Here is a 41,437-nt window from a genome sequence, read left to right as displayed (position 1 = left end):
TCGCCGCATGGGAGCGCACCCGCAATAGGGATCACGTCAAGGCCAACTGGCACTTCACCACCGCAAACGCCCGCATCAAACTGAAGCGGCTATACCCCGCACTATGAGCGACTCGGGGTACTATGTGATTTTTCAAGAATTCTCCGTCGATAAGTGCATTGGTGTGCTCATGTCTCGTTGTGCTGGACTGGGGTTATGCGGGATCTCTCTGAATGAAATTGATTCAGCCCTTGTCGTCGTGATCCGTCGCATCTTGCAATGAGGTTGGCGAACAGGGGTTTGCCATTGGGATTCGGCATTAGGCGCCGACAAGTGGGCATTCGCTTGACATGTCAGCCGATCGGCGCCGGTCGATGATGGGGAGTAACGTCGCGCGATCTCGTTATCGTGCCCTGGTGGCCGAAGATCGTATCGAGGTGCATTATCAGCCGATCATCGCGGTGCGCCGCGGCGAGGTGATCGCGATCGAGGCGCTGGCCCGGCTGCGCGACGGCGACCGGCTGATCCAGCCGGACGCCTTTCTCCCCCAACTAACCGCCGAGGACCGGGAGATTTTGTTCCAGAGCGTGCTGCGCCGGGGCATCGCCTATTTGCGACACCTCGCGGCGGTCGCACCCGCGCTCAGCCTGTCGATCAATGTCGATGCCGAGGTTCTGTCGCGCGGTTCGGTGTCGGCGACGATCGAGGCGGCGCTGGCGGCAGGCTCGATCTTGCCCGGACGGTTAATCGTCGAACTGCTCGAAAGCCATGAATTTCCCGATCTCGGAATGGCGCGCCACGAACTGGAGATCCTGCGCCGCGCCGGCGTGGCGATCGCGATCGACGATCTCGGGGTCGAGTTCTCGACCCTCAAGCGGGTGCAGCGCCTGCCGGTCGATTACCTCAAGATCGACAAGGCGTTTCTTGCCGATGTCGCGCAGAACCCGAATGACCTCGTCTTCCTCGCCGCTTTCGTCACGATGGCGCAGGAGCTTGGCATGAAGCTCTGCGTCGAAGGCGTCGAGACGCTCGACATGCTCGATGCGCTGCGCATCATGGGTGCGCCGATGGTGCAGGGCTTCGGGATCGCCCGGCCGATGCCGGAAGCCGCGCTGTCGTCCTGGCTCGCCGGCGGCGCCGGCCGGCCGATCAAGGGACCGCCGCGAACCATGCTCGGCGCCTTCGCGCTGCATACGCGCTGGCTCAGGGTGTTTCTGTTCGCGCCGAACGAAGCCTCGCTGGTGCATTATCTGCGCCGCGATTCGAAATTGTCACTGGAGGGATTCCTGCGCCGCGCCGGGCTCGACCGGGCGCCGCTGGGCGTCGCCTATGCCGATCTGATGGCGCTGACCGATCAGGACACGCTGAAAACCGCCGCGGTTCATGCCGCGGCGGAGCGGGTGCGCGTTCTGCTGACCGAGGCGGTGATCGCGCATGGCCTATCCAAGGCCGGAACTCCGGCGCGTGCGAAGGCCGCGCGCCAGCCGCGCCAGGGCATCGCCGATCGGTCCGTCCGGCAGGGCGGCGGCATCCACCGGAGCGACGAGAGCGGCGCCGAGCTGATCGCGTCCGATTTCTGACCGGCCCGGCTTCACGCGATCGGCGGCGGGCAGGCTGACGAAGCGCAGCCGCGCGACGATCTGGCCGCCCAAGGCGAGATTGATCCGCGCGATCAGGGCCGGCGCCATGTGCTGAAATTCCAGCGCGTCGGGGCCGGCGCAGCCGATGGTGAGCGTGCCGGCGGCGCATTTCACCGGCAGGCTGCGCGCCGCGATGCCGGGACCGACGACCGCCGGCCAGTCTTCAAGCAATGTCGCGAGCGCGGCGCCCCGGCGGCGCAAAGCGGGGCGCAGCACCGGCGCGATCAGCGCGGCGATGCCGCGCGGCGCATAGTGCCGCGCCGGCTCGACAGGCGGGGCTTTTGCCGTCACTGAGCGTTTCCGTGAGCCTTGATCCGCCATCCTCAGCACTTCTGCTCCGCTGGTATCGCGCCCATCGGCGCGAGCTGCCCTGGCGCGCAGCACCGGGCGTGCGCGCCGATCCCTACCGTGTCTGGCTCAGCGAGATCATGCTGCAGCAGACCACGGTAGGCGCGGTGATACCGTATTTCCGCCGGTTCATCGAGCGGTTTCCGACGGTCGCGGCTTTGGCGCAGGCACCGGAAGACGATGTGCTCGGGCTCTGGGCCGGGCTCGGCTACTATGCCCGCGCCAGGAACCTGATCGCCTGCGCCCGCGTGGTCGCCGGGATGGGCGGATTTCCCGAAACGATCGAGGCATTGCGGGCGTTGCCGGGTATCGGGGGGTACACGGCGGCGGCGATCGGCGCGATCGCTTTCGATCGTCCGGTGGTGCCGGTGGATGGCAATGTCGAGCGGGTGGCGGCGCGGATATTCGCGATCGAGGCATCGTTACCGAAGGCGAAGCCGACAATCGCGGCCGCGGCCGCGCGATTGGGCGAGCAGGCCGCGGCGCGGCGCGCGCCGAGCGATTTCGCCCAGGCGCTGTTCGATCTGGGCGCGACAATCTGCACGCCGCGCAATCCATCGTGCATGATCTGCCCGTGGCGTGACGCTTGTAGCGCGCATCGGCGCGGCATCGCGGAGGAGTTGCCGCGCAAGGAGAAAAAAGCCGTGCGGCCGGTGCGGTTCGGCACGGTCTTCCTGCTCCGCGACTCGGTGGGAATGATCGGGTTGCGCCGCCGGCCACCCAAGGGGCTGCTCGGCGGCATGTTCGAATTGCCCGGAACGGACTGGGAGAGCGCAATGCCCGAGACCGAACCGCCAATTGCCGCGACCGACTGGCGCGATGCCGGCACGATCCGCCACGTATTCACCCATTTCGAGCTTTCGCTTCGGGTGATGGCGGCCTCGGTCGTTGTTCTGCCGCGCGGTTTGACCGCCGCTCCCGTCGATACGCCGATGCCGACATTGATGCGCAAGGCGGTTACCGCCGGTCTGGCGGCGCTGCGTTAGAGCAATTCTGATGGCGCCGGGCGGTTGCGCCGTTCGATTCGGCATTGCACACTGTGCGGATGCGCATCGTTATCGATCATCCGCCGCTGCTCGCCCTGATCATGGCCGTTCTGCTCGGGTTCGCCACCTGGCTCGGCCAGCGTCTGGCCGCCGACGATGCCGGGTCGGAAACACCGCTTGGGCCGGTGCAGGGCGCCGTGCTCGGCCTTGCAGGGCTGATGCTGGGATTCAGCTTCAGCATGGCATTGTCGCGCTACGAGCAGAGGCGCTCGCTGGTGGTCGACGAAGCCAACGCGATCGGCACGACCTATCTGCGCGCCGGCCTGCTCGCGCCCGATCTGCGCGATGCGGCGCGGCCTTTGCTGCGGCGTTATGTGACGGCGCGGCTGGCCTATTTCGGGGCGGCCGAGGATCGTCACGAAATCGCCGCCGCCGAAGCCTCGGCCGCGCGGCTGCAGGTCGCACTCTGGCGCATCGCGGAACAGGCGTCAGCGGTGGCACCGAACGCGATCACCGGCAGTTTCATCCGTTCGCTCAACCAGACGATCGATCTCGAAGCGGAGCGCGACGCGGCCCGGCACAACCGCCTGCCGGGAACGGTGTGGGTCGTGCTGATCACGGTGACGGCGGGGGCCAGCTTCTTCACCGGGCTGCTGCTGCGGGGCCGGTATCGCGCGACCCTTGCCGCGCTGCCGGTGATCCTGGCGATCGTTCTCGGCCTGATCGCGGAGCTGGATACGCCGCGCGCCGGGCTGCTGACCATCAGTCAGCACAGCATGGAACGGCTGGAGGCGAGCTTGCGGCCCAATGCGGTCCGTTAGTCGCGAGGAGGGATCAGAGCCAGCGTCCTGGGCAGGAATAGATCATCGGCGTCCAGGGTTCCTCGATCAGGGCATAGAGCCGGCTGATTTCCTTGGCATAGGCGATCATCGCGGCGCGGCCCTCCTCGGGCGGGAAATTGAACGCCATGCCGTTGAAGGTTTCCTCGGCCAGCAGCGCGTCGGTCAGGTTCTTCCAGGGGAAGATTTTTGCCTCCCGCACCTGCTTCAACTGCGCCTGCAATTGCGGGCGGCGGATCTCCAGCATGTAGTCTTCATAAACGTAGCGCGCGGGCCGGGATTCGTCGTCAAGCGAGGCGAACATATCCGGCTGATCGCGATGGCTGGAACGGCTCATGACGCCACCCTAGCCGATTCGCGCGCCGGCGTGTAGGGCAGACGGCAATGTCGAACCAATGGCGCCGCGATAATCTGCCCGAAATCATGACCCGCCTTGCCGCCCGGCCTGGGCACGAGGCGGTGCGCACCCTGATCGGGGACATATTGCGCAACGGCTTCGGCATCGCCTGGAGCGAGATCGACCATGAAGTGCGGCTGCCGCGCGTGCATGGCCGGATCGACACGATGTTCGCCGGCACGGTGTTCGAATTCAAGCGCGACCTGCGCCAGGAACTGGGCGATGTCGAACGCAAGCTGCCCGACTATCTCGCCGAGCGGGAGCGTCAGACCGAACGGAAATTTCTCGGCATCGCGACCGACGGCGCGACGTTCATCGCCTATGAATGGACCAACGGAGCGCTGGCCGAAATCAGCCGCCACGTCACCAGGGCCGATCAGGGGCCGGCCCTGCTGGCATGGCTGGAACCGGCACTCGGCGCGCGCGACGATCTGCCGGCGGAACCGCTCTCGATGCAGCGCGCCCTGGGCCGCGACAGCATGGTGTTCGGCCATGCCCGGCGGGTGCTGGCGGCGCTCTGGCAGGATTTCGCCGGGCATCCCGAGGTGGCGCTGAAGCGCCAGCTATGGGACGGGCTGCTGCGCGAGGTCTATGGCACGCCGATCGGCGATGACGGGCTGTTCCTTCAGCACACCTATCTGACCATCATCGCCAAAACCATCGCGGCGGCGATTTTCGAGCTTCCCGCCACCGGGCCGGAGGCGATTTTGTCCGGTTCAGCCCTGGCGGAGGCCGGTATCCATGGCGCGGTCGAAAGCGATTTTTTCGACTGGATTCTGCTCGATCAGCGCGGCCGGGATCTGGTCGCGCGCATGGTGGGCGAAATCCGCCGGTTCCGGTTGCAGAGTGCGCAGACCGACGTGCTGAAGGCGCTCTACGAAAGCCTGATCGACCCGGCGCAGCGCCACGATCTCGGCGAATACTACACGCCGGACTGGCTGGCGGCGAAGCTGACCCGCGCCGTCGTCACTGCGCCGCTCACCCAGCGCGTGCTGGACCCGGCCTGCGGTTCGGGCACGTTCCTGTTTCACGCGGTGCGGGCGCTGCTCGGCGCCGCCGAGGCGGCGGGGTGGGGCAGGCGGGATGCGCTGCGCGCCGCCTGCGCGCAGGTGCATGGCATGGATGTCCACCCGGTCGCGGTGATTTTCGCCCGCGTGACCTGGCTGCTCGCGCTCGGCCCGGCCCTCGGCGGGGCGCGCGATCTGATCACCGTGCCGGTCTATCTCGGCGATGCGCTGCAATGGAACGTGGTCGATCTGGGCGATGCGCAGGAGGTTCGCGTCGCGGTGCCGAACGCGAAGCCGCTGACGATTCCGGGCGGCTTCGCCGAGGAACAGGCGCGGTTCGAGCCTGCCTTGCAGGCCCTGACCGATGGCCTGGCCCATGCCGAGGCGCCGGCGACGGTATATCGGCAGCTCCGGCACATCGCGGGCGTGACCGCGCAAGACGCCGAGACTCTGCGCGATACCTATGCCCATCTCAAATCGCTGTACGATGACGGGCGGGACGGCATCTGGCCCTATGTGATCCGCAATCTGCAACGGCCGTTATGGCTGTCAAAGCCGAAGCAGCGCGCCGATGTGGTGCTCGGCAATCCGCCCTGGGTCGCGTTCCGGTTCATGAGCGCGGGCATGATGAAACAGGTTCGCGAGGCCTGTAAAAAACGGAATCTCTGGGTCGGCGGCGTGCTGGCGACCCAGCAGGATCTGTCGGCGCTGTTCATGGCGCGCGCGGTGGAGCTTTATCTGAAGCCGGGCGGGCGGATCGGCTTCGTGCTGCCCTATGCCGCGCTGAACCGGCCGGCCTATGCCGGGCTGCGCGCGGGCGATTTCGGCACCAACGGATCGCTGCGGATCACCGAGGCCTGGAGCTTCGACGAGCGGGTCAAACCGCTGTTTCCGGTGCCGGCTTCGGTGATCATCGGCACCCGCGCGGATGCCGTGGGGTTACCCGCCCAGGTCACCCGCTATGCCGGCGTGCTGAACCGGCGCGACGCGACCGAGGCCGAGGCGGACAAGACGCTTGTCGCGCGGCGGGATGTCTGGCCGCCGATGCCGACGCTTGCCGGCGTTTCGGCTTATCGGGCGCGATTCCGGCAGGGAGCGACCATCGTGCCGCGCCGGTTCTTTTTCGTCGAACGCGCGGAGGCCGGCCGGTTGGGTGTGAACGAGGCCGCGCCGGTGGTCGAGGGACTGGCCGGCGCGCTGGACAAGGCGCCGTGGAACACGCTGACCCCGCCGCGCGGGCCGGTGGAAAACCAGTTTCTGCGCCATGTGCTGCTCGGCGAAAGCCTGGCGCCGTTCCGGCTGCTGCGCACGCCGCTGGCGGTTATTCCGGCCGATGGGCTGAAGGTTCTGGACGCCAAGGACGCCGCCGCCTACGGGCATATCCATCTGGCGCGCTGGCTGCGCCAGACCGAGGCGGCGTGGGACGCGAACGCGCGGAAGGACGGCGCCGGCAAGCCGAAAATGACGCTGCGGCAGCGCTTGGATCATGTGCGAGGATTGTCGCTGCAACTGCCGAACACCGGATTGCGGGTGGTTTATGCTGCGTCCGGCACCTTACCAAGTGCAACTATTGTCGAAAATCCTGAATACTTGGTGGAGCATAAAGCCTACTGGACAGCGCTGCGTTCGCGCGCTGAGGGGCAATATCTCTGCGCGATCATCAATTCGGAAGCGGCGCGCAGGCGAATTACTGATATGCAGTCGAAAGGCCAGGGCGGCGCGCGGGATTTCGACAATCTGGTCTGGGAATTGCGTATCCCGGAATACGATCGCAAAATTGCCCTGCACCGCGCCCTCGCGGCGGCGGCCGTCGAGGCGGAGAGCATCGCGGCCAGGGTCGAACTGGCGGAAAGCGCCTATTTCACCACCCAGCGCCGTGCCATCCGCGATGCGCTGGTCGCCTCCGGCGTCGCCACGAAAATCGACGCCCTGGTGGAACAATTGCTGGAAGGTTGAGGTCGGGAACACGGGAATTATGGTATATCGGCACTCATGAAACCGTCGATCGCCCTTCATCACAAACGCGCCGCCGTGAGCGAGGCTGCGAGCCGCTTTCGCGCCGCAAACCCGCGCGTCTTCGGCTCGGTGCTGCATGGCACCGACCATGAAGACAGCGACCTCGATCTGCTGGTGGATGCGCTGCCGGGAGCAACCTTGTTCGATCTGGGCGGCCTGCAAGCCGAATTGGAAGACCTGCTTGGCGTTCCGGTCGATTTGCTGACGCCGGGCGATCTGCCGCCGCGGATTCGGGAGATCGTGCTTGCGGAGGCATCTCCCGTATGAGCGGGAGCCGTGTCGGCGATTATCTCCGCCACATGCGCCAAGCGGCGTCCGATGTGTGCGGTTTTGTCGCTGGTCTGAGCAAGGACCAGTTTCTTGCCGACAAGCGCACGCAACAGGTCGTCATCATGAGCATCGTCATTCTTGGCGAGGCCGCAACAAAGATGATGGATCGGTACCCCGAGACCGCCGAGCGATACCCTGGAGTGCCGTGGCGCAATATGCGCGGGATGCGCAATCGTATCGCGCACGGCTATTTCGATATCAACCTCGATGTTGTCTGGGAAACCGTGCAGACGGCGCTGCCGGAGTTGCTGGCCTGTCTGACCGCCATCGAACAAGAGGTAACTGAAGGCGACTGATCGCGGGCGAAGAGTGGAGTGGTGGCGACAGTGATCACCAAAAAATACCCCGGAGCAAAACTCCGGGGTCAGTTGACAGGATCGGTATCGGCGGGGTGCCGATACCGCGGGGAAAAAAGTTAACCGATCACCGATCCGGGGCGCTGACCGCCCAGCGATGATGGTGGACCAGCCCGTCGTCGTGGCCGGGGCCGGGAGCGGTGCCATCGTCGTTATCGTGGAACTGTTCGGTTTCGGTGCTGCCGGCCATCGCCGTGGTCGAAGCCTGGCCGGAGGAAACCGCCATCGACACCGCGTCGAAATAGGAGGTGCCGACCTCGCGCTGATGGCGCGTGGCGGTGTAGCCTTGCGGCTCGGCGGCGAATTCCGCCTGCTGAAGCTCCGAATAGGCCGCCATGCCGCGCTCCGAATAGCCCTTCGCGAGCTGGAACATCGAATAGTTCAGCGAATGGAAGCCGGCCAGGGTGACGAACTGGAACTTGTAGCCCATCGCGCCGATTTCCTGCTGGAAGGACGCGATCTTTTCCGGGCTGAGCTTCTTTTTCCAGTTGAAGCTGGGCGAGCAGTTATAGGCGAGCATCTTGCCGGGGAACTGCTTGTGGATCGCCTCGGCGAACTGGCGCGCCTCGTCCAGATTCGGCTCGGAGGTTTCCCACCAGAGCAGATCGGCATAGGGCGCGTAGGCGAGGCTGCGGGCGATCGCGTATTCGACGCCGAGACCCGGCTTGATCCGGTAGAAGCCTTCCGGCGTGCGCTCGCCGGTGATGAACGGGCGGTCGCGCTCATCGACATCGGCGGTGAGCAACTGCGCGGCGTGGCTGTCAGTGCGGCAGAGCAGCACGGTCGGCACGCCTTCGACATCGGCGGCGAGGCGGGCGGCGTTCAGGGTGCGGATGTGCTGGGAAATCGGCACCAGAACCTTGCCGCCGAGATGGCCGCATTTTTTCTCCGACGCGAGTTGGTCCTCGAAATGCACGCCGGCGGCGCCAGCCTCGATCATCGCCTTCATCAGCTCGTAGGCGTTCAGCGCGCCGCCGAATCCGGCCTCGGCATCGGCAATGATCGGCGCCATCCAGTAGGTCTTGGTGTCGCCCTCCATGCGGGAAATCTGATCGGCGCGGCGCAGCGCGGAATTGATCCGCCTGACCACCATCGGCACCGAGTTCACCGGATACAGCGACTGGTCGGGATACATCTCGCCCGAGATGTTGGCGTCGGCGGCGACCTGCCAGCCGGAGAGATAGATCGCCTTCAGTCCGGCCTTGACCTGCTGCATCGCCTGATTGCCGGTGAGTGCGCCGAGCGTGTTCACATAGGGCTCGGTCTTGAGCAGGTTCCACAGCCGGTTGGCGCCCATTTCGGCCAGAGTGTGCCGGACCCGGAAATTGCCCGCGAGCTTTTCGACATCGGCCGGGGTATAATCGCGCTTGATGCCGGCGAACCGATCCGGCGCGACGGACATGCCGCCGGGCAGGCCGTCGGGGGAACGGGTCGGGGTCGGGAACGGTGCCATGGGTCTCTCCTGATGCAGCGCGATAGAGGCAAGCCTGCGTGGTAACGGGTTGGTTTTTGGCGTGACTGAAGTGGGTCAAATATTTACGCTGCAACTGCGAATGTCACGCGGATTCTTGGCATGAAATGGCGAAACCCGTGGCGATATTGACTGTAAAGTTTTTCAATGTGTAAACTTTGAAAAATTCCTCCAAGGCTCCGAGGCAAGTGTTCCATGTCCAAACCCTTGATCGGCCGGATCGTTCGCCGCCTGCGCCAGGAACAGGGCCTGACTCAGCAAAAGCTCGCCGCAAGGCTGGGAATCTCGACCTCGTATCTCAACCTGATCGAGCACGATCAGCGCGGCGTGACCGCGGCGTTGCTGATCAAGCTGACCGAGACGCTGCAGGTCGATCTCGCGTCGCTGTCCGGTTCGGACGAGCGGCAACTGGAACAGGCGCTGCGCGAAACCTTCGCCGATCCGCTGCTCGGCGCCGAACCCGTGCCGGATTCGGAGGCGCAGATCCTGGCCGCCTCGGCGCCGGCCGCGGCGCGCGCCGTGCTGGCGCTCTACCGGGGCTTTCAGGCAGCGCGGGAGGAAACCGGTGGGATCACCCTGCCCTCGGGGCGGAAAATCCTGCTGCCGAACGAGGAGGTGCGGGATTTTTTCCACGAGCACGCCAATCATTTCCCCGAGATCGAGGCCGCCGCCGAGGCGATGGGGGCCGAGCTGCCGGCGGCGGCGCTGGGGATGAACCATGCGCTGGCGGAACGGCTGCGCCACAAGCATGGGCTCGTCGTGTCGGTGACGCCGCTGCCCGGCGCGCTGCGCATTTACGATCCGGCGTCCCGGCATTTGCGGCTGTCGGAAACCTTGCCGCGCGAAAGCCGGGGATTCCAGATGGCGTTTCAGCTCGGCTTGCTGGAGGCCCGCGATCTGGTCGAACCGATCGTCAAGCGGGCGGCGATGACCACGCGGGATGCCGGGGAATTGCTGCGCATCGGCCTGATCAACTATTTCGCAGGGGCCGTGCTGATGCCCTATGCGCCGTTTCTCGACGCGGCGGCATCGCTGCGCCACGATGTCGAGCATCTCGCGATGCGGTTCGGGGTTTCCTACGAGCAGGCGTGCCACCGGCTATCCACTTTGCAGCGCTCCGGCGCGCGGGGCGTGCCGTTCTTCTTTCTGAGGATCGATCCGGCGGGAAATGTCTCGAAGCGGTTTTCGGCGGCGGGGTTTCCGTTCGCCCGGTTCGGCGGCAATTGCCCGCGCTGGGTGGTGCATTCCGCGTTCGCGACACCGGGCACGGTGCGGGTTCAGGTGGCGCAATTGCCGGATGGCGCGACCTATCTGTGTTTCGCGCGCAGCATTACCGCCGCGCCAGCGCATTGGGGCGAGCCGCCGGCGACCCGCGTGGTGGCGATGGGCTGCGACATCACCCGCGCGTCCGAAATCGTGTATGCCGACGGGATCGATATCGAGCGCGCGGCGGTGGGGATCGGGCTGACGTGCCGGCTGTGCGAGCGTCAGGAATGCCGCTCGCGCGCGTTTCCGCCCCTGGCGCATCGGCTGGCGCTCGATGTTTCGACCACCAGTGCGAGTCCGTATCGGTTCGAGCCGGCCAAGAAATCCAGAGCGTGATGCCTTTCAGTCGATCACGCCTACTCTTTGTTTGGGCGAGCAATTTCATGGCCTTGCGGATCGCTTCGCGATTTCCGCTTAAAGCCATTTTGCTCTATCGGCTGAACGGCGGCAATCCGCTACCGCCGGGGAACAGGTACCGGCTGGCGAACATCGTCGCCTGATTGGCGAGTGGCACCGGCGGGAAATGCGCGAGGACGGCAAGGGTGTGCGCCGGCGGGAAAGTGAACCCAGGGCTGGCCAGCGCTTCCAGCGCGCCGGGACGATTGCCGTGCCGGAGCTGATGGGCGGCGCCGACCATCGCGTCGATCACCGTTTGCGAGGGCGTGCCGGGGGCGATGCCGAGGATGCGCCGGACCCGGCCGCGCGCGGCGAGCATTTGCTGTTTCGCGAGCGAATTCATGCCCAACCAGCGCCCGCCGGTGGCGAACTGGCCGGCCATCGCGTCGAGCGAGGCGACGGCGAGCGCCATTTTCGCTGGCCGTCCCTGCATCGCTCCGGGATGGGCGAAGGCATCGGTCGCCGCGTCGGTAGCGGCGATCGCCGGGTCCTCGCCGATGATCCGGTTGCCGAACGTGTCGGCGGGCAGATAGCCGGTGGAGGGCGAGGGGGTTTCGAGCCCGCAGCCGGCGAGGGCGAGCGACAGCAGGGGAACGATCATCAGGCGGCGCATGGCGACCCTCCGGCCTTTACATAGGATGTGAGCCTCCGATGGCGAGGGCCGATCACAAAGCTTTCAGCCCTTGCCTGAACCGGACGGCCTGGGCGGCGTAGTGCGGCGCGATCTGGTCGTGCAGTGCGCGTTCCGCATCGCTCATCACGCGCATCAGCCTGGCGGGCGTGCCCATCCACAGTTCGTTGCGGCCGATCCGCTTGCCCGGCTGCAGGGTGGAATGGGCGGCGAGCATCCCACCTTCCTCGATCACCGCGCCGTCGAGCACGATCGCGCCCATGGCGACGAAGGCGCGGTCGTGCAGGGTGCAGGCATGGACGATGGCGGCATGGCCCACGGTGACATCCGCGCCGATCCGGGCCGCGAATTCGGCGCCCGCATTGACGTGGATCACCGTGCCGTCCTGGATGTTGGTGCGCGCACCGATGGCGATCGTGTTGGTGTCGGCCCGCAAGGTGCAGTTGAACCAGATATTCGCACCCTCGGCGACGCTGACCGCGCCGATCACGACGGCGCCGGGGGCGACCCAGGCGGTTTTATGAATCTCGGGCCGCACGCCGTCGAGTTCGAACAAAGCCGGTTTCGTATCGAGCATCACGAGGTCTCTTGGGTTGGGGCGGGATCAGCTATCGGCGCGCGGAACCCAGGGGATGCGGGCGACGTCGATCCCGTCTTCGGCCAGCGACTCGGCATCGGCCTCGCTCGCTTCGCCATAGATGCCGCGTTTGGGTGCCGAGCCGTCATGGATGCGCCGCGCTTCGGTCGCGAAATCGCCGCCGACATAGTCGCAGCGCGCCTCCACCTCGGTGCGGAGCCGGGCGAGCATGGCGCGCAATTCGTCCGGCATCCGGCCCGCGACGGCGGTGCCGGATTTCTGCTCGGTTGCCGCCGGTTCCAGTTCCGCAGCCTTCTGGGCGGCAGGTGCGATCGGTTCGTGGCTCTTGCCGCCGATCCGCGGCGCCATCAGCGCGCGCGATACCTCGTTCATGCCGCAGCGCGGACATTCGAGCATGCCGCGCGCGGCCTGCCGGTCGAAACTGGCGCTGGTCTTGAACCAGCCGTCGAACTCATGACCGGATGCGCATCGGAGCTGATAATGAATCATGCGGCGAGCAGCGAATCGAGCTTCCCGCCGCGCTCCAGCGCGACCAGGTCGTCGCAGCCGCCGATCGCCGCGTCATCGATGAAGATTTGCGGGACGGTGGTGCGGCCGCCGGAGCGCTCGATCGCTTCGCGCCGCGCCGCCGAGCCGTAGGGCGCGTCGATCTCGGTGAAGGCGATGCCCTTGTCGCGCAGCAGGCGGACGGCAAGGCTGCAATAGGAGCAGAAAGGCTGGGTGTAGATTTCGATATTCGGCATGCGATGTCTCCAGCCGTTCACATACGCGAGACGGATGATATCGCAAGAGTATTTACGTTTCCTGAATATCTGCCACGCGCGCCAGGGCAAGCACATCGACCGCTCCGGCGCCGGCTTCATGGAGCGTGGTGGCGCAGGACGAGGCGGTGGCGCCCGAGGTCAGCACGTCGTCGATCAGCAGGATGGTGCGGCCGGCGATCTGCGCGGTTCGATGCCGGCGGACCGCGATCGCGCCCTTGAGCGCGGCTTCCCGGTCGTGTTGGTCTAGCTCGGCGAGTGGACGGGTCGCGCGGATGCGGGCGAGCGCGTCGATGAGGACCGGCTTTTTGGTGAGCCCGCCGAGCGCGCGGGCGAGCTGGCCGGCCTGGTTGTAGCCACGTGCGGCGAGCCGGCGGCGATGCAGCGGCACCGGAACCAGCCAGTCGGCGCGGGCGAGCAGATCGGCGCCGGGTCGCAGCAGCAGGCGGGCAAGGCCGGATGCGGCCTCCGGCCGATCAGTGTATTTGAACGGCAAAATCAGACGCTTCGCCGCCGGGCCGTAGCGCAATGCCGCGCGGGCGGCGCGAAAGGCCGGCGGGTCCCAGTCGCACGCGGTACAGAGCGGGGCGGGTTCGGCGAGCGGCAGGCCGCATTGGCCACAGAACGGGGCGGTGATGAAATCGGCCTCGGCGAAACAGGCGGCGCAAAGCTGACCGTCACCTGTCACCGGCTCGGTGCAAGCGAGGCAATGCGCCGGGAGCAGAATGTCGAGCGTGGCGCGGGCGAGGGATTTCAGCACGAGCCCAGTCTGCCAGCGCAGGGGTTTTCCGGTGGCTCGGATCGCGTCACAAGCACGGCGATGAACGACATGCTGATTTTCGAACGCGCCGCCGTGCGCGCCCATCGCGATCGGGCGGCGAACCAGCTCGACCGGGTGCGCCCGGTACTGGACGATCTTGCCGCGCGCGTGCTCGACCGGCTGGATGACACGGCCCGGAAATTTGCCACGGCACTCGATCTCGGTGGCCGCGGCGCGGTCGCGACGCTGCTGGCGGCGCGCGGGGTCGCGGTGGTCTCGGCCGATCTTTCGCCTCGTATGGCAAGGCAGGCCGGCGGGTTCGCCGTGGCGGCGGACGCGGAATTCCTGCCTTTCGGCGCCGCCAGTTTCGACCTCATCGTCGCGCATCTGTCGCTGCACTGGGTGAACGATTTGCCGGGTGCGCTGATCCAGTTGCGGCGGACCCTGAAACCGGAAGGGTTGTTTCTCGCCAGCCTGCCGCTGCTTGGCACGCTCGGCGATTTGCGCGCGGCGCTGATCAAGGCGGAGGAAGCGCTCACCGGCGGCGCCTCGCCACGGGTGTCGCCGTTTCCCGATCTCGCCGATTGCGCGGGGCTGATGCAGCGCGCGGGATTCGCGCTTCCGGTCGCGGAACGCGAGGTGATCGACGTCGAGTATGCCGAACCGCTGGCGCTCCTGCGCGATCTTCAGGCTGCGGGTGAGACCAACGCGACGATCGCGCGATCCCGGCGGATTCCGCCGCGCGCGTTGTTTCCCGCCGCACTGGCGGCGCTGGCACCGGATGATGGGAAGCTGCGTGTACCCTTGCACATGGCGGTTCTGACTGGCTGGGGTTCATAGCAATCCAAGGCGCTTGAGGCTGACCCATTTGCCGTTGCCGATGATCACGTGGTCGTGCAGCACGATCGAAAGTGCGGCGGCCGCCTGCTTGATCTCGCGGGTCATCGCGATGTCCTCCTGCGAGGGCGTGGGGTCGCCGCTGGGATGGTTGTGCACCAGGATGATCGCTGTGGCATGGTGATCGAGCGCGCGCTTGAGCAGTTCGCGCGGATAGACCGGCGTGTGGTTGATCGTGCCCTGCGATTGCACCTCGTCAGCGATCAGCCGGTTGCGGTGGTCGAGGAACAACACGCGCGCCTGCTCCACCCGTTCGCGCGCAAGCACGGCGGTCAGGTATTCGATCAGCCGGTCCCAATGGTTCAGGATCGGCCGGTAGATCACCTCGGCGCGGACCAGGCGGAGCGCGGCGGCCTGGACGATTTTCAGCGCGGCGGCGCCGGCTTCACCCAACCCCTCGACGGCGAGCAGTTCGGCGATCGGGGCGGCGATCGCCTGGGCGTAGGAGCCGAATTTGGTCACCAGGGCACGAGCGATCGGCTTGGTGTCCCGCCGGGGCAAAGCGAGGAACAGCATCATTTCCAGCACTTCATGATCGGCCAGGGAGTCCGGCCCGGCCTTCAGCAGCCGCGCGCGAAGGCGCGAACGATGGCCGGCGGCGCCATGCACTTCCGGCGTATCGATTTCGTCCGCCGCCGGAGACAACAGCAATTCATCGGATGAAGACTTTGTCGTGTATAGACGTTTTGACACACGTCTAGATTGTCATAGCCCGTAGGCTTTGGGAAGCAGGTCAGGCGGGTTTGGCCTCGTTCGCGCCGAGAGTAAATATTTCGCAGCCGGTCTCGGTGATGCCGACCATGTGTTCGAACTGGGCGGACAGGCTGCGATCGCGGGTCACCGCGGTCCAGCCGTCGTCGAGGATTTTCACCTCGGGGCGGCCGGCGTTCACCATCGGCTCGATGGTGAAGAACATGCCGGGCTTGAGCAGCGGTCCGTCGCCAGGGCGGCCGAAATGCAGCACGTTGGGCGGTTCGTGGAAACGCCGCCCGATGCCGTGGCCGCAGAAATCGCGCACCACGGAGAAACGCTGGCTTTCCACATAGACCTGGATCGCATGGCCGATATCGCCGAAATGTGCCCCTGGTTTCGCCGCGGCGATGCCGCGCATCAGCGATTGGTAGGTGACATCGATCAGCCGCCGCGCCTTGGTCGAGGCCGTGCCGGCGACATACATGCGGCTGGAATCGCCATGCCAGCCATTGAGAATGACGGTGATATCGATATTGAGCACGTCGCCGTCCATCAACGCGCGGGCGCCGGGAATGCCGTGGCAGACGACGTGGTTGATGGAAATACAGGTCGATTTCGGAAAGCCGCGATAATTCAGCGGGGCGGGGATTGCGCCGCGCGCGATGATATAGTCATGACAGATCGCGTCGATCTCGCCGGTGGTGATGCCGGAGCGGACATGCGCACCAATCATGTCGAGCACGTCGGCCGCCAGCGCGCCCGCCGCACGCATCGGTGCGAAATCCGCTTTGGTGTGAATGGTGATGTGGCGCTGTTCCGTGCCGCCGTCCATTACGGATGCTCCACGGCGGCCGGGCCTGTTCGTAGAATCGACATGCTCGCTACATGACCTCCGCCGGGCGCGATGGCAAGATCGCCAGATGCCGCGCGATCGCAAGCCCAATGAACAGCATCAGCGCGATCATCGCGACCACGCCACCCCAGCCGGTGTGGCTCCAGGCGATGCCGCCGATTGAGCCCATCACGCTGGAGCCGAGGTAATAGAGGAACAGATAGAGTGCGGCGGCCTGGGCGCGCGTGCCGCGCGCCTGCGATCCCACCCAGGAACTCGCCACCGAATGGCTGGCGAAGAAACCGAAGGTGACCAGCGCGATCCCGAGCACGATGACCGGCAGCGATGACGACAGGGTGAGCAGCGCGCCCAGTAATTCGATGCCGATTCCCGCCGGCAGCACACGGGCACGGCCAAGCCTTCCTGCGAGATCGCCCATCCAGGCCGAACTCGCGACACCGACCAGATAAACCGAGAAGATCAGCCCCACCGATGTCTGGGATAAACCGAAGGGCGGACCCATCAGCCGGAAGGTGATGTAGTTATAGACGGTGACGAAAGCTCCCATGATCAGGAACGCCTCGGCGAACAGCAGGCGCAGCGCCGGGTCGGCGAGATGGGCAAGATAGGTTCGGGCGAGCCCGCCAAGCACGAGCGGGCGGCGGGTGAAATGCCGCGACGGCGGCAGGCGCGCGGCGAATATCAGTCCCGACGCAAGGCCGATGGCGCCGATCGCGACGGTCGCCCAGCGCCAGCCGACGGCATCGGCCAGAATTCCGGTCATCAGCCGCCCCGCCATGCCGCCGAAGCCGCTGCCGCCGACATAGAGTCCCATGGCGAGCCCCATTGATCCTGGATGCATTTCCTCGGCGAGATAGGCCATGGCAACCGCCGGCAGGCCGGACAGCACGAGGCCGATCGCCGCACGAAACGCGAGAAACAGGCCCCAATGCGGGATGGCGGCGGATGCGATGGTCAGCAGCGCCGCGCCGATGATCGACCCCGCCATGATGCGCTTGCGGCCCCAGGCTTCCGACAGCGCGCTGGCGACCAGAAGTGCTGCGGCCAGGGTGAAGGTGGTCAGCGACAGCGCGAGGCTGGCACCGATCGGGCTTACCCGGAAGTCCCGCGCGAACACCGGAAGAAGCGGCTGTACGCAATACATCAGCGCGAAGGTCGCGAAGCCGGCGGCGAACATCGCGAGGTTGACCCGGCGGAAGGCTGGACTGTTGCGATGGATGAAATCGACGGGCGGGGCGTCGGTCATCCGGGATCAATGGCAGGTCCGATGGCCTATGTTCCAGGTTGGTCGGCGCACATCAGACGATCATGCCGCGCGTGGCTATTTCTGCGCCCAGGGCAGCCCGTCATGCTTCCAGCCGGCGACATGGCCGCGATGGCCGCGCTGGTCGTGCGGGCCCTCGAACCCATCCTTGATGTTGTAGACATGCTTGAACCCGGCCTCTTTCGCGGCGCGCGCGGCAGCCAGGCTGCGTCCGCCGGTGCGGCACATGAAATAGATGTGGTGATTCGGCCCGATCCCCGCCTGTTGCAACTGGTCGAGGAATTGCGGGTTCGGCTGCATGGTCGGAAACACCTGCCACTGGATCGGTACCGTCTGTTTGCCCGCCTGCGACAGATCGGGCATGCCGACGAAATTCCACTCCGCCGTGGTCCGCACGTCGCAGAGCACCGCGTCGGGATTGCTCATCAGGGCTTCCCAGACCTGTTTCGGCGCTACATCTTCGACCATATCGTCCTCCATCACCGGGATCGCTATCCCATTGACAGAGGTTGGCCGAGACAGGCGCGTGATGCAAGACAGGATCAACAACGAGGGGATGCGCGTGACCGCACTTCAATCCACCACGATCGCGGACGGCCTGATCGGCGCGATCGGCCATACGCCGCTGATCCGCTTGCGGCGCGCCTCCGAGGCGACCGGCTGCACCATTCTGGGCAAGGCGGAGTTCATGAACCCCGGCGGGTCGGTGAAGGATCGCGCCGCACTCGCCATCATCGAGGATGCCGAGGCGCGCGGCCTGCTCAAGCCGGGCGGGACGATCGTCGAGGGCACGGCGGGCAATACCGGCATCGGCCTTACGCTGGTCGCCAATGCACGCGGTTATCGCTGCGTGATCGTCATGCCGGACACCCAGAGCCGCGAGAAAATCGACTTCCTGCGGATGATCGGCGCCGATCTGCGCCTGGTGCCGGCGAAACCCTATCGCGATCCGGGCAATTACGTGCATGTGTCACGGCGGATCGCCGAGGAGACCGGCGGGTTCTGGGCCAATCAGTTCGACAATGTCGCCAATCGGGAAGGGCATCGCCTGACCACCGGGGCGGAAATCTGGTCCCAGACCGGAGGGCATGTGGATGCGTTCACCTGTTCCTGTGGCACCGGCGGCACGCTGGCCGGAGTGGCAATGGCGCTGAAGTCGCACAAGCCGGACGTGCGGATTGTGCTGGCGGACCCCGAGGGCAGCGGACTTTACGGTTGGATCAAGTCGGGCGATCTCACGCCGAACGGCTCGTCAATCACCGAGGGGATCGGCCAGTCGCGCGTCACCGCCAATCTTGACGGCGCGCCGATCGACGATGCGGTGCGAATCGCCGACGCCGAGGCGGTGGAACAGGTATTCGACCTGATGACCCACGAAGGGCTCTCGGTCGGCGGTTCGACAGGCATCAATGTAGCGGCGGCGCTCCGGGTGGCGCGCGATCTCGGGCCTGGACATACCGTGGTCACGATCCTGTGCGACGGCGCCTCGCGCTATCAGTCGAAACTGTTCAATCCTGAATTCCTGAAGGGCAAGAGCCTGCCGGTGCCGCCCTGGCTGGACGAACGGTAGGTTATTGGACGGGTTGTCCGGCCTGATCGCGGTGACCATATCTGGCCCTGCGCGTGCGCGATGGGGTGGATCATGCTGGTGACGTTGGGTGTTCGCTATTTGCTGGTGGTGCTGTTCTTCCCGTTCAGCGCGCTCGACAAACTGCTGAATTTCCGGGGTGCGGTCGGGCAGGCGCAGGAATTGTTCACCGTCCCGATCCTTGCCGTTTTTTCGATTCTGACGGGATTGTTCATCGAGATCGTGATGTCGATCGGAATACTGACAGGCACGGCGGATCGGTTCGCCGCCCTGATCCTCGCACTGTACTGTATGGCGACCGCGGTGCTGTTCAAGCGCTTCTGGGCGCCGGGCGATTTCTGGCGCGCGGGCGAAAGCAAGGGGCGCGATCTGTTCTGGGATTTCCTGAAGAATTTTTCCCTGGCCGGCGGGTTCCTGCTGATCACCTTCGGCACCACGGTTCACGGGCTCGATGTGTTCCTCGCGCACCCGTTCGGCTCGACCCATCCTTATGCGGGAAGCTAGAAATATGTCCGACGAAACACCGAAAATTCCATACTGGTATCTCTGGACCGACGAACACGGTGTCAGCCACCAGAAACGCTGCGTGCTGACCGATTTCGAGATGAAGGCGATGGGTCCGGGTGCCGCGCCGCAATGGCAGGGCAGCAAGACCCATGGCGGCATGGCCGTGATGGTGACCATCCAACCGGTCGGCTGGGTAGGGGAATGGCACGAAAACCCGCGCCCGCAATGGATCATTCCGCTGTCCGGGCGCTGGTTCGTCGAATCGATGGACGGCACGCGCGTGGAAATGGGGCCAGGCGAAATCTCGTTCGGCGAGGATCAGAACACGCGGAAACTGGATGGCCGAACCGGGCATCGATCGGGGACGATCGGTGATGAACCCGCCGTGCTGATGGTGGTGCAGTTCGACGCGCCGCCCACGATCGGGCAACCCTGCCGGTTCGCATGAACGATTTTGTCGTCATCGATCAGCGGTTTTTGCGCTATATCCTTGATAACGCTGAGTTGGAGAAACTGGCGAGCGGTTTTCGCTGGATCGAGGGACCGGTCTGGATGGGCGATGCGAATTGCCTGTTGTTCCAGGATCTGCCGCGCAACCGCACGATGCGCTGGAGCGAGGACCATGGCCTATCGGTCTATCGCGCGCCGTCCGACTACGCGAACGGGCAGACGCGCGACCGCGAAGGGCGGCTGATCGCTTGTTCGCATCGAGGGCGCTGCCTCTATCGCACCGAACACGACGGCCGGCTGACAAAACTGGTCAGCCACCACGAGGGAAAACGGTTGAACGCGCCGAACGACGTGGTGGTGAAATCCGACGGTGGCATCTGGTTCTCCGATCCCTTGTACGGGCTGATGACCGACTATGAGGGCGGACGGCAGACTTCCGAGCAGCCGCCCGCACTCTATCGGTTCGACCCCGCGAGCGGCGAGATCGCTGTGGCGGCGGATGATTTCGACGGGCCGAACGGATTGGCGTTTTCGCCGGATGAAAAGCGCCTTTACGTAGCCGAAACCGGGGACCAGAGCAAGTCAAACCCGCGCCAGTATATCCGCGTGTTCGATGTCGGCGCGGATGGCAAGTCGCTGCATGGCGGCGGCATATTTCATAAAATCGAACCCGGCTATGCGGACGGGTTCCGCGTCGATGAGGATGGCAATGTGTGGAGCAGCGCCGCCGATGGCGTGCATTGCATCGCCCCTGACGGCACACTGCTTGGAAAGATTCTGGTGCCGTATCGGGTTTCCAATGTTACCTTCGGCGAACTGCACAAGAACCGTCTGTTTATCGGCGGTTCTCACACGCTCTATGCGATTTTCCTGAACACCCGCGGCGCGCAGATGCCATGATAGCCGGTATCGTGCTGATGGCACGCAATCCTGAGGCGCTTGCGGATTTCTATTGCCAGGCTCTGAGGTTTGACCGGATCGATGTTGGCACGCTTGGTCTGGGCGCGCAGCGTGTTCATCTCGTTGCGGCATCCGGTGCCGGTTATCCGCAACCGCGTGCCAGCAACGATCCGTGGTTTCAGCACATCGCCATTGTCGTGACCGATATTCGGACGGCGTATCGCCGCGCGCTCGATCATGGAGCGACGCCCATTTCGATCGATGGCCCTCGGCACTTGCCAAAGTCGTCGGGCGGCGTCACCGCCTGGAAGTTTCGTGATCCCGAGGGGCATCCGCTGGAATTGCTCGCGTTTTCACTTGAGACTTGCCCGGATTATTGGCGCGATCGCAGAGACGATGGCCTGTGCATCGGCATCGATCATTCGGCGATCGTGGTGGCCGATACCGCACGGAGCATCGCGTTTTATGCCGGGTTCGGATTCCAGGCGACGGCACATTCAACTAATCGCGGTGCCGAACAGGCCGCACTCGACGGATTGGCCGACCCACTCGTCGCCGTCACCGCGCTGACTTTGCCAGACCGCGATCCGCCGCATCTCGAATTGCTCGAATATTGCGCGCCATTGACCACCCGGCCACGCAATCCATGGGAGATCGACGACGTCGCGGCAACGCGCCTCATGTTAGTAGATGGGGAGTCCGTGTTGCTGCGCGATCCCGACGGACATTTTATCCAAGCCGTTCCTTGATCCGATCGGCGACGCGCAGTGCGTTGGCGATGATGGTGAGCGTCGGGTTTACCGCGCCGATCGAGGGAAAAAAGCTTGCGTCGGCCAGATAGAGATTGTTAATTTCGTGGGTCCTGCAATCACTATCGAGCACCGATTGCGCGGGATCAGCGCCGAAGCGCGCGGTGCCGGCCTGATGCGCGGTGCCGCCAATCGGGATGTTTTTGCCGAGATAGAGTGAGCGTTCAAGTAAAGCGAGATGCGGCCCGGCGGTGCGCATCGCAATCTCCAGCTTGTGCTTGAGCCGGTGATGCGCCTCCATGTTGTTCGGCTCCAGATCAAGGAACACGCGGCCGTCGCGATGCAGCGTGATGCGGTTTTCTGGGCGCGGCAGATCCTCGCCCGACAGCCAGAAATCCATCGAATGCCGCGCCATCGCCTCGAACGGCATGTCGGGCATGAACTGCAACCAGGATGGTAGGGACTCGCCGCGGATCTGATCGGCGTGCGAGGTCGCGCACATTTGAATCAAGCCGAGCGGAAACTCCCAGTCATCGGCGCCGAAGTAATAATCGCTCACCGCCAGGGTTTTTTGAAACACCGTGTCGTTCGGCTCGCGCAGCACCGCCATCAGGACCGACTGGTTGTGGCGCATATAGTTGCGGCCGAGCTGATCCGAACCATTGGCGAGGCCGTTCGGATGCGCATCGTTCGCCGAACGCAACAGCAGCAGTGCTGAACTCAGTGCGCCGCACGCCGCCACGATGATATCCGCCGAATAGCGTTCGTGCGCGCCTTCGCGCTTCACGTTGACGGCGGATATCGTGCGCCCCCGCGCATCGGTTTCCAGGGTTTCGGCATAGGCGTTCGTCAATAACGTGACGTTATTATGAAGCCACAACATCGGGTCGATGCAGGAAATCTGTGCATCGGCCTTGCCATTCAGAAGACAGGGAAACCCATCGAATGCATCACAGCGGATGCAGATGCTGGTGGGGGTGGGTTTGCCGTCCTTCTCATCGAGCAAAATTCCGAGCGGCAGATGGAACGGGTGCAGTCCATCGTGTCGGAAGCTTGCCGCAAGCTCCTCGATGCGCGGCTCGTGGCTCACTGGCTGGTGCGGAAATTCCCCGCTCGCCCAAGGTTCGTTCGGGTCTTCGCCGCGCTGGCCGTGGACGTGAAACAGCCGCTCGGCCTCGGCATAATAGGGCTCGAACACGTCGTATTTCACCGGCCATTCCGGTGAAACGCCATCCTTGTGGAGGAGGGTTTCAAAATCCCGTTCGCGCAGGCGGAACAACGCTGCGCCATAGACCTTGGAATTGCCGCCGACAAAATAGTGCAGACCGGGCTGGAAGCTGTCGCCCTTGTGGTTGAACCAGGTTTCCTTGGTCTGATACGCGCCATCGACGAAGACCGTCTGCGAATCCCAGTTTTTCTGGCTGCGCGGCAGATAATCGCCGCGTTCGAGGATCAGGATGCGCTTGCCGGTGGGCGCCAGGCGCTGTGCGAGCGATGCTCCGCCCGGCCCCGAGCCGATGACGATGACATCGTAATGATCCTGCTCCATGATTGCTCCCGGCGTTGTGACACCACCGGAAGATAGTCAACCCGAACGATCAAAACGCGCGCCGCACGATCACGAAGCCGTGCGATCAGGCAAGTGCCTCGCTCACCTCGAAATCGGCCTCGGTCGCTGCCCTGATCTGCTCGACCGTCACGTCATCAGGCTTGTCGATCAGCCGGAGGCCCAGCGCTTTTGTTTTATCCACTTCGAATACCGCGAGATCGGTCACGATCATGCTCACTACCCCCTTGCCGGTCAGCGGCAAGGAGCAGGATTTCAGGATCTTGGGTTCGCCCTTCGCCGTGTGTTCCATCAGCACCACCACGCGCGGCACGCCGGCGACCAGATCCATCGCCCCGCCCATGCCCTTGACCATCTTGCCGGGAATCATCCAGTTCGCGAGATCGCCGTTCTTCGCCACCTGCAAGGCGCCGAGAATCGAAATGTCGATGTGCCCGCCACGCACCATGCCGAACGAGGCCGCGCTGTCGAAATAACTCGTGGTCGGCAACTCCGTCACCGTCTGCTTGCCGGCATTGATCAGATCGGCATCCTCGTCGCCTTCATACGGGAACGGGCCGATGCCCATCATCCCATTCTCGGAATGCAACTGCACCGAAATTCCGTCTGGTATATGATTTGCCACCAGCGTCGGAATCCCGATGCCGAGATTGACGTAAAATCCGTCTTTCAGCTCCCGCGCCGCCCTGGCAGCCATCTGATCCCGCGACCACGCCATCACACTTTCTCCAGGCTTGAGTGCGCGACCGAAACCCGTGGGCGGGTGGTGCGCTGTTCGATCCGTTTGTCGATCTTGTCGAGCTTGACGATGCGTTTGACAAAGATGCCGGGGGTGACGATGTGATCGCCGTCGATGGCGCCGGGTTCGGCCAGATGTTCGACCTCGGCGACGGTGATTTTCGCGGCGCTGGCCATGATCGGGTTGAAGTTGCGCGCGGTTTTCCGATAGACGAGATTGCCTTCGGTATCGCCCATCCAGGCATGGACGATGGCGAGATCGCCGATGATACCGCGCTCCATGACGTAGTGTTTACCGTCGAATTCGCGGGTTTCCTTACCGTCGGCGACCGCGGTGCCGAAGCCGGTCGCGGTGAAAAAGGCGGGAATGCCGGCGCCCCCGGCGCGGACGCGCTCCGCGAGTGTGCCTTGCGGGTTGAATTCGATTTCCAGTTCGCCGGCAAGATATTGGCGCGCGAAGGTCGCGTTCTCGCCGACATAGGAGGAGATCATCTTTTTGACCTGCCGGGATTCCAGAAGAATCCCGAGGCCGGCGCCGTCGATTCCGGCATTGTTGGAGACGATGGTGAGATCGCGCACGCCGCTTTCGCGAATCGCCTCGATCAGAGCCATGGGAACGCCGCACAGGCCGAAGCCACCGGAGAGGATGGTCATGCCGTCGCGGAGCTGTCCGGCGAGCGCTTCGGTCGCACTGTTATAAACCTTGCGCATCGGTTCAGCGCTCCACGCACATGGCGACGCCCATGCCACCGCCGATACAGAGCGTGGCGAGGCCTTTGTGCGCGCCGCGCTTCTGCATTTCGAACAGCAAGGTGGTCAGCACGCGCGCACCCGAGGCGCCGATCGGGTGGCCGATGGCGATGGCGCCGCCATTCACGTTCACCCGCGCGGGGTCGAAATGCATGCCTTTGTTCACGGCGCAGGCCTGAGCGGCGAAGGCTTCGTTGGCCTCGACCAGATCGAGGTCGCCGGCGGACCAGCCGGCCCGCCCGAGCGCTTTTTGAGAAGACGGGATCGGGCCGGTGCCCATCAGCGCGGGATCGACTCCGGCGGTGGCGAAGCTCGCGATGCGGGCGAGGGGAGCGAGGCCGCGTTTGGCCGCCTCCTTGGCGGACATGACGATGAGCGCGGCGGCGCCGTCGTTGATGCCAGAGGCGTTGCCGGCGGTGACGGTACCGTCTTTCGAAAAGGCGGGCTTGAGGCGGGCCATCGTCTCGGCGGACGAGTCATGGCGGATATATTCGTCGTCGGCGACGGTGATGTCGCCCTTGCGGCCGGCAATGGTGACGGGCGCGATCTCATCCTTGAAGCGGCCGGATTTCTGCGCCGCCGAGGCCTTCTGCTGCGAGGCCAGCGCGAGCGCGTCTTGTTCCTCGCGGGTGATCTGATAGGCGCGCGCAACGTTCTCGGCGGTGGTGCCCATGTGGTAGCCGTTGAACGCGTCCCACAACCCGTCCTTGATCATGGTGTCGATGAATTTCAGGTCGCCCATCTTGGTGCCGGCGCGCAGATGCGCGCAATGCGGGCTCATCGACATGCTCTCCTGGCCGCCGGCGATCACGATGTCGCTCTGGCCGGACATCACCTGCTGGGCCGCGAGGGCGACCGCGCGCAAGCCCGAACCGCAAACCTGATTGATGCCGAAGGCGGTCGTGGAATCGGGAATGCCGGCGTTGCGCGCCGCCTGGCGAGCGGGGTTCTGGCCCGCGCCGGCGGTGAGCACCTGGCCGAAAATGACCTCGTCGATTTCGTCGGGCGAGAGCTTGGCGCGCTCGATCGCCGCCCTGATCGCGACCTCGCCCAGCACATGGGCCGGGGTAGTGGCGAAGGCGCCGTTGAAACTGCCGACCGGGGTGCGTGCGGCGGCAACGATCACGATGTCGTCCATGGTTTGCTCCTCCTCCGTAATTTCCGCCACCATAGCCGTGTTGCAGTGCGGCGGCTACAGGCCGAGCACCCAATCCAGGAAGGGCTGCCATAAGGCGAGTTCGGCCGACATGCCCGCGACCATGCCGATATGGCCGGCATTCGGCGCGATGACCGTGGCGTGCGGGATCGATGCCGCGAGCGCGGCGGCCGAGGCGGGCGGCACCAGCCGGTCGCGCGCCGGGGTGGCGATCAGGGCGGGCTTGTCGAATTGGGTGGGATCGACCGGCAGGCCGGCGACACGCCACTGGCCGCGCGCGGGGGCGTTTTCGCCATACCAGCCGCCCAGGGTTTCGCGAGCGACCGGGGCGGCCAGCGGCACGCCGTCGTTCAGCCAGTCCTCCAGGGCGACGAAACGCCGGGCACGCGGGCCGTTCGGGTCGAGTGCCGCGAAGCCGCGATATTTCTCGGCGACGCCGAACGGATCGAGGATCGCGAACAGCATCTGCAGCGCATCGATCGGCAGCGTGCCAGTCGCCCGCATGAAGGGCTCCAGCAGCGGCAGGCTCCGGCCGAGATTTTCCGCACCCTCGGGATTGTCCGCATGAAAATCCCATGGGGTGGCGAGCAAAGCGAGTGCCTGGATGCGGGCGGGACTGCGCAGGGCAGCGGCCAATGCCAGCAGCCCACCCATGCAGTAGCCCGCGAGCACGACCGGCTGGCCGATCGTGCCGAGCACCCGTTCCAGCCTGCCGGCGATGTAGTCGGTCAGGGTGAACTGGCGCTCGACCGGGCCGGGCCAGCCCCAGTCGAGCAGCAAGGGGCGGACTCCGTTGCCGGCGAGGAAGCGCAGGAACGAGGCGTCTTCCATGAGGTCGAGCACATAGGCACGATTGACCAGGCTGGGGACGAACAGGATTGTGGAACCATCGCCGCCCCCGGTAACGTTATAGTCGAGCAGCCGGCTCTCGCCCTCGCTCCACAGGATTGGCGGATCGGCGAGAGTACGACGATAGGAATGGCGCCGATAGGCGGCGACGCCCTCGATCAGTGCGCGATCCTGGGCGAGCACCTCGTGCAGCACGGCCTGGGTGAAGTCGTCGTCAGCCGGAGCCGCCTCCCCGCTCAAGTGCGGCCAGACGTGCTTCCAGTTCGGCGATGCGTCGATGGAGGTGTTCGACCGGATCGCCGCTAGCAGGAGGTGCAGCACCACCGGGCGCGGGCCGCGCCGTGCCATCGGTCCCGGCATATCGTCTCGGGGTAGCGCGGGATGGCTCATGCCGCGCGGCTCGCTGCGCGATGTCGATCGCGGAAGACGCCGCTCCGGCCCAGAGCGCGAGCAGGCCGATCCAGGCTTCGCGCAACTCGCGGTCGTTCGCCATGGCGGCAAGCTCGCTCTGCCACAGGGTGATCCAGTCGCGTGCCAGCGCCGCGAGATCGACGTTCTGGCCGTGACGTTCTGGCGGGTCGTCGAATTTCATCCGGCATTCCGAGCAAGAGCCTTTTTCACGGATCTCGCCTGTATCCTAAATCGGGGGATTACCGCTAGGCGAGGCGTTGCCGGAATGCTAGCAATTTCGCATCGCGTCTGCCATGGTGCTGCGCAGCAAGCAGGCGCGAGTGTCCCGGCTCCGACACATTGGGGCGCCGACATGGCACGGAAAGGGCAATGGTCATGGCTCAGACACCGGAACAGGCGGCGGCACCGCAGATCGTCGTCAAAAAATACGCGAACCGGCGTCTGTATAATACCGAAACATCGACCTACATCACCCTCGAAACCCTGTCCGAGATGGTGCGGGAGGGGCGGGATTTCGTGGTGTATGACGCGAAGACCGGCGAGGACATCACCCGCTCGGTGCTGACCCAGATCATCGTCGAGGAAGAGAGCAAGGTCGGCCAGTCCATGCTGCCCACCGCGTTTCTGCGCCAATTGATCGGGCTCTATGGCGACAATCTGCAGGGGCTGGTGCCGCGCTATCTCGAATCCGCAATGGCGCAGTTTGGCCACCAGCAGGCACAGATGCGCGCGGCGATGCAGCAGACCATGGGCAGTTTCCTGCCGCCCGGCATGGAAGAGATCGGCCGGCAGAACATGGCGATGATGGAGCGGGCGATGAGTCTTTTTGCCCCCTTTGTCCCGCGCACGGACAGTGCCTCCGAATCCCCGGCGGACGAAACGGTCGAGGAGATCGACGCGCTCCGTCAGGAGGTCGAGCGGCTACAGGCCGAACTCGCAGCACTCAGGACCAAGTCGGTCAAGCGCGCATGACCGACGCCCCTGGCTTCCCCGGTATGATGCCGCGCTGGACCTCCAGCGCGAAGGACGGGGTCGGCACCGCTCTCTCGCCGCGCTGCGCGGTCTGGTTCACCCATAGCCATGGCATTCTCGACGAGATTTACTACCCCCGCGTCGATCAGGCCTGCACCCGAGATTGCGGCCTGATCGTCACCGATGGCGTACCCGGCGGCTTCTTCGCCGAAGAAAAGCGCGACACGATTACCGAAACCCGCCGCGTCGCGGACGGCGTGCCGTTGTTCACCATCCGCAATACCTGCACGCAGCGGCGCTTCGTCATCGAAAAGCGGATCGTTTCCGATCCGATGCATGATTGCGTGCTGCAGCATATCCGCCTGATCCCAGGCGACGGGGTCGCCGGGCTTCGCCTGTTCGTCCTGCTGGCGCCGCATCTGGTTAATGGCGGGGCGCACAATACCGGGTGGGTCGGCGACTGCAAGAGGACGCCGATGCTGTTCGCCACCGGTGACGGCACCTCGCTGGCGCTTGCCTGTTCGTCGGGGTTCGGCGCGCGCAGTGTGGGTTTCGTGGGGTTCAGCGATGGCTGGCAGATCCTGCGCCGCGACGGGCATCTGGCCGAGACCTACGATCATGCCGCCGACGGCAATATCGCTCTGGTTGCCGAAATCGACGCGACCGCGCCGGTGCTGCTCGCGATCGGCTTCGGCCGCAAGCCGGAGGCGGCGGCCTTCCATGCCGCCGCCAGCCTGGCACGCGGGTACGATCGGGCCGAGACGGAATACGCTGCCAACTGGCGGGCGTGGCAGGAGTCGCTCGAACCGCTCGATCCGGTGCAGCAGACAACGCCGCACAACTATTACCGGGTCAGCACCGCTGTGCTGCGCTGCCACGAGAGTCCGCTGTTTCCGGGCGGCTCGATCGCCAGCCTGTCGATCCCATGGGGTGCGAGCAAGGGCGACGACGATCTCGGCGGCTATCATCTGGTCTGGCCGCGCGATCTCGCCGAAACCGCCGGCGCTTTGCTCGCCTGCGGGGCACTGGAGGATGCACGGCGCACCCTCGATTATCTGCGCATCATCCAGGAGGCGGACGGGCATTGGCCGCAGAATACCTGGCTCGACGGCTCGCCCTATTGGCGCGGATTGCAGATGGACGAGACGGCGTTTCCGATTCTGCTGCTCGATCTTGCGTTCCGCAACGGCGCCGTCCCGGAGACCGAGCTTGCCGAATACTGGCCGATGGTCGAGCGGGCCTCGGCGTTCATCGTCTGCAACGGACCGGCGACCGGTCAGGACCGGTGGGAGGAAAACGCCGGCTATACCCCGGCGACCCTCGCGGTCGAAATCGCCGGATTGCTCGCCGCCGCCGATCTCGCCGAGCGGATGGGCGAACCCGCCATCGCCGGCTTCCTGCGCGACACGGCGGATGCGTGGAATGCCGATATCGAGAGCTGGATCTATGTATCGGGTACCGATCTCGCGCGAAAATGCGGGGTGGCGGGCTATTACCTGCGGATCGCGGCGGATGGCGACCACGATTTATCGGGGGCGCCGGTGCATGGCCGCATCGCGGTGCGCAACCGGCCGGCGGGCGAGGCGGACATCGCGACCGACGAACTGGTGGGTGCGGATGCGCTGGCGCTGGTGCGATTCGGCCTGCGCGCCGCCGCCGATCCGCGCATCCGCGATACCATCGCGGTGATCGATCATCTCACCCGCGTCGATCTGCCGCAGGGTCCGGTCTGGCACCGCTACAACAATGACGGCTACGGCGAGCACACCGACGGGCGGCCGTTCGACGGCACCGGCCATGGCCGCGCCTGGCCGCTGCTGACCGGCGAGCGGGCGCATTACGCGATCGCCGCCGACGATCTGGCGGAGGCCGAACGGCTGAGAACGACCATCGAGGGATGCACCAGCGAGGGTGGGTTGCTGCCCGAGCAGGTGTGGGACAGTGACGACATTCCCGAGCATGAATTGTTTCGCGGCCGGCCGAGCGGATCGGCGATGCCGCTGGTCTGGGCGCACGCGGAATATGTGAAGCTGCTGCGCAGCCTGCGCGACGGCGCGGTGTTCGACCTGCCGCCCCAGCCGGAGCGCCGCTACCTCGTCGAGAAAACCCAGCCGCGCTGCCGCGACTGGCGGGAGAACTGGCGGCGGACCAGGATGCCGGCGGGGCAGGTTCTGCGCGTCGAACTGGACGGCCCCGGCACGATTCGCTGGACCGACGACGATTGGGTAACGATCCGGGAAACGCCGACCAGCGATGTCGGCCTCGGCATTCACGCCGCCGAACTGCCTACCGGATCGCTTCCGGCCGGGCGTTCGGTGGCGTTCACCTGGCGGCGGCCGGACGGCACTTGGCGCAGGCGCAATTTCGCGGTGGCGATCACCGCTTGAGCCCGCGTGCTGTCCTGGTCAGCGGCGCCTCGGGGTTCATCGGCAGGGCGGTGACCGCGCGATTGGCGGAATCGGGCATCGAAGTGGTGGTCGCGCTGCGCCGTCAGCGCGATATTCCGGGTGCGGCACGCGCGGTCGATGCGAGCGATCTCGCCGCGCCCGATCCTGCGCTGGCCAACGCGATGCGCGGGGTCGGCACGGTGATTCACGCCGCTGGACTCGCGCACCGGACCGGCGTGAATCCGGCGGCGCTCGCGGCGGCGAACGTGACGGCGGCGTCCAGGGTCGCCGAAATCGCGGCCTCGCGCGGGGTGCCGCGATTCATACTGGTCTCCTCGGCGGCGGTGTTCGGCAAGACGCGGGTGGACGTGTTCACCGAGGCGAGTGAGCCACGCCCCGATGATTCCTACGCGCACAGCAAGCTCGGCGGCGAGATCGCGGTGCGCGCGGCGCTGGCCGGAACCGCGACGAGACTCGTCGTCGTGCGGCCCTGCGCCGTGGTAGGGCCGGGCTGCGCGGGCAATATCCCCCGGCTGGCACGGCTGATCGGCAAGGGATTGCCGCTGCCGTTCGGTGCGATCCGCAATGCGCGCAGTTTCGTGGCGATCGGCGATCTCGCCGGGCTGATCGATGCCGCGATCCGCGCCGACGATCCGCCGGAACTGGCGATCGCCGCCCATCCCGAGCCGATTGGAACGCCGGACCTGATTCGCGCGCTCGCGCGCGGCCTCGGGCGCAGGACCATTTTGGTTCCGCTGCCGGCAGCCCTGCTCGGAGCGGCCGCGCGTGCCGCGGGCAAGGCTGCGCTGTGGCAGAGTTTTGCCGGATCGTTTCGCGCAGATGTGACAATCGCGCGGGATCGCCTGGGCTTCACGGCCGCGACGCCGATCGAAACCGCGCTGGAAATGACTGGCACCGCTTTGCGGTAATATAATACCGCAACACCACCTGCTTGACGCGGTGTAAAGATTCCCGCATATGCTCGGTCATTCTATTCCCTGTTGCCGAGGAATTCGTGATGAAGACGACCGTTTCGCTGAAACCGGCGGACGCGCAAAAGGATTGGGTGCTGATCGACGCCGACGGGCTGGTGCTCGGCCGGCTCGCCGCCCTGATCGCCACGCGCCTGCGCGGCAAGCACAAGCCGCAATTCACCCCGCATGTCGATTGCGGCGATCACATCGTCGTCGTCAACGCTGAAAAGGTGAAGGTGACCGGCAACAAGCTCGACCAATCGATATTCCATTACCACACGGGCTATCCCGGCGGCATCAAGGGGCGCAGCCTGCGCCAGCGGCTTGGCAGCGCGCACCCCGAGCGGGTGCTCGAAAAAGCGGTCGAGCGGATGATCACGCGTGGCCCGCTGCAGCGCCAGCAGATGAAGAATCTCCATGTTTACGCCGGCGCGTCGCATCCGCATGACGGCCAGCAGCCGAAGCCGCTCGATGTCGGCGCCATGAACCGCAAGAATGTGAGGGCCTGAGCATGTCGGGAACCGGAACGCTCGCCGATCTGAAGTCGATCGTCACCCCAGCCGCCGCGACGGTCGACTCCGAGGCGCCGAAACGCGAGCCGAAGCGCGACGCGCAGGGCCGCTCCTATGCCACCGGACGGCGCAAGGATGCGGTCGCCCGCGTCTGGATCAAGCCGGGCAAGGGCGAAATCATCATCAACGGGCGCAAGGCCGCGCAGTATTTCGCGCGCCCGGTGCTGCGGATGCTGATCACCCAGCCCTTCCTGGTCGCCGACCGCTACAACCAGTTCGACGTGATGGCGACGGTCGCCGGCGGCGGGCTGTCCGGCCAGGCCGGCGCAGTGCGCCACGGGATTTCGCGGGCGCTGACCTTCTACGAGCCGGATCTGCGCGGCATCCTGAAGGTTGCGGGCTTCCTCACCCGCGACTCGCGCACGGTCGAACGCAAGAAATACGGCCGGGCCAAGGCGCGCCGGAGCTTCCAGTTCAGCAAGCGCTGAGCGCCGTCTTTCAGGATCGGCCATCAAAAAACCGCCTCGGGGCCTGCTCCGGGGCGGTTTTCGGCGGCAGATCGAAGGGAGACAAGACATGCGCGTGATACCCGTGGGGACGACGGGCAGCTTCGCTCTCACCGTCGCACCCGAGCATTTGGCCAGCCAGTTCAAGGATGCGATTCTGCCGCCGGTGCTGGCAACACCGATGATGATCCTGGTGATGGAAAATGCGGCGCTCAACGCCATCCGCGCCTATCTTGATCCGGGAGAGAGCGCTGTCGGCAGCGCTGTCTGCATACGCCATCTTGCCGCGACGCCGGTCGGGCATCGCGTGACAGCGACCGCCGCGGTAACGAAGGTGGCAGGGCGGCGGATCGAGTTTGCCGTAAGCGCGCGTGACGAGGTCGAGGAAATCGGCAACGGTACCCATGAGCGTACGGTGATCGATGTCCGGCGCCTGATGCAGCGTCTCGAAGCCAAGGGTAGGGCGGGATGAGGAGGCAACCGTGAGGGCGCGCGACACGGATAAGGCTTAACAGTCTTTTTCTGTTGGATGGGTTTTCGTTCATACGCGAAAACCCCGATAATCAGCCGAGATGCCGTTCGATCGCGGCGACCATGGTGTCGGCGGCGCGCAGGATCATGGTTTTGTCGTCGGCCTTGACCTCCATCGACCGGACCATCAGGGGCTTGTGATCGCCCACCCGGTCCAGTTCGCCGTCCATGTAGATGATCAGGTCGCTCACCTTGTGGACCGACCCGATGAACACGTAGCGCGCCCCGAGTTTGTGCGCCTCGGCAAGAATGCAGCGGCGGCAGGTCGAGGGATGCTGATAGGAATGGGCGATCGACGCGGTCATCCGCGTGGTCGCGGCGCTGTCGATCACGCTGACCTGCTTGCCGGCATCGAGGCGCTCGCGCAGCCGCGCGGCGGCATCCGCGAGCCAGCGTTTCTGCGCCGCGACCACCATCGGGCGGTGATCGATCGAGGTATCGAACAGATCGAAGGCTTCGATCACCATGCCGGGCCGGTACGGTGGTTCGGGCGGCGCGCTTTCGGCGACTCCCGCGAAACTCACGGCAAAACCGCCGATAAGCAGGCCGCATACGAGTTTTCGCCTTCGGTTCACCCGATCTTGCCGTGGCAGTGCTTGTATTTCTTGCCCGATCCGCATGGACAGGGCGCGTTGCGCGGCGTGGCGGCCCAGGTTTCCGGCCGGCCTGGATCGACCGCGTCGGCCCGGTAGGGGGAAATCGACGTCAGGTTCAGCTCGGTCATCGTTTGCGGTTCGGCCAAGGCGAGGTCGCCGCCGTAATTGCCGGCGTTCGGATGACTCTCGATCAGCAGTGACGGATCGAAGACCGGCCCGCCATGGTCTGGGTCGGTGCCGAGTTCGACATAGGCGAGCGCCGAACTCACCTGCTCCTTGAGGTCGTCGAGCAGGCCGGTGAACAGAGCGAAGGCCTCGGCCTTGTATTCGTTGAGCGGGTCGCGCTGGCCGTAGGCGCGCAGGCTGATTCCCTGGCGCAGGTGATCGAGTGCCAGCAGATGCTCTTTCCAGAGATGGTCCAGCGTTTGCAGAAGGATCGATTTTTCCAGGAAGCGCATGAAATCCGGGCCGAAATTGGCCGCCTTCGCCGCCATATGCGCATCGACCGCATCGGCTATCCGCTCGCGCAGATGGCTCTCGTCGATTCCTTCCTCGCCAGCCCAATCGACGACCGGCAGGTCGAGACCGAAAATGCGCTTCACGTCTTCGGCAAGTTCGGCGCTTTCCCATTGTTCGGCATAGGCTTTCACCGGAATCCGGCGCTCGACGATCACGGCGATCGTGTCGGCGCGCATCTCGCCGATCACGTCGGCCACGCTGTCGGCGCGCATGAACTCGCGGCGCTGGGCATAGACCTCCTTGCGCTGGTTGTTCATCACGTCGTCGTATTTGAGCAGATTTTTGCGGGTGTCGAAGTTGCGCGCCTCGACTTTTTTCTGCGCCTTTTCCAGCGCCTTGTTGATCCAGGGGTGGATGATCGCCTCGCCGTCCTTCAGGCCGAGTTTCTGCAGCATCGGGCCCATCCGGTCGGAGCCGAAAATCCGCATCAGGTCGTCGTCGAGCGAGAGGAAGAAGCTCGACGCGCCGGGATCGCCCTGCCGGCCGGAGCGGCCGCGCAACTGGTTGTCGACGCGGCGGCTTTCATGGCGTTCGGTGCCGATCACATAGAGGCCACCCGCCGCCTTCACCACCTCGTGCGCGGCGTCGAGTTCGGCGCGAATCGCCGCCTCGCGCGCCGGCCGCGCGGAGGGGTCGAGCGATTCCAGTTCGGTTTTCAGGCGCATCTCTAGATTGCCGCCGAGTTTGATGTCGGTGCCGCGCCCGGCCATGTTGGTCGCGATGGTGACCGCACCCGGCGCGCCGGCATCGGCCACGATCGCGGCTTCCTGCTCGTGGAAGCGGGCGTTGAGCACGCTGTGGGGAATTTTCATCCGTTTCAGCAATGCTGAGAGCAACTCGGATTTTTCGATCGAGGTGGTGCCGACCAGCACCGGCTGGTTGCGGGCCCGGCATTCCTCGATGAGCTTGGCGACGGCCTGGTATTTCTCGTCCCCCGAGCGATAGACCTCGTCGTCCTGATCCTTGCGCACGACCGGAACGTTGGTGGGTATTTCGACCACGAGAAGCTTGTAGATTTCCTCGAATTCGTCGGCCTCGGTCATCGCCGTGCCGGTCATGCCGGCGAGTTTCGGGTAGAGGCGGAAATAATTCTGAAACGTGATCGAGGCGAGGGTCTGGTTTTCGCGCTCGACGACGACATGCTCCTTCGCCTCCAGCGCCTGATGCAGGCCGTCGGAATAGCGCCGCCCTTCCATCATGCGGCCGGTGAACTCGTCGATGATGATGACCTGGCCGTTCTTCACGATGTAATCGACATCGCGGGTGAACAGCGTGTGCGCGCGCAGGCTCTGCTGGACGTGGTGGATCAGCGAGACATTGAACACGTCGTACAGATTGCCTTCGGTGAGCAGGCCGGCCTCGGCGAGCATCTGCTCGACCCGCTCGGACCCCTCCTCGGTGAGGTTCACCGTCTTGAATTTTTCGTCTTTTTCGTAATGCGCCTCGTCCTTCGCCAGTTCCTTCACGATGCCGTCGACCTGGGCGTAAAGCTCGGTCGGCTCGTCGGACGGCCCGGAGATGATCAGCGGGGTGCGTGCCTCGTCGATCAGGATGCTGTCCACCTCGTCGACGATCGCGTAACTGAAATCGCGCTGCACCATGTCGGCCAGCGCGTATTTCATATTGTCGCGCAGATAGTCGAAGCCGAACTCGTTGTTGGTGCCGTAGGTGATGTCGCAGGCATAGGCCGCGCGCCGCTCGTCGTCCTCGATGCCGGGGACGATCACGCCCACCGACAGGCCGAGGAAGTTATAGACCCGTCCCATCCATTCGGCGTCGCGTTTCGCCAGATAGTCGTTCACGGTGACGACATGTACGCCCTTGCCGGAGAGCGCGTTGAGATAGACCGGCAGGGTGGCGACCAGCGTCTTGCCCTCGCCGGTCTTCATCTCGGCGATCTTGCCGTCATGCAGAACCATGCCGCCGATCAACTGAACGTCGAAATGGCGCATGCCCAGCACGCGCTTCGAGGCCTCGCGGCAGACCGCGAAAGCCTCGGGCAGCAGATCGTCGAGTTTCGCGCCATCCGCGAGACGCGCGCCGAATTCCGCGGTCTTGGCCTGCAGGGCGGCATCTTCGAGCGCCGCGAGCCCGGCTTCCAAGGCATTGATCGACGCGATCCGCCGGCTATATGCCTTGAGCGCACGGTCGTTGGTGGTGCCGATGATGGCGCGGGCGATGCTTGAAAACATGGGAATGTGCTGTCCGGTCTATCCGCTACGGTCGTCCGTTATTCGGGCGGCCGCCCGCAGGCGCCGGTCGGCGCCCTGCCTGCGGCCAATGGTCTGACATAAGAGCGGGAACCGATCCGGTCAATGAATCGGCGTGCCAATCATTGGATGCCGCGACGTCTTGCCCGGTGCGACGGGTTCGGCCATGGTGCGGCCCGGTCGAAACGAGGTCAAGCAGAATGAATCGCTATTTTACGGGTTTCTCCACCGGATTGGCTGGCGCGGTCGCCCTGTCGCTCGTGCTGGGAACGGGCTTGCCACAGGCAAATGCGGCCAACACGCCGGCCCCGGCGAACGCGACTCCCGCCAAGCCCGAAGCGGCAACCAAGCCGGTGCCGAAAAACCCGGTGGTCGCCATCGTCGATGGCCACAAGATCCATTTGTCGGACCTTGCCAAGGCGGCGCAGTCGCTGCCGCCGCAATTCCAGCAGGCGCCGCCGCAGGAACTGTATCCTGTTCTGCTGAACCGGCTGGTCGATGAACGCGCCCTGCTGATCCAGGCCCGCAAGGCGGATATCGCGAAGAAGAAATCGGTCAAGATCGCGATGCGCCATGCCGCCGATCGCGCGCTGGAGGCCGCCTATCTGCGCGAGCAGGTCAAGCCGAAGCTGAACGACCAGGCGATGAAAGCCTATTACCAGAAGCATTATGTCGGCCAGAAGCAGCCCGAGGAGGTCAAGGCGCGCCAGATTCTGGTGAAAACCCAGGCCGAGGCCGAGGCGATCATCAAGAAGCTGAATGGCGGCGCGAAATTCGCGACCCTGGCCCAGAAGGACAGCATCGATCCGGGTGCCAAGAATGGCGGCGAACTCGGCTGGTTCACCAAGGATGAAATGGTAAAACCCTTCGCCGATGCCGCTTTCGCCCTGAAGCCCGGCACCTACACCAAGACGCCGGTGCATTCACAGTTCGGCTGGCACATCATTCTGTCCCAGGGCAAGCGGCAGAAACCGATGCCGAGCCTTGACGACGTCAAGGACAAGATCAGGCAGACCCTGACCGAAAAGGCGATCACCGACGCGCTGCAGGACGCGCGCAAAGGCGTTGCGGTCAAGCTGTTCAACCCGGACGGTTCGCCGGCGACGGCACCGGACGCCGCAGCACCGGACGCCACGCCGAGCAAGAACTGAGGCCGGATCGATGGCCGACGCGCTGCCGGCATCACCGCTGGCGCTACCTTTGCCCGAACTGCCGCCGGTCGCGGGCGTGCGGTTCGCCACCGCCGAGGCCGGCATCCGCTATCGCGGCCGCACCGACGTGCTGCTTGTGGAATTCGCGCCGGGAACCGCGGTTGCCGGCGTGTTCACCCGCAACAAATGCCCCGGTGCGCCGGTATCCTGGTGCCGGAACATCCTGCCGGGCGGCGTGGCGCGCGGCCTTCTGGTCAATGCCGGCAACGCCAATGTGTTCAACGGCGTCGCCGGCGAAGCGGCGGTGCGGGCGAGCGCTGATGCGGCGGGGCGCGTCCTGGGCTGCCCGCCCGAGCAGATTTTCCTCGCCTCGACCGGGGTGATCGGCGCGCCGATGCCGGGGGGAAAGATCGTCGCGGTGATGGACGATCTCGCGTCGCGGCTGGCACCGGACGGGTGGGAAGCGGCATCGCGCGCGATCATGACCACCGACACGTTTCCAAAGGCCGCCACCCGCACGGCGCGGATCGGCGGCACGGCGGTTCGCATCTCTGGGTTCGCCAAGGGCAGCGGCATGATCGCGCCGGACATGGCGACCATGCTGGCCTTCATCGTGACCGACGCGGCCGTCCCCGCTTCTGTATTGCAGACCATGCTGCGCCAGGGGATCGAACCGAGTTTCAACTGCATCACTGTCGATTCCGATACTTCGACCTCGGATACCGTTCTGCTGTTCGCGACCGGTCAGGCCGACAATTCCCCAGTCACGGACGCACGCGGTCTTGCCGGTTTCCGCCGTGCGCTGGGCGAGGTGCTGCACGACCTCGCTTTGATGGTGGTGCGCGACGGCGAGGGTGCGAACAAGCTGATGGAGATCGCCGTGACCGGGGCGGTCTCGGCGCGCTCGGCGCGGCGGATCGGCCTCGCCATCGCCAATTCGCCCCTGGTCAAGACGGCGGTTGCCGGCGAGGACGCGAATTGGGGCCGCATCGTCATGGCGGTGGGCAAGGCCGGCGAACCGGCCGAGCGGGACCGTCTGGCGGTCGCCGTTGGCGGTGTCTGGATGGCGCGCGACGGCAAGATCGTCGATGGCTATGACGAAACGCCGGTCGCGGCGCATATGCGCGGGCGCGAAATCCGTATCACGGTCGATCTCGGCCTCGGGCGCGGTCGCGCGATCGTATGGGGCTGCGACCTTACCCACGGATATATCGACATCAACGGCAGCTATCGCAGTTGATGTGCTGAGTCCGTGCCTCGTCGGGTCGGACGAAAATCACGAATTCGTGACAATCTGAATCGATTCCGGAATCATCCATGTGAGGATAGGCGCCGTATCCCCTGCACAAGATCGCTCACCGGAGCGATCGCCAACAGGAGACAAGCCATGAAATTGAAGCACGCGCTGATGGGGGCCGCTCTGGCGGTCGGGCTCGGCGGATCGGCTTTCGCGATGATGGGCAATACCGTCATGGTCGGCGGCGCGCCGATGTATCCGACCAAGAACATCGTGCAGAACGCGGTCAACTCGAAGGACAATACCACGCTGGTCGCCGCGGTGAAGGCCGCCGGCCTGGTTCCGGCGCTTGAGGGCAAGGGGCCGTTCACCGTCTTCGCGCCGACCAACGAGGCGTTCGACATGCTGCCGAAGGGCACCGTGCCGACCCTGCTGAAGCCGGCCAACAAGGCCGAGCTGAAGTCGGTTCTGCTCTACCATGTCGTGCCGGGTGATTTCACCTTCGCGACGCTCGCGGCCGACATTCAGGGGCATGGCGGCACGGTCAAGCTGAAGACGCTCGAAGGCAAGGATCTGACGTTCAAGATGAACGGTCCGCACAATATCGAGGTCATCGATGCGAAGGGCGGCGTCGCCCACATCATCACTTACGATGTCGTTCAGTCGAACGGCGTGATTCAGGTGGTCGACCGCGTTCTGATGCCGTAACTTTCGGGTCGATCCTGAACGGCGCGGGAATTCCCCACCCCTCGCGTCATACTGCAGCCAGCGGCCAATTACGGCCGCTGGCCTTTTAGGTCTGGGGCATCCCTTGAAGCCGATGCGGCCTTGTCGCAGAACGAAGCCTGTTTTCAGCCAGGAGCGCGAATGTGGGCCTGAAAGACGAAGCGGCGCGGGGGACAAGGTCGGCCGGCGGCAACAGGGACGAGGCCGGCCACATCAAGGCGCTGCTGCATCGAGGCGCGGCGCTTAAACTGGCACTGGCGGAACAGCCGGCGCCGATCCTCGCGGTAGTCGATGCCTGCGAGGCGGCGATCCGGTCAGGCAACAAGCTGCTGTTCTGCGGCAATGGCGGATCGGCGGCGGATGCCCAGCATCTCGCGACCGAACTGCTGATCCGGTTGCGCGGATCGGTCGTGCGGGAAAGTTGGCCGGCACTCGCCCTCACGCTCGATCCGGCAATGCTGACCGCGGCGGGCAACGATTTCGGCTATGATCAGGTATTCGCCCGGCCGCTTTCCGGCCTCGGCCGCGCCGGGGATGTGCTGTTCGGCATCACCACATCGGGGCGCTCGCCCAGCGTGCTGCGCGCGCTAGAGGTCGCGCGCGGCATGGGGATCGTCACTGTCGGGTTGCTTGGGGGCGATGGCGGCCCGGCCCGACCGCTCTGCGACCATATGCTCATCGTGCCCGATAGCGAGACCGCGCGGGTGCAGGAATGCCATATCGCGCTCGGCCATATCGTGCTGGAATTGCTTGAAGATCGCTTGACCGGCCGCCGCGCATGACCATCCTGGTCACTGGCGTTGCCGGGTTCATCGGCTATCATGTGGCCGAAGCGTTGCTCGCGCGCGGCGAGACGGTGATCGGGATCGACGACCTGAATCCGTATTACGATGTCGGGCTGAAGCGCGCGCGCCTCGCCCACCTCGTCCGGCACGATGGTTTCGCTTTCCATGCGCTTGATATCGCGGACCATGCGGCGCTGCTCGGGGTGGGGGCGGGAACCAAGATCATCGTTCATCTCGCCGCCCAGGCGGGCGTGCGCTACTCGATCGACAATCCGTTCGCTTATGCCGCGGCCAATCTGACCGGACATCTTTCGGTGCTGGAACTGGCCCGCCATGTGCCGGGCCTGACGCATCTGGTCTATGCCAGCTCCTCGTCGGTCTATGGTGCGGGTTCGGCATTGCCCTACAGCGAATCGGCGCGGGCGGACCATCCGCAATCGCTCTACGCCGCGACCAAGCGGGCCGATGAGATGATGAGCGCGGCATATTCCCATCTCTACGGGCTGCGTCAGACCGGATTGCGGTTCTTCACCGTCTATGGGCCGTGGGGGCGGCCGGATATGGCGTATTTCGGTTTCGCCGAGGCGATCATTGAGGGACGACCGATCACCCTTTATGACGGCGGGCGGCTGAAGCGCGACTTTACCTATATCGACGATATCGTGGCGGGCGTGCTCGGGGTGATCGACCATCCGCCGACCGAAATCGGTGCACACCGGCTGTTCAATATCGGCAATAACTGCGCCGAATCGGTCAGCGATCTTGTCGCGGTGCTGGAGGCGGAACTGAATCATAAGGCGATTATCGTCAATGCGCCGCGCCCGGCCGCCGATCCGGTGGAGACCTGCGCCGACATTGCGGCTTTGGCGAGGCTGACTGGCTTTTCGCCGAAAACTCAACTTTCCGAGGGAGTCCCTCGTTTCGTCGTCTGGTATCGCGATTGGCGCGCCAAGAGGGGTTGACGGCGTCATCCGCCTGTAATATCCCTCTCACATCGGCGGCGGCATTTGAGGTCGCGGCCGAGAGTAAAGTTTCGACGGGATCAACGGTCCCGTCGTTTTGTTCTTTGAGGGTTGTGAAGAGGCTAGGAAGGGATACGTTGGTGGCGTTTGGCTGCTTTCTGTGTTGTTTTGCGTTGGGTGTTCTGGGCTGTGAGGCCTGGGACGTCTGGGTGGGGT

43 protein-coding genes and 1 pseudogene are annotated in these 41,437 nt (G+C 65.1%); 24 read left to right on the top strand and 20 right to left on the bottom strand.

Translation table 11 applies throughout. The features are described 5' to 3' along the window. Positions 1-329: 329 nt before the first annotated feature. Positions 330-1,064: pseudogene (locus tag L2A60_RS14740) on the top strand (EAL domain-containing protein); the annotation flags it as partial. A gap of 354 nt (positions 1,065-1,418) precedes the next feature. On the opposite strand, the gene L2A60_RS14735 reads toward L2A60_RS14740, so the two are convergent. Continuing rightward, positions 1,419-1,910, bottom strand: coding sequence for a DUF721 domain-containing protein (locus L2A60_RS14735; RefSeq protein WP_235705217.1), 492 nt, complete (start codon positions 1,908-1,910; stop codon positions 1,419-1,421). Positions 1,911-1,921: 11 nt separating this feature from the next. On the opposite strand from L2A60_RS14735, the gene mutY reads away from it, so the two are divergent. Further along, entirely contained in the window at positions 1,922-2,953 is a 1,032-nt protein-coding gene (mutY, locus tag L2A60_RS14730; RefSeq protein ID WP_235705216.1) for an A/G-specific adenine glycosylase, read from the top strand. A gap of 59 nt (positions 2,954-3,012) precedes the next feature. Further along, the gene (locus L2A60_RS14725) at positions 3,013-3,774 is read left to right on the top strand and encodes a bestrophin-like domain (protein ID WP_235705215.1); all 762 of its coding nucleotides are present in this window, start codon (positions 3,013-3,015) and stop codon (positions 3,772-3,774) included. A gap of 13 nt (positions 3,775-3,787) precedes the next feature. Here L2A60_RS14725 and L2A60_RS14720 read toward each other — a convergent pair whose 3' ends face one another. After that, positions 3,788-4,129 (bottom strand): hypothetical protein, encoded by a 342-nt coding sequence (locus tag L2A60_RS14720; protein ID WP_235705214.1) that lies wholly within the window; start codon positions 4,127-4,129, stop codon positions 3,788-3,790. 86 nt (positions 4,130-4,215) lie between these two features. Here L2A60_RS14720 and L2A60_RS14715 point away from each other — a divergent pair, with 86 nt between their 5' ends. Genes L2A60_RS14715 through L2A60_RS14705 form a run of 3 tightly spaced genes read left to right on the top strand, consistent with a single transcriptional unit; the run spans position 4,216 to position 7,838 of the window. Further along, entirely contained in the window at positions 4,216-7,152 is a 2,937-nt protein-coding gene (locus tag L2A60_RS14715) for an N-6 DNA methylase (RefSeq protein WP_235705213.1), read from the top strand. A gap of 36 nt (positions 7,153-7,188) precedes the next feature. Continuing rightward, positions 7,189-7,479 carry a nucleotidyltransferase family protein gene (locus tag L2A60_RS14710; protein ID WP_235705212.1) on the top strand — a complete coding sequence of 97 codons (291 nt, stop codon included), beginning with the start codon at positions 7,189-7,191 and terminating at the stop codon, positions 7,477-7,479. Continuing rightward, positions 7,476-7,838 carry a HepT-like ribonuclease domain-containing protein gene (locus tag L2A60_RS14705; RefSeq protein WP_235705211.1) on the top strand — a complete coding sequence of 121 codons (363 nt, stop codon included), beginning with the start codon at positions 7,476-7,478 and terminating at the stop codon, positions 7,836-7,838. The genes L2A60_RS14710 and L2A60_RS14705 overlap by 4 nt, the downstream gene beginning before the upstream one ends. Positions 7,839-7,965: 127 nt before the next feature. Here the strand turns inward: L2A60_RS14705 and aceA are convergent, their stop codons facing one another. Further along, positions 7,966-9,351 (bottom strand): isocitrate lyase, encoded by a 1,386-nt coding sequence (aceA, locus tag L2A60_RS14700; RefSeq protein WP_456237173.1) that lies wholly within the window; start codon positions 9,349-9,351, stop codon positions 7,966-7,968. Positions 9,352-9,564: 213 nt separating this feature from the next. On the opposite strand from aceA, the gene L2A60_RS14695 reads away from it, so the two are divergent. Then, positions 9,565-10,971: a helix-turn-helix domain-containing protein gene (locus L2A60_RS14695; RefSeq protein ID WP_235705210.1), complete on the top strand. Its 1,407-nt coding sequence runs from the start codon at positions 9,565-9,567 to the stop codon at positions 10,969-10,971. A gap of 94 nt (positions 10,972-11,065) precedes the next feature. Here L2A60_RS14695 and L2A60_RS14690 read toward each other — a convergent pair whose 3' ends face one another. From L2A60_RS14690 to L2A60_RS14670, 5 genes are read right to left on the bottom strand one after another with little or no spacing between them, the layout of a single operon-like run. After that, positions 11,066-11,644, bottom strand: a complete 579-nt coding sequence (locus L2A60_RS14690) for a hypothetical protein (RefSeq protein ID WP_235705209.1) — start codon at positions 11,642-11,644, stop codon at positions 11,066-11,068. A 52-nt stretch (positions 11,645-11,696) separates the two neighbouring features. Continuing rightward, positions 11,697-12,239: a gamma carbonic anhydrase family protein gene (locus L2A60_RS14685; protein WP_235705208.1), complete on the bottom strand. Its 543-nt coding sequence runs from the start codon at positions 12,237-12,239 to the stop codon at positions 11,697-11,699. 27 nt (positions 12,240-12,266) lie between these two features. Next, the gene (locus tag L2A60_RS14680) at positions 12,267-12,749 is read right to left on the bottom strand and encodes a DUF1178 family protein (RefSeq protein ID WP_235705207.1); all 483 of its coding nucleotides are present in this window, start codon (positions 12,747-12,749) and stop codon (positions 12,267-12,269) included. Then, complete coding sequence (grxC, locus tag L2A60_RS14675) at positions 12,746-13,003, bottom strand: glutaredoxin 3 (RefSeq protein WP_235705206.1); 258 nt, start codon at positions 13,001-13,003, stop codon at positions 12,746-12,748. The genes L2A60_RS14680 and grxC overlap by 4 nt, the downstream gene beginning before the upstream one ends. Positions 13,004-13,055: 52 nt before the next feature. Continuing rightward, on the bottom strand, positions 13,056-13,781 hold the full coding sequence (locus L2A60_RS14670; protein WP_235705205.1) for a ComF family protein: 726 nt from the start codon (positions 13,779-13,781) through the stop codon (positions 13,056-13,058). Positions 13,782-13,841: 60 nt separating this feature from the next. Between L2A60_RS14670 and L2A60_RS14665 the strand changes: the two genes are divergently transcribed. Next, positions 13,842-14,621 (top strand): methyltransferase domain-containing protein, encoded by a 780-nt coding sequence (locus L2A60_RS14665; RefSeq protein ID WP_235705204.1) that lies wholly within the window; start codon positions 13,842-13,844, stop codon positions 14,619-14,621. On the opposite strand, the gene radC is transcribed toward L2A60_RS14665, so the two are convergent. From radC to L2A60_RS14645, 4 genes are all read right to left on the bottom strand, one after another. After that, a complete protein-coding gene (gene radC / locus L2A60_RS14660) occupies positions 14,616-15,329 on the bottom strand; it encodes a RadC family protein (protein ID WP_235705203.1) in 714 nt (237 codons plus the stop codon). The two genes, L2A60_RS14665 and radC, sit on opposite strands and share 6 nt — an antisense overlap. A gap of 82 nt (positions 15,330-15,411) precedes the next feature. Then, the gene (gene map / locus L2A60_RS14655; RefSeq protein ID WP_235705202.1) at positions 15,412-16,203 is read right to left on the bottom strand and encodes a type I methionyl aminopeptidase; all 792 of its coding nucleotides are present in this window, start codon (positions 16,201-16,203) and stop codon (positions 15,412-15,414) included. A 49-nt stretch (positions 16,204-16,252) separates the two neighbouring features. Further along, on the bottom strand, positions 16,253-17,470 hold the full coding sequence (locus L2A60_RS14650) for an MFS transporter (protein WP_235705201.1): 1,218 nt from the start codon (positions 17,468-17,470) through the stop codon (positions 16,253-16,255). A gap of 75 nt (positions 17,471-17,545) precedes the next feature. Beyond that, positions 17,546-17,956, bottom strand: coding sequence for a rhodanese-like domain-containing protein (locus L2A60_RS14645; protein ID WP_235705200.1), 411 nt, complete (start codon positions 17,954-17,956; stop codon positions 17,546-17,548). Between the two features lie 88 nt (positions 17,957-18,044). Between L2A60_RS14645 and L2A60_RS14640 the strand changes: the two genes are divergently transcribed. From L2A60_RS14640 to L2A60_RS14620, 5 genes are all read left to right on the top strand, one after another. Beyond that, a complete protein-coding gene (locus tag L2A60_RS14640; RefSeq protein WP_235705218.1) occupies positions 18,045-19,058 on the top strand; it encodes a cysteine synthase A in 1,014 nt (337 codons plus the stop codon). Positions 19,059-19,130: 72 nt separating this feature from the next. After that, complete coding sequence (locus tag L2A60_RS14635) at positions 19,131-19,580, top strand: DoxX family membrane protein (RefSeq protein WP_235705199.1); 450 nt, start codon at positions 19,131-19,133, stop codon at positions 19,578-19,580. A gap of 4 nt (positions 19,581-19,584) precedes the next feature. Further along, a complete protein-coding gene (locus L2A60_RS14630) occupies positions 19,585-20,031 on the top strand; it encodes a cupin domain-containing protein (protein ID WP_235705198.1) in 447 nt (148 codons plus the stop codon). After that, a complete protein-coding gene (locus L2A60_RS14625; protein WP_235705197.1) occupies positions 20,028-20,933 on the top strand; it encodes an SMP-30/gluconolactonase/LRE family protein in 906 nt (301 codons plus the stop codon). The genes L2A60_RS14630 and L2A60_RS14625 overlap by 4 nt, the downstream gene beginning before the upstream one ends. Beyond that, positions 20,930-21,682 (top strand): VOC family protein, encoded by a 753-nt coding sequence (locus L2A60_RS14620; RefSeq protein WP_235705196.1) that lies wholly within the window; start codon positions 20,930-20,932, stop codon positions 21,680-21,682. The genes L2A60_RS14625 and L2A60_RS14620 overlap by 4 nt, the downstream gene beginning before the upstream one ends. Here L2A60_RS14620 and L2A60_RS14615 read toward each other — a convergent pair. From L2A60_RS14615 to L2A60_RS14590, 6 genes are all read right to left on the bottom strand, one after another. Continuing rightward, positions 21,663-23,231 (bottom strand): GMC oxidoreductase, encoded by a 1,569-nt coding sequence (locus L2A60_RS14615; protein ID WP_235705195.1) that lies wholly within the window; start codon positions 23,229-23,231, stop codon positions 21,663-21,665. The genes L2A60_RS14620 and L2A60_RS14615 overlap by 20 nt on opposite strands. An 85-nt stretch (positions 23,232-23,316) precedes the next feature. Further along, positions 23,317-23,967: a CoA transferase subunit B gene (locus tag L2A60_RS14610; RefSeq protein ID WP_235705194.1), complete on the bottom strand. Its 651-nt coding sequence runs from the start codon at positions 23,965-23,967 to the stop codon at positions 23,317-23,319. Further along, a complete protein-coding gene (locus L2A60_RS14605; RefSeq protein ID WP_235705193.1) occupies positions 23,967-24,698 on the bottom strand; it encodes a CoA transferase subunit A in 732 nt (243 codons plus the stop codon). Before L2A60_RS14605 ends, L2A60_RS14610 begins: the two co-directional genes overlap by 1 nt. A 4-nt stretch (positions 24,699-24,702) precedes the next feature. Beyond that, positions 24,703-25,875: an acetyl-CoA C-acetyltransferase gene (locus tag L2A60_RS14600; RefSeq protein ID WP_235705192.1), complete on the bottom strand. Its 1,173-nt coding sequence runs from the start codon at positions 25,873-25,875 to the stop codon at positions 24,703-24,705. Between the two features lie 54 nt (positions 25,876-25,929). Then, positions 25,930-26,982, bottom strand: coding sequence for an alpha/beta fold hydrolase (locus L2A60_RS14595; RefSeq protein ID WP_235705191.1), 1,053 nt, complete (start codon positions 26,980-26,982; stop codon positions 25,930-25,932). After that, the gene (locus tag L2A60_RS14590) at positions 26,957-27,334 is read right to left on the bottom strand and encodes a hypothetical protein (RefSeq protein ID WP_235705190.1); all 378 of its coding nucleotides are present in this window, start codon (positions 27,332-27,334) and stop codon (positions 26,957-26,959) included. Before L2A60_RS14590 ends, L2A60_RS14595 begins: the two co-directional genes overlap by 26 nt. A 194-nt stretch (positions 27,335-27,528) precedes the next feature. Here L2A60_RS14590 and phaR point away from each other — a divergent pair, with 194 nt between their 5' ends. From phaR to L2A60_RS14560, 6 genes are all read left to right on the top strand, one after another. Further along, entirely contained in the window at positions 27,529-28,125 is a 597-nt protein-coding gene (gene phaR, locus L2A60_RS14585; RefSeq protein ID WP_235705189.1) for a polyhydroxyalkanoate synthesis repressor PhaR, read from the top strand. After that, positions 28,122-30,512 carry a glucan 1,4-alpha-glucosidase gene (locus tag L2A60_RS14580; protein WP_235705188.1) on the top strand — a complete coding sequence of 797 codons (2,391 nt, stop codon included), beginning with the start codon at positions 28,122-28,124 and terminating at the stop codon, positions 30,510-30,512. The genes phaR and L2A60_RS14580 overlap by 4 nt, the downstream gene beginning before the upstream one ends. Further along, positions 30,509-31,441 carry an NAD-dependent epimerase/dehydratase family protein gene (locus tag L2A60_RS14575; RefSeq protein ID WP_235705187.1) on the top strand — a complete coding sequence of 311 codons (933 nt, stop codon included), beginning with the start codon at positions 30,509-30,511 and terminating at the stop codon, positions 31,439-31,441. Before L2A60_RS14580 ends, L2A60_RS14575 begins: the two co-directional genes overlap by 4 nt. Positions 31,442-31,530: 89 nt before the next feature. After that, positions 31,531-31,995: a 50S ribosomal protein L13 gene (gene rplM / locus L2A60_RS14570; protein WP_235705186.1), complete on the top strand. Its 465-nt coding sequence runs from the start codon at positions 31,531-31,533 to the stop codon at positions 31,993-31,995. Between the two features lie 2 nt (positions 31,996-31,997). Next, positions 31,998-32,486: a 30S ribosomal protein S9 gene (rpsI, locus tag L2A60_RS14565; protein ID WP_235705184.1), complete on the top strand. Its 489-nt coding sequence runs from the start codon at positions 31,998-32,000 to the stop codon at positions 32,484-32,486. Between the two features lie 88 nt (positions 32,487-32,574). Beyond that, the gene (locus tag L2A60_RS14560; protein WP_235705183.1) at positions 32,575-32,976 is read left to right on the top strand and encodes a thioesterase family protein; all 402 of its coding nucleotides are present in this window, start codon (positions 32,575-32,577) and stop codon (positions 32,974-32,976) included. 91 nt (positions 32,977-33,067) lie between these two features. Here the strand turns inward: L2A60_RS14560 and L2A60_RS14555 are convergent, their stop codons facing one another. Continuing rightward, positions 33,068-33,559, bottom strand: a complete 492-nt coding sequence (locus L2A60_RS14555) for a DUF2380 domain-containing protein (RefSeq protein WP_235705182.1) — start codon at positions 33,557-33,559, stop codon at positions 33,068-33,070. A 47-nt stretch (positions 33,560-33,606) separates the two neighbouring features. Beyond that, a complete protein-coding gene (gene secA, locus L2A60_RS14550; RefSeq protein WP_235705181.1) occupies positions 33,607-36,342 on the bottom strand; it encodes a preprotein translocase subunit SecA in 2,736 nt (911 codons plus the stop codon). A gap of 218 nt (positions 36,343-36,560) precedes the next feature. On the opposite strand from secA, the gene L2A60_RS14545 reads away from it, so the two are divergent. The 5 genes from L2A60_RS14545 to L2A60_RS14525 all read left to right on the top strand — a co-directional run bounded on the left by L2A60_RS14545 (position 36,561) and on the right by L2A60_RS14525 (position 41,221). Continuing rightward, complete coding sequence (locus L2A60_RS14545) at positions 36,561-37,511, top strand: peptidylprolyl isomerase (protein ID WP_235705180.1); 951 nt, start codon at positions 36,561-36,563, stop codon at positions 37,509-37,511. A gap of 10 nt (positions 37,512-37,521) precedes the next feature. Then, positions 37,522-38,751, top strand: a complete 1,230-nt coding sequence (argJ, locus tag L2A60_RS14540; RefSeq protein WP_235705179.1) for a bifunctional glutamate N-acetyltransferase/amino-acid acetyltransferase ArgJ — start codon at positions 37,522-37,524, stop codon at positions 38,749-38,751. 147 nt (positions 38,752-38,898) lie between these two features. Beyond that, positions 38,899-39,456 carry a fasciclin domain-containing protein gene (locus tag L2A60_RS14535; protein ID WP_235705178.1) on the top strand — a complete coding sequence of 186 codons (558 nt, stop codon included), beginning with the start codon at positions 38,899-38,901 and terminating at the stop codon, positions 39,454-39,456. Between the two features lie 161 nt (positions 39,457-39,617). Beyond that, positions 39,618-40,256, top strand: a complete 639-nt coding sequence (locus tag L2A60_RS14530; RefSeq protein WP_235705176.1) for a D-sedoheptulose-7-phosphate isomerase — start codon at positions 39,618-39,620, stop codon at positions 40,254-40,256. After that, complete coding sequence (locus L2A60_RS14525) at positions 40,253-41,221, top strand: NAD-dependent epimerase/dehydratase family protein (protein ID WP_235705174.1); 969 nt, start codon at positions 40,253-40,255, stop codon at positions 41,219-41,221. The genes L2A60_RS14530 and L2A60_RS14525 overlap by 4 nt, the downstream gene beginning before the upstream one ends. The last annotated feature ends 216 nt before the right edge of the window (positions 41,222-41,437 follow it).

Origin of the sequence: Acidiphilium iwatense, from assembly GCF_021556475.1 — a bacterium.
Taxonomy (GTDB): domain Bacteria; phylum Pseudomonadota; class Alphaproteobacteria; order Acetobacterales; family Acetobacteraceae; genus Acidiphilium; species Acidiphilium iwatense.
Note: the sequence above shows the minus strand (reverse complement) of the source record. Positions and strands in the feature narration are given on the sequence as shown.

Bases quoted from the DNA above. Each gene is read 5' to 3' on its own strand.
- L2A60_RS14635 (WP_235705199.1), top strand. From the start codon at position 19,131: ATGCTGGTGACGTTGGGTGTTCGCTATTTGCTGGTGGTGCTGTTCTTC.
- L2A60_RS14690 (WP_235705209.1), bottom strand. From the start codon at position 11,644: ATGCGCCGCCTGATGATCGTTCCCCTGCTGTCGCTCGCCCTCGCCGGC.
- L2A60_RS14630 (WP_235705198.1), top strand. From the start codon at position 19,585: ATGTCCGACGAAACACCGAAAATTCCATACTGGTATCTCTGGACCGAC.
- L2A60_RS14580 (WP_235705188.1), top strand. From the start codon at position 28,122: ATGACCGACGCCCCTGGCTTCCCCGGTATGATGCCGCGCTGGACCTCC.
- L2A60_RS14560 (WP_235705183.1), top strand. From the start codon at position 32,575: ATGCGCGTGATACCCGTGGGGACGACGGGCAGCTTCGCTCTCACCGTC.
- aceA (WP_456237173.1), bottom strand. From the start codon at position 9,351: ATGGCACCGTTCCCGACCCCGACCCGTTCCCCCGACGGCCTGCCCGGC.
- L2A60_RS14725 (WP_235705215.1), top strand. From the start codon at position 3,013: ATGCGCATCGTTATCGATCATCCGCCGCTGCTCGCCCTGATCATGGCC.
- L2A60_RS14720 (WP_235705214.1), bottom strand. From the start codon at position 4,129: ATGAGCCGTTCCAGCCATCGCGATCAGCCGGATATGTTCGCCTCGCTT.
- L2A60_RS14680 (WP_235705207.1), bottom strand. From the start codon at position 12,749: ATGATTCATTATCAGCTCCGATGCGCATCCGGTCATGAGTTCGACGGC.
- L2A60_RS14695 (WP_235705210.1), top strand. From the start codon at position 9,565: ATGTCCAAACCCTTGATCGGCCGGATCGTTCGCCGCCTGCGCCAGGAA.
- L2A60_RS14525 (WP_235705174.1), top strand. From the start codon at position 40,253: ATGACCATCCTGGTCACTGGCGTTGCCGGGTTCATCGGCTATCATGTG.
- L2A60_RS14640 (WP_235705218.1), top strand. From the start codon at position 18,045: ATGCGCGTGACCGCACTTCAATCCACCACGATCGCGGACGGCCTGATC.
- phaR (WP_235705189.1), top strand. From the start codon at position 27,529: ATGGCTCAGACACCGGAACAGGCGGCGGCACCGCAGATCGTCGTCAAA.
- secA (WP_235705181.1), bottom strand. From the start codon at position 36,342: ATGTTTTCAAGCATCGCCCGCGCCATCATCGGCACCACCAACGACCGT.
- rpsI (WP_235705184.1), top strand. From the start codon at position 31,998: ATGTCGGGAACCGGAACGCTCGCCGATCTGAAGTCGATCGTCACCCCA.
- L2A60_RS14590 (WP_235705190.1), bottom strand. From the start codon at position 27,334: ATGAAATTCGACGACCCGCCAGAACGTCACGGCCAGAACGTCGATCTC.
- rplM (WP_235705186.1), top strand. From the start codon at position 31,531: ATGAAGACGACCGTTTCGCTGAAACCGGCGGACGCGCAAAAGGATTGG.
- L2A60_RS14625 (WP_235705197.1), top strand. From the start codon at position 20,028: ATGAACGATTTTGTCGTCATCGATCAGCGGTTTTTGCGCTATATCCTT.
- L2A60_RS14535 (WP_235705178.1), top strand. From the start codon at position 38,899: ATGAAATTGAAGCACGCGCTGATGGGGGCCGCTCTGGCGGTCGGGCTC.
- L2A60_RS14600 (WP_235705192.1), bottom strand. From the start codon at position 25,875: ATGGACGACATCGTGATCGTTGCCGCCGCACGCACCCCGGTCGGCAGT.
- grxC (WP_235705206.1), bottom strand. From the start codon at position 13,003: ATGCCGAATATCGAAATCTACACCCAGCCTTTCTGCTCCTATTGCAGC.
- L2A60_RS14620 (WP_235705196.1), top strand. From the start codon at position 20,930: ATGATAGCCGGTATCGTGCTGATGGCACGCAATCCTGAGGCGCTTGCG.
- L2A60_RS14710 (WP_235705212.1), top strand. From the start codon at position 7,189: ATGAAACCGTCGATCGCCCTTCATCACAAACGCGCCGCCGTGAGCGAG.
- L2A60_RS14545 (WP_235705180.1), top strand. From the start codon at position 36,561: ATGAATCGCTATTTTACGGGTTTCTCCACCGGATTGGCTGGCGCGGTC.
- L2A60_RS14715 (WP_235705213.1), top strand. From the start codon at position 4,216: ATGACCCGCCTTGCCGCCCGGCCTGGGCACGAGGCGGTGCGCACCCTG.
- L2A60_RS14650 (WP_235705201.1), bottom strand. From the start codon at position 17,470: ATGACCGACGCCCCGCCCGTCGATTTCATCCATCGCAACAGTCCAGCC.
- L2A60_RS14615 (WP_235705195.1), bottom strand. From the start codon at position 23,231: ATGGAGCAGGATCATTACGATGTCATCGTCATCGGCTCGGGGCCGGGC.
- L2A60_RS14645 (WP_235705200.1), bottom strand. From the start codon at position 17,956: ATGGTCGAAGATGTAGCGCCGAAACAGGTCTGGGAAGCCCTGATGAGC.
- L2A60_RS14605 (WP_235705193.1), bottom strand. From the start codon at position 24,698: ATGCGCAAGGTTTATAACAGTGCGACCGAAGCGCTCGCCGGACAGCTC.
- L2A60_RS14665 (WP_235705204.1), top strand. From the start codon at position 13,842: ATGAACGACATGCTGATTTTCGAACGCGCCGCCGTGCGCGCCCATCGC.
- argJ (WP_235705179.1), top strand. From the start codon at position 37,522: ATGGCCGACGCGCTGCCGGCATCACCGCTGGCGCTACCTTTGCCCGAA.
- map (WP_235705202.1), bottom strand. From the start codon at position 16,203: ATGGACGGCGGCACGGAACAGCGCCACATCACCATTCACACCAAAGCG.
- L2A60_RS14705 (WP_235705211.1), top strand. From the start codon at position 7,476: ATGAGCGGGAGCCGTGTCGGCGATTATCTCCGCCACATGCGCCAAGCG.
- L2A60_RS14610 (WP_235705194.1), bottom strand. From the start codon at position 23,967: ATGGCGTGGTCGCGGGATCAGATGGCTGCCAGGGCGGCGCGGGAGCTG.
- L2A60_RS14685 (WP_235705208.1), bottom strand. From the start codon at position 12,239: ATGCTCGATACGAAACCGGCTTTGTTCGAACTCGACGGCGTGCGGCCC.